The 56,876-nt window shown below is 68.0% G+C and carries 51 protein-coding genes (2 of these 51 only partly in view); 29 read left to right on the plus strand and 22 right to left on the minus strand.

Annotated elements, in window-relative coordinates:
- The 5 genes from TSH64_RS21185 to TSH64_RS21205 form a co-directional block, all read right to left on the minus strand.
- Window positions 1–486, minus strand: partial view of a malate/lactate/ureidoglycolate dehydrogenase gene (locus tag TSH64_RS21185; RefSeq protein ID WP_109448000.1) — the 5' end (the start) only. 639 nt of this gene lie to the left of the window's left edge; only the first 486 of its 1,125 coding nucleotides appear in the window; it begins with the start codon at window positions 484–486; its stop codon lies beyond the left edge, outside the window.
- Window positions 487–634: 148 nt separating this feature from the next.
- Window positions 635–2,311: a methyl-accepting chemotaxis protein gene (locus TSH64_RS21190; protein WP_109448001.1), complete on the minus strand. Its 1,677-nt coding sequence runs from the start codon at window positions 2,309–2,311 to the stop codon at window positions 635–637.
- A gap of 85 nt (window positions 2,312–2,396) precedes the next feature.
- Window positions 2,397–3,029, minus strand: coding sequence for a histidine phosphatase family protein (locus TSH64_RS21195; protein ID WP_109448002.1), 633 nt, complete (start codon window positions 3,027–3,029; stop codon window positions 2,397–2,399).
- Window positions 3,030–3,040: 11 nt separating this feature from the next.
- A complete protein-coding gene (locus TSH64_RS21200) occupies window positions 3,041–4,195 on the minus strand; it encodes an alpha/beta hydrolase (protein ID WP_109448003.1) in 1,155 nt (384 codons plus the stop codon).
- Window positions 4,196–4,299: 104 nt separating this feature from the next.
- Window positions 4,300–5,685 (minus strand): MFS transporter, encoded by a 1,386-nt coding sequence (locus TSH64_RS21205; protein WP_247873073.1) that lies wholly within the window; start codon window positions 5,683–5,685, stop codon window positions 4,300–4,302.
- Window positions 5,686–6,571: 886 nt separating this feature from the next.
- Here TSH64_RS21205 and TSH64_RS21210 point away from each other — a divergent pair.
- The 3 genes from TSH64_RS21210 to TSH64_RS21220 are packed head-to-tail and all read left to right on the plus strand — an operon-like array spanning window position 6,572 to window position 9,133.
- Window positions 6,572–6,937 carry a FeoA family protein gene (locus tag TSH64_RS21210; RefSeq protein WP_109448004.1) on the plus strand — a complete coding sequence of 122 codons (366 nt, stop codon included), beginning with the start codon at window positions 6,572–6,574 and terminating at the stop codon, window positions 6,935–6,937.
- A gap of 36 nt (window positions 6,938–6,973) precedes the next feature.
- Window positions 6,974–8,920 carry a ferrous iron transport protein B gene (gene feoB / locus TSH64_RS21215; RefSeq protein ID WP_109448006.1) on the plus strand — a complete coding sequence of 649 codons (1,947 nt, stop codon included), beginning with the start codon at window positions 6,974–6,976 and terminating at the stop codon, window positions 8,918–8,920.
- Between the two features lie 6 nt (window positions 8,921–8,926).
- Window positions 8,927–9,133 (plus strand): hypothetical protein, encoded by a 207-nt coding sequence (locus tag TSH64_RS21220; protein WP_247873074.1) that lies wholly within the window; start codon window positions 8,927–8,929, stop codon window positions 9,131–9,133.
- A gap of 18 nt (window positions 9,134–9,151) precedes the next feature.
- Here the strand turns inward: TSH64_RS21220 and TSH64_RS21225 are convergent, their stop codons facing one another.
- Together TSH64_RS21225 and TSH64_RS21230 are read right to left on the minus strand one after the other, a co-directional pair.
- Window positions 9,152–9,832 (minus strand): pentapeptide repeat-containing protein, encoded by a 681-nt coding sequence (locus tag TSH64_RS21225; protein WP_109448008.1) that lies wholly within the window; start codon window positions 9,830–9,832, stop codon window positions 9,152–9,154.
- 73 nt (window positions 9,833–9,905) lie between these two features.
- On the minus strand, window positions 9,906–11,747 hold the full coding sequence (locus tag TSH64_RS21230) for a methanol/ethanol family PQQ-dependent dehydrogenase (protein WP_109452897.1): 1,842 nt from the start codon (window positions 11,745–11,747) through the stop codon (window positions 9,906–9,908).
- A gap of 551 nt (window positions 11,748–12,298) precedes the next feature.
- On the opposite strand from TSH64_RS21230, the gene TSH64_RS21235 reads away from it, so the two are divergent.
- On the plus strand, window positions 12,299–13,633 hold the full coding sequence (locus TSH64_RS21235; protein ID WP_247873075.1) for an ATP-binding protein: 1,335 nt from the start codon (window positions 12,299–12,301) through the stop codon (window positions 13,631–13,633).
- On the plus strand, window positions 13,630–14,262 hold the full coding sequence (locus TSH64_RS21240) for a response regulator transcription factor (RefSeq protein WP_109448010.1): 633 nt from the start codon (window positions 13,630–13,632) through the stop codon (window positions 14,260–14,262). Before TSH64_RS21235 ends, TSH64_RS21240 begins: the two co-directional genes overlap by 4 nt.
- A gap of 6 nt (window positions 14,263–14,268) precedes the next feature.
- Here the strand turns inward: TSH64_RS21240 and mntR are convergent, their stop codons facing one another.
- Entirely contained in the window at window positions 14,269–14,703 is a 435-nt protein-coding gene (gene mntR / locus TSH64_RS21245; protein ID WP_247873076.1) for a manganese-binding transcriptional regulator MntR, read from the minus strand.
- A gap of 113 nt (window positions 14,704–14,816) precedes the next feature.
- Here mntR and TSH64_RS21250 point away from each other — a divergent pair, with 113 nt between their 5' ends.
- From TSH64_RS21250 to TSH64_RS21260, 3 genes are all read left to right on the plus strand, one after another.
- Window positions 14,817–16,175 carry an Nramp family divalent metal transporter gene (locus tag TSH64_RS21250; RefSeq protein ID WP_109448013.1) on the plus strand — a complete coding sequence of 453 codons (1,359 nt, stop codon included), beginning with the start codon at window positions 14,817–14,819 and terminating at the stop codon, window positions 16,173–16,175.
- A gap of 78 nt (window positions 16,176–16,253) precedes the next feature.
- A complete protein-coding gene (locus tag TSH64_RS21255) occupies window positions 16,254–16,691 on the plus strand; it encodes a hypothetical protein (protein WP_109448014.1) in 438 nt (145 codons plus the stop codon).
- A gap of 84 nt (window positions 16,692–16,775) precedes the next feature.
- Window positions 16,776–17,603, plus strand: a complete 828-nt coding sequence (locus TSH64_RS21260) for a MetQ/NlpA family ABC transporter substrate-binding protein (protein WP_109448015.1) — start codon at window positions 16,776–16,778, stop codon at window positions 17,601–17,603.
- A gap of 68 nt (window positions 17,604–17,671) precedes the next feature.
- On the opposite strand, the gene TSH64_RS21265 is transcribed toward TSH64_RS21260, so the two are convergent.
- A complete protein-coding gene (locus TSH64_RS21265; RefSeq protein ID WP_247873077.1) occupies window positions 17,672–18,169 on the minus strand; it encodes a nuclear transport factor 2 family protein in 498 nt (165 codons plus the stop codon).
- Window positions 18,170–18,449: 280 nt separating this feature from the next.
- Between TSH64_RS21265 and TSH64_RS21270 the strand changes: the two genes are divergently transcribed.
- Window positions 18,450–18,827, plus strand: coding sequence for a hypothetical protein (locus tag TSH64_RS21270; protein ID WP_109448016.1), 378 nt, complete (start codon window positions 18,450–18,452; stop codon window positions 18,825–18,827).
- Between the two features lie 11 nt (window positions 18,828–18,838).
- Here TSH64_RS21270 and TSH64_RS21275 read toward each other — a convergent pair whose 3' ends face one another.
- The 6 genes from TSH64_RS21275 to TSH64_RS21300 form a co-directional block, all read right to left on the minus strand.
- Window positions 18,839–19,375, minus strand: a complete 537-nt coding sequence (locus tag TSH64_RS21275) for an HD domain-containing protein (RefSeq protein WP_109050895.1) — start codon at window positions 19,373–19,375, stop codon at window positions 18,839–18,841.
- A gap of 276 nt (window positions 19,376–19,651) precedes the next feature.
- The gene (gene speB, locus TSH64_RS21280; RefSeq protein WP_109448017.1) at window positions 19,652–20,704 is read right to left on the minus strand and encodes an agmatinase; all 1,053 of its coding nucleotides are present in this window, start codon (window positions 20,702–20,704) and stop codon (window positions 19,652–19,654) included.
- A 37-nt stretch (window positions 20,705–20,741) separates the two neighbouring features.
- Entirely contained in the window at window positions 20,742–21,539 is a 798-nt protein-coding gene (locus TSH64_RS21285; protein ID WP_109448018.1) for an ABC transporter permease, read from the minus strand.
- Window positions 21,539–22,390, minus strand: a complete 852-nt coding sequence (locus TSH64_RS21290) for an ABC transporter permease (RefSeq protein ID WP_109448020.1) — start codon at window positions 22,388–22,390, stop codon at window positions 21,539–21,541. Before TSH64_RS21290 ends, TSH64_RS21285 begins: the two co-directional genes overlap by 1 nt.
- Window positions 22,387–23,448 (minus strand): ABC transporter ATP-binding protein, encoded by a 1,062-nt coding sequence (locus tag TSH64_RS21295; RefSeq protein ID WP_109448022.1) that lies wholly within the window; start codon window positions 23,446–23,448, stop codon window positions 22,387–22,389. The genes TSH64_RS21290 and TSH64_RS21295 overlap by 4 nt, the downstream gene beginning before the upstream one ends.
- A gap of 74 nt (window positions 23,449–23,522) precedes the next feature.
- The gene (locus TSH64_RS21300; RefSeq protein WP_109448024.1) at window positions 23,523–24,623 is read right to left on the minus strand and encodes an ABC transporter substrate-binding protein; all 1,101 of its coding nucleotides are present in this window, start codon (window positions 24,621–24,623) and stop codon (window positions 23,523–23,525) included.
- Window positions 24,624–24,787: 164 nt separating this feature from the next.
- Between TSH64_RS21300 and TSH64_RS21305 the strand changes: the two genes are divergently transcribed.
- The 9 genes from TSH64_RS21305 (at window position 24,788) to TSH64_RS21345 (ending at window position 34,169) form a co-directional block, all read left to right on the plus strand.
- Window positions 24,788–25,696: a LysR family transcriptional regulator gene (locus TSH64_RS21305; protein ID WP_109448026.1), complete on the plus strand. Its 909-nt coding sequence runs from the start codon at window positions 24,788–24,790 to the stop codon at window positions 25,694–25,696.
- 95 nt (window positions 25,697–25,791) lie between these two features.
- Window positions 25,792–27,387, plus strand: a complete 1,596-nt coding sequence (locus TSH64_RS21310; RefSeq protein ID WP_109448028.1) for a gamma-glutamyltransferase family protein — start codon at window positions 25,792–25,794, stop codon at window positions 27,385–27,387.
- A 136-nt stretch (window positions 27,388–27,523) separates the two neighbouring features.
- On the plus strand, window positions 27,524–28,243 hold the full coding sequence (locus TSH64_RS21315; protein WP_109448030.1) for a GntR family transcriptional regulator: 720 nt from the start codon (window positions 27,524–27,526) through the stop codon (window positions 28,241–28,243).
- A 57-nt stretch (window positions 28,244–28,300) separates the two neighbouring features.
- Complete coding sequence (locus TSH64_RS21320) at window positions 28,301–29,164, plus strand: transporter substrate-binding domain-containing protein (RefSeq protein ID WP_199237624.1); 864 nt, start codon at window positions 28,301–28,303, stop codon at window positions 29,162–29,164.
- A 34-nt stretch (window positions 29,165–29,198) separates the two neighbouring features.
- Window positions 29,199–29,864 carry an amino acid ABC transporter permease gene (locus tag TSH64_RS21325; RefSeq protein WP_109448032.1) on the plus strand — a complete coding sequence of 222 codons (666 nt, stop codon included), beginning with the start codon at window positions 29,199–29,201 and terminating at the stop codon, window positions 29,862–29,864.
- Between the two features lie 12 nt (window positions 29,865–29,876).
- Window positions 29,877–30,542: an amino acid ABC transporter permease gene (locus TSH64_RS21330; RefSeq protein WP_109448034.1), complete on the plus strand. Its 666-nt coding sequence runs from the start codon at window positions 29,877–29,879 to the stop codon at window positions 30,540–30,542.
- Between the two features lie 26 nt (window positions 30,543–30,568).
- A complete protein-coding gene (locus TSH64_RS21335) occupies window positions 30,569–31,360 on the plus strand; it encodes an amino acid ABC transporter ATP-binding protein (RefSeq protein WP_109448036.1) in 792 nt (263 codons plus the stop codon).
- Between the two features lie 58 nt (window positions 31,361–31,418).
- On the plus strand, window positions 31,419–32,342 hold the full coding sequence (locus TSH64_RS21340) for an aminotransferase class IV (RefSeq protein ID WP_109448038.1): 924 nt from the start codon (window positions 31,419–31,421) through the stop codon (window positions 32,340–32,342).
- A 48-nt stretch (window positions 32,343–32,390) separates the two neighbouring features.
- A complete protein-coding gene (locus TSH64_RS21345; RefSeq protein ID WP_109448040.1) occupies window positions 32,391–34,169 on the plus strand; it encodes a chloride channel protein in 1,779 nt (592 codons plus the stop codon).
- A 28-nt stretch (window positions 34,170–34,197) separates the two neighbouring features.
- On the opposite strand, the gene TSH64_RS21350 is transcribed toward TSH64_RS21345, so the two are convergent.
- Complete coding sequence (locus TSH64_RS21350; RefSeq protein WP_109448042.1) at window positions 34,198–35,127, minus strand: LysR substrate-binding domain-containing protein; 930 nt, start codon at window positions 35,125–35,127, stop codon at window positions 34,198–34,200.
- A gap of 111 nt (window positions 35,128–35,238) precedes the next feature.
- Here TSH64_RS21350 and betC point away from each other — a divergent pair, with 111 nt between their 5' ends.
- Together betC and choX are read left to right on the plus strand one after the other, a co-directional pair.
- Window positions 35,239–36,780 (plus strand): choline-sulfatase, encoded by a 1,542-nt coding sequence (betC, locus tag TSH64_RS21355; RefSeq protein ID WP_109452905.1) that lies wholly within the window; start codon window positions 35,239–35,241, stop codon window positions 36,778–36,780.
- Window positions 36,781–36,835: 55 nt separating this feature from the next.
- Entirely contained in the window at window positions 36,836–37,822 is a 987-nt protein-coding gene (gene choX / locus TSH64_RS21360; RefSeq protein ID WP_199237625.1) for a choline ABC transporter substrate-binding protein, read from the plus strand.
- Between the two features lie 286 nt (window positions 37,823–38,108).
- Here the strand turns inward: choX and TSH64_RS21365 are convergent, their stop codons facing one another.
- Window positions 38,109–39,560, minus strand: a complete 1,452-nt coding sequence (locus tag TSH64_RS21365; RefSeq protein WP_109448044.1) for an aldehyde dehydrogenase family protein — start codon at window positions 39,558–39,560, stop codon at window positions 38,109–38,111.
- Window positions 39,561–39,768: 208 nt separating this feature from the next.
- On the opposite strand from TSH64_RS21365, the gene TSH64_RS21370 reads away from it, so the two are divergent.
- From TSH64_RS21370 to TSH64_RS21380, 3 genes are read left to right on the plus strand one after another with little or no spacing between them, the layout of a single operon-like run.
- On the plus strand, window positions 39,769–43,527 hold the full coding sequence (locus TSH64_RS21370) for a PAS domain-containing protein (RefSeq protein WP_109448046.1): 3,759 nt from the start codon (window positions 39,769–39,771) through the stop codon (window positions 43,525–43,527).
- On the plus strand, window positions 43,520–43,906 hold the full coding sequence (locus tag TSH64_RS21375) for a response regulator (protein ID WP_109448048.1): 387 nt from the start codon (window positions 43,520–43,522) through the stop codon (window positions 43,904–43,906). The genes TSH64_RS21370 and TSH64_RS21375 overlap by 8 nt, the downstream gene beginning before the upstream one ends.
- Window positions 43,907–43,913: 7 nt before the next feature.
- Window positions 43,914–44,486 (plus strand): DUF533 domain-containing protein, encoded by a 573-nt coding sequence (locus tag TSH64_RS21380; RefSeq protein ID WP_109448050.1) that lies wholly within the window; start codon window positions 43,914–43,916, stop codon window positions 44,484–44,486.
- A 28-nt stretch (window positions 44,487–44,514) separates the two neighbouring features.
- Here TSH64_RS21380 and TSH64_RS21385 read toward each other — a convergent pair whose 3' ends face one another.
- From TSH64_RS21385 to TSH64_RS21395, 3 genes are all read right to left on the minus strand, one after another.
- Window positions 44,515–44,946 (minus strand): CBS domain-containing protein, encoded by a 432-nt coding sequence (locus TSH64_RS21385; protein ID WP_244592406.1) that lies wholly within the window; start codon window positions 44,944–44,946, stop codon window positions 44,515–44,517.
- Window positions 44,947–45,052: 106 nt separating this feature from the next.
- A complete protein-coding gene (locus tag TSH64_RS21390) occupies window positions 45,053–46,819 on the minus strand; it encodes an SLC13 family permease (protein ID WP_109448052.1) in 1,767 nt (588 codons plus the stop codon).
- A gap of 134 nt (window positions 46,820–46,953) precedes the next feature.
- Complete coding sequence (locus TSH64_RS21395; protein ID WP_109448054.1) at window positions 46,954–48,825, minus strand: diguanylate cyclase; 1,872 nt, start codon at window positions 48,823–48,825, stop codon at window positions 46,954–46,956.
- A gap of 351 nt (window positions 48,826–49,176) precedes the next feature.
- Between TSH64_RS21395 and TSH64_RS21400 the strand changes: the two genes are divergently transcribed.
- From TSH64_RS21400 to TSH64_RS35680, 6 genes are all read left to right on the plus strand, one after another.
- Window positions 49,177–49,584 (plus strand): hypothetical protein, encoded by a 408-nt coding sequence (locus tag TSH64_RS21400; RefSeq protein WP_109448056.1) that lies wholly within the window; start codon window positions 49,177–49,179, stop codon window positions 49,582–49,584.
- Window positions 49,585–49,860: 276 nt separating this feature from the next.
- Window positions 49,861–50,403 (plus strand): hypothetical protein, encoded by a 543-nt coding sequence (locus TSH64_RS21405; protein WP_109448058.1) that lies wholly within the window; start codon window positions 49,861–49,863, stop codon window positions 50,401–50,403.
- Window positions 50,404–50,608: 205 nt separating this feature from the next.
- Entirely contained in the window at window positions 50,609–51,073 is a 465-nt protein-coding gene (locus tag TSH64_RS21410; protein WP_109448060.1) for a hypothetical protein, read from the plus strand.
- A gap of 33 nt (window positions 51,074–51,106) precedes the next feature.
- Window positions 51,107–51,454 carry a hypothetical protein gene (locus TSH64_RS21415; protein WP_109448062.1) on the plus strand — a complete coding sequence of 116 codons (348 nt, stop codon included), beginning with the start codon at window positions 51,107–51,109 and terminating at the stop codon, window positions 51,452–51,454.
- 282 nt (window positions 51,455–51,736) lie between these two features.
- Window positions 51,737–52,447 (plus strand): Crp/Fnr family transcriptional regulator, encoded by a 711-nt coding sequence (locus TSH64_RS21420; protein ID WP_109448064.1) that lies wholly within the window; start codon window positions 51,737–51,739, stop codon window positions 52,445–52,447.
- Between the two features lie 103 nt (window positions 52,448–52,550).
- Window positions 52,551–53,276, plus strand: a complete 726-nt coding sequence (locus TSH64_RS35680) for a hypothetical protein (protein ID WP_158285402.1) — start codon at window positions 52,551–52,553, stop codon at window positions 53,274–53,276.
- Window positions 53,277–53,282: 6 nt separating this feature from the next.
- On the opposite strand, the gene TSH64_RS21435 is transcribed toward TSH64_RS35680, so the two are convergent.
- Window positions 53,283–56,027, minus strand: a complete 2,745-nt coding sequence (locus tag TSH64_RS21435; protein WP_109448070.1) for an SUMF1/EgtB/PvdO family nonheme iron enzyme — start codon at window positions 56,025–56,027, stop codon at window positions 53,283–53,285.
- A 261-nt stretch (window positions 56,028–56,288) separates the two neighbouring features.
- Window positions 56,289–56,876, minus strand: partial view of an adenylate/guanylate cyclase domain-containing protein gene (locus TSH64_RS21440; RefSeq protein WP_109448072.1) — the final stretch only. The gene runs 1,332 nt beyond the window's last position; 588 of the gene's 1,920 nt are visible here — the last part of the coding sequence; its start codon lies off the right edge, out of view; the stop codon is at window positions 56,289–56,291.

The raw sequence follows: 56,876 nt of genomic DNA on the forward strand, positions 1-56,876 counted from the left end.
GACGAAGGCGAGCATGACCATCCCGGCATCGCTGCACTGCTCGCCATAGGAACCGACGCGGCCGATATGGTGGCTGTCGCGCAGCGACAGCACGGCCAACCCGTCCTGCCGCGCCTGCTCGATGGCAAGCTCCGTTGCCTCGCGCGCGATCACCTGCCCATAGCCGCTGTCGCCGCCGACCGCCAGGAAGGGGCCGGACCGGCCGATCACCGTCGCATGCCGGTTGGGGCGCAGCAGCCCGGCGGCAATCGCCGGCATGTACATCGCCAGCATGCCGACACCGTGGCTGTCATGCCCGCGCAGATTGGCCTCGACCAGATGGTCGGCGACGACCGCCGCCTCCTCTGCCTCGCTTCCTGCCGCTTGAAGCAGACGCCGCGCCGCCGCTGCCAGCCGCTCCGCCCGGACCGGCCGCAATCCGGTGCCATAGACGCCGGCAGTGAAGGATGCCGCCGCGGCGAAGGGATCCTTGTGTGATTCCGTCATTGTCTGTCATCCCGTTCGATGGCCCCTATTTGGTTGCCGGTTTCGCGGCGGGGCAAGGGCTGAATTGCGGCCAAAAATGCAAAGGGGCGGATTCCGGCAGCCTGGACCGCCGGAAATCCGCCCCGCATCAGCCGGTCAGGCTATACGGTCAGGCGGCGTTGACCTCCGCCACGAAGCGCCGGACTTCGTCCTTCAGCCGATCGGACTGCTCCGAGACGCTCTCCACGCTGGTGGAGACGAGGCGCATCCGCTCGCTGGTGGTGGTCATGGTGGAGGACAGCGAACCGACGCTGCTGGTGACGCGACGGGAGTTGTCGGCGGCGGCGCGGGCGTTGGCGAAGATCTGGTGGGTCGCCGCCTCCTGCTGCTGCACGGCCGACGCCACTTCGCCGTTCAGCGCGCTGAGGTTGGTGATCAGGCTGGCGATGCTTTCGATGGCGCCGATGGCGTTCGCGGTCGCCGCCCGGATCGCGCCCACCTGCGACTGGATGTCCTCGGTGGCCTTGGCCGTCTGGGTGGCGAGGCTCTTGACCTCGCTCGCCACCACGGCGAAGCCCTTGCCGGCCTCGCCGGCACGCGCCGCCTCGATGGTGGCGTTGAGCGCCAGCAGGTTGGTCTGGCCGGCGATGGAGTTGATCAGCTCCACCACCGCGCCGATCTGCTCGGCGGCCGACGCGAGGCCGGTGACGATCCCGGTGGTATTGGAGGTCTCCGTCACCGCGCGGGATGCCGTCTGGGCGGCGCTTTCGACCTGACGGCTGATCGCGGCGATGGAGCCGCGCAGTTCCTCGCTGGCCTGGGCGGCGGACTCGACGCTGTCGGAGGCACCCTGCGCGGCACCGGCGGCAGCATGCGCCTGGTCAGTCGTGCTGGCGGCGTCGTTGGTCAGGGCGGCAGTGCGCTCGTGCAGGGCCACAGTGGTGGTGCTGAGCGTCGCCACGACCTCGTCCATCGCGCGGGCGAACTCGGCGGCACGGACGGACAGGCGCTCGCGCTGAAGGTCGCGGGCGGCACGTTCCAGGTCGGCGCGCTGGCTCTCGTCGCGGGCGCCCTGCAGGGTGGTGGCAAGCCCGGCGACGGCGCGGGCCATATCACCGATCTCGTCGGGCCGGTCGGCGTGGGGCACGGCAACGGTCAGGTCGCCGCCGCCGATGCGGCCCAGCACGTCGCGGATCGCCAGCAGCGGGCGCGACATCCCGCGCGACACCCAGATGCCGATGCCGACGCTGATCGCCAGCAGCAGCAGCGAGACCCCAAGCTCGCGCCAGATGCGGGCGCGGAATTCCGCATCGACGTCGTCGGTGTAGACGCCGGTGCCGACCATCCACTGCCAGGGCTGGTAGCCGGCGGCATAGGCGATCTTCGGGGTCGGATCGGCGTCGTCGGTACGCTTGTGGCGGAAGGCGACGAAACCGCCGCCGGCCTTGGCGGCCTCGGTCATCTGGACGTTGAACGGGACGCCGTCGGGGTCCTTCAGGTTCAGCAGGTTCTTGCCCTCGACCTGCGGGCGCAGGCCATGAACCAGGCTGACGCCGGCATAGTCGTAGACGAAGAAATATTCGCCGTTGCCATAGCGCATGGCGCGCACGGCATCGCGGGCCCGCTCCTGCGCCTCCGCGCGCGGCAGCTTGCCGGACTTTTCCTGCTCGCCATAGAGCGCGATGACGGACGCGGCCGCATCGACCATCTCCTTGACCTTGGCCTTGCGCTGCTCGATCAGGTTCGTGCGCGTTCCCGTCAGGTGGACGGTGGCCCCGGCGAGCGTGCTGAGCAGCGCCACGCCGAACACCAGCAGCATGAGCCGCGTACCAATCTTGAGCTTCATCGCCCTTCTCCTTACTCCTGATCCACGCGGCATCGCGCGGCATCCACGCATCGATTTTCGATTGGTTTTCCGACCGATTCTCCGGTCAGGCCGGGCAGCAGGCCCCGGCTTTCGCCTCCAGCGGGGTTTCCAGTGGAGCTGCCAGCGGGTCGCACCGCCACCATCCCGGCCCGCCCGGCGGGGCGGACAGGCGGGTGAAGGCCACGACCTCGCAATTTCCCAGTTCGACACCCGGCCGCCCGGCGAGCCGGTGCAGCAGGATGCGGGCCACGCCCTTGCTGCCGACCAGCAACGGCCGGTGCTCCAGCAGTCCGGCGGGTCCGTTCGCCAGATCGTCGACCCCATCCAGGACACGGGCGGCGAAGGCGCCTTCGCTCTCTCCTCCCGGCGGCGTCTCTCCGGCGGCGAACCAGGGACGGGTCAGCTCGATCGGCAGGCCGTTCCATGCCCCCAGGCTGCGTTCGCGCAGCCAGTCCCGGCTGAGAAGCGGAACGCCCAGCGTCTCGGCGAAGACGGCGCCGGTCACGGCGGTGCGGTCCAGCGGACCGGCGATCACCAGACCGCAGGCCCGGCCGGACCGGCGGAGCCGCTCCGCCGCTTGGCGGGCCTGTTCGATCCCACGCTCGGTCAAGGGAATGTCCCGGTCGCCGCCGCAGCGCACGCCCCGCAGGTTGTCGTCGGTCTCGCCGTGGCGCACGAAATGGAAGCCGTCACTCATCGCCGGCCCCCTCACCGGAACAGGATGCGGGCAGCACCCGCGGTCCAGCCGATGGTGCTTTCCGCCGGCAGGGCATGGGGGGCCGACAGCCAGCGGGCCAGGGCATCGATGTGCAGAGGATCGCTCAGCGTCGGGGTATGGCCGACATCCGGCACATGCAGGACGCTCACCCCCGGCTTGCCCATCATCCGGGCGATGGTCGCCTCCTGCAGGGCGTCGCTCATCATGCCGTGCACCAGCAGCACCGGGCAGTCGATGCCCTGCCAGTCGTCCCACTGGTCATGGTCCTGGATGGCGCCGTCGCGGTAGCATTGCAGCGCCCGGATGTCGTGGCGGTAGACCCGGCCGCCATTCTCCTCCGACCAGCGTGTCTGGTGGAAGCTGTTGTGCAGGAGAACGGTGTCGTCTACCGGCCCGTCATTCTTCTGGGCCGCTCCGGTGCGGTGGAACAGCTGGGCCGGATGGCGGAAGACATAGTGGCGGGCGACGGATTCGGCGCGCCGGCGCCGCCGTTCGGTCGGGATGAAGGGGCCGATGTCGTTCAGGATAAGGCGTTCCACCAGATCCGGAGCCTCTGCCGCCACCCGCATCGCCACGCTGCCGCCGAGCGAGGACCCCAGCAGGGTGACCGGTCCCAACTGCTTGTGGCGGATCAGGGCCAGCACCTGGGCGACGGTTCCGTCGAAGCTATAGTCCGACTGGTCGGCCAGCCAGCCGCTGCGGCCGCGCCCGGCCCAATCGAGGCACAGCACATGGTAGCGGTGCGACAGGGCGCGTGCGACATAGTCGAAGCGCCGGGCGGAATTGGCGATTCCCCCCAGGCATATCAGCGCCGGGTTCTGCGGGCTGCCCCATTCCGTGTAGGCGAGGCGGATGGTGTAGTCGGTGCGCAGCCGCTCCACCGTGCCGAGTTGCAGTGCCGCGCTGTGTGTATAGTCGAAATGGCGCAGGCGATGGCCGGCACCGATCAGCGGCTCGACCACCCGCATGATGGTTTCATAGTTCTTCCAGGTCATGTCCTCGACGGATCCGATCCCCAGCGCCTCCAGGGTGACGCGCAGGGTCTCCATCGCGCCGTCGTGGCGGCCATGGGCAGGAAGGGTTCCCCTGGCGAAGGACGGGCAAGGCATCGTCGGAACTGGCTCCACGAGCATCTGGTCAGGCATGGGCGTCGAAGCCTCCGTGATCGATGGGTGTGGGGGCGAGGGACACAAGGCTGTCGGGGTTTGCGGCATCGGGGGATGACGCACGGGGCTGGAAGCGGGGGAATTCATCGGACAGCCTCTCCCGCTGCCGGCGAGGCGGACGGAGCCAGCAGGAAGACGACGCAGAAGGCGGTCCCGCACAGCATGCCGAGCGCACCGAGAGCGACCAGCGCAGCCTGCGCTCCAAAGCGGTCGGCAATCGCCGCCGCCAGCAACGGACCGATCACCGAACCGCCGCGTTCCAGCAGGCGGTAGACCGCGAAGACGCTGGAATCGCCCATGCGGGCGCAGTCCGCGCGGCAGACCTCCGGGACCAGAGCCAGCTGGGTGGCGTTGTTGAAGGCATGGGCGACGCCGAGCGCGGCGATGCCGATCAGGATTCCCGCGACGCCCTGTTCCTGCAGGATCGCCAGCGTGCCGGCCCCGCCGACCAGCCCGCCCAGCCCGGCGAACAGGGCATGGCGGCCGGTGCGGTCGGCGACCTTCGACACCCACGGGCCGAGCAGGACGATGATCAGCCCGTAGGTCATCATCAGACGGCCGATCCCGGCCGGCGTCTCACCGGCCGCATGCAGCGACACCGGGACGAGATAGAAGAGGTATCCGGTCAGCATCAGCTTCGTCGGCACCGACGAGAACAGCAGCAACGCCAGGAACCGGGGATTGGCAAGCAGTGCGGTCGCATCGCCCATGCGGAAGGGGTGTTGTCGCACCCGCTCCGTCCGGTCGGCCGGAAGAAGCGTCACCGCCGCCGCCGCGGCCAGCGCCAGCAGCGCCGAAACCGCAAAGGTGGCGCGATAGCCGAACTGATCGGCGAGAATGCCGCCCAGCGGCGCGCCGCACAGGCCGGCGACGATCACCGCGGCGACGAACTGCGCCATGCCGCGTGCGCGCCGGTCCGCCGGGGTGTGGCGGGCGACGAAGCCCTGAGCGCCGATGAACATCACCGCATAGCCGAGCGCGCAGGCCCCGCGCCACAACAACAGTTCCGCCATCGATCCGGCCATCGCCGTCCCGATGAATCCCGCCACCGCCGGCAGGGTGCCGAGCAGCAGCGTGCGGCGGCTGCCGAACCGGTCGGCCCAATGGCCGGCGAAGGGAGTGAAGACGGCGACCAGAGCCATGAACAGCCCGATCGGCAGCCCCATCATCATGGTCTCGGACAGGCCGGGAACCGGGGTGTAGAGTTCGCGGGCGTAGAGCGGCAGGAAGGACCGCGACAGTTCCTCCGCCAGCATGAACAGGAACAGGGCGGCGCGCATGCGGCCCACCGCCGATGCCGGCTCCGCATCCCCGCAGCCCGGGCGGGCGGCGAGCAAAAGCAGCCCTTCAAACACCAGAAGAAGGCAGACGACCAGCATCACGGCAGCGTCGTAGAAGAAGCCGCGCACCGCCTCGGCTGGCAGCAGACCCGCGAGCCCCGGCAAAGTCATGGCACAGAATGCAAGCATGGCCCCTGCCACCACCATCAGCCCCCGCAGGGGCGTGGCGCCGGCCAACCGTGGGAAAGAAGGCAGCAGCCGGCCGGCTGACCACAGGACCGCCGGAATTGCAGCCGCCAGGATCGCCATATGGTTGCTTGCGGAATCGAGCGACATCCGCGTAGCAGAAAAGGTGAAATCTGCAGCAGCATTTCCATAAAATTTTGCATAAATCAGACAAGAAAACAGTATGATTCCAGTCATCGTCAGAACAGGCAGAACGATGTGCGGACGTGTGACTGATTTCGATTGCATTGCTAGCTCCAGACACACAACCGCTGCGCAGAAGTGTTTCGGAGGCTAATTCGTAACTCCAAAGAATTGGTAAATCGAATTTGCTTCGGAAATAAAAGTTCTAGATTCTGAATGTCATACCAGGGTATGATTTTTGTTGGCAATACTGATACTGAAAATATTCAGGAAAATATGATGGAACGTCTCTCAATACATATTTCTGATATGATTTTTATATGAATTTCAATGTTTTTTGGCGGTGAAGGACGCCATTGCCCAGCAATCCGCGACGCCAGAGAGTGGAATACACACGTTGGTTGCAGCGCAGCAAAAAGTAAGCTTTACTATTTTGAATTGGAATCGCCTCCTGATTTTCACACAGAATGAGAGTGATATCGCGAGGACGCGTCCCACTCCTTCGCTTTTTTTCGGGAAAAATCGAAAAAATTGTCGCCCATGAGAGAGGCGCTTCACCCCTTTCTCCCCGGCGCCGTAAGGACGGGACCGTTCCGCGGCGCTTCGCCACATCGCAAATGCAAGTGATTCGCATCATTGTCGGGTTTGCGGCCCTTGCCGCCGATGCGCACGTCCTTTCCGGCGTGCCGCCCACAGGTGTTCCACCATGATCCCGCCGCTACCCGGCCCCGCTCACGCCGCCCTTCCTTCCACCGCCACCCGCCAGACTCCCGGTCCGGCACCCGGCACCAGCTCCGATCCCCCCGCCGGGGACGATTGCTGCCGTCTCGGCGCGTTGCGCAAGGGCCAGCGCGCGGTTGTGGCCGGTCTGGACGACTCCGCCGTCGCAACCCCGCTGCCGCCCGGCGAACTGGAACGCCGCATGATCGAGATGGGCCTGATCGAAGGCGCCCGCGTGGAAATCCTGCATGAGGGCTTCCCCGGCGCCGATCCGCTTGCCGTGCGCATCAACGACCACACCCTGGCCTTGCGCCGGGCGGAGGCGCACGCCGTCCTGGTGACGCTCGGCTGAGCCGTCACCTCCTCTTCCTGCGGAAAGGTTTCCGCGATGTCCGATACCGTTCTTTCCACCCCGGCCTTTATGGGCGCTCCGCCGCGCATCGCCCTGGTCGGCAATCCCAATTGCGGCAAGACCGCCCTGTTCAACGCGCTGACCGGCGCCCGCCAGAAGGTGGCGAACTATCCCGGCGTGACGGTCGAGCGCAAGATCGGCGAATTCCTCAGCCCGGCCGGCACCCGCGTGCAACTCGTCGACCTGCCCGGAACCTACAGCCTGCGCGCCCGCTCCCCCGACGAGGAGGTGACGCGCGACGTCGTGCTGGGCCGCTTCCAGCACGAAGCCCCGCCGGACGTGATGGTCTGCGTCGCCGATGCCACCAACCTGCGCCTGCATCTGCGGCTGGTGCTCGAGTTGAAGAAGCTCGGCCGGCCGATCATCCTCGCGCTCAATATGATGGACGTGGCGGAGGCGCGGGGCTGCCGCGTCGATGCGGCGGCCCTGTCGGCGGCGCTGGGCGTGCCGGTGGTGCCGACGGTGGCGATCAAGCGCACCGGCGTGGTCGGGCTGCTCGACCAGATCGACCGCAGCATGATCGCGATGACCGCCGCGCTGCCCCCCTCTCCCGGCAACGCCCCTGACATTACCCCCGGCACCTCCTCCTGCGGTTGGAGCGAGCCCTCCGCCCTTGACCTGCGCGCCTATCATCAGGAGGTCGAAGCCATCCTGGCCGCTGCATTGCGCGATGCCGGCCGGCCGTCGCTCGCCACCCGCCGCATCGACGCCGCCCTGCTGCATCCGGCCATCGGCCTGCCCTTCCTGTTCCTGGTGCTGTTCCTGATGTTCCAGGCGGTGTTCGCCTGGGCCGCCGTACCGATGGACATGATCGACAAGGGGCTGGGCTGGGTTCAGGCCGGCGCCGGAGCGGCCCTGCCCGACGGGCTTTTGAAAAGCCTGCTGACCGACGGCATCATCGCCGGCGTGGGCAGCGTGGTGATCTTCCTGCCGCAGATCCTGGTGCTGTTCTTCTTCATCCTGATGCTGGAATCCACCGGCTACATGGCGCGGGCGGCCTTCCTGCTCGACCGGCTGATGGGCGGTGTCGGACTGCATGGCCGGGCCTTCATCCCGCTGCTGTCCAGCTTCGCCTGTGCCGTCCCCGGCATCATGGCGGCCCGCACCATCGAGAACCGCGCCGACCGGCTGGCCACCATCATGATCGCCCCACTGATGACCTGCTCGGCCCGGCTGCCGGTCTATACGCTGATCATCGCCGCCTTCGTCCCCGACCGGACGGTGGCCGGCGGCATGATCGGCTTGCAGGGGCTGGTGATGTTCACCCTCTACGCCGCCGGCATCCTGTCGGCGCTGGCGGCCGCCTTCGTGCTGAAGCGAACGATCTTCAAGGGTGCGCGCGAACCGCTGCTGATGGAACTGCCGTCCTACCGGCTGCCCAGCCCGCGCGACATCCTGCTGGGGCTGCTGGAGCGGGCGCGCATCTTCCTGGCCCGCGCCGGCACGGTGATCTTCGCCATCATGATCCTGCTGTGGTTCCTCGGTAGCTTCCCGGCGGCACCCGACGGGGCGACCGGACCGGCCATCGACCACAGCTTCGCCGGGATGCTCGGCCATGCGCTGGCCCCGCTTCTCGCCCCCATCGGCTTCACCTGGCAGATCGCCATCGCGCTGGTGCCGGGCATGGCAGCGCGCGAGGTGGCGGTGGCGGCCCTCGGCACCGTCTATGCGCTGAGCGAGACGGGCGACGCACTCTCCGGCTCGCTGGCCGGCGTGCTGGCGGCGGACTGGAGCCTGCCCACGGCGCTGTCGCTGCTGGCATGGTTCGTGTTCGCCCCGCAATGCGTCTCCACCCTGTCGGTGGTGAAGCGGGAAACCAACAGCTGGTTCTGGATGCTGGTGATGATCGTCTACATGACGGCGCTCGCCTATGGCGCCGCCTTCGTCACCTTCCACCTGTCCAGCGTCCTGCTGGGAGGGTGAGCCATAATGGAAAGCCTGCCCGAAACCATCCTTGTCGGCCTGATCGTCGCCGCCGCCTTCGCCTGGGTGGCCTGGACCATCCTGCTGCCCGCCCCCTTGCGCAACCGCCTGCGCCGGCTGGCCGGGCGGCCTGTCCCCGCGCAGGCGGGCGGCTGCTCCGGCGGCTGCTGCGGCTGCGAGGCGGCGGGACCGAAACGCGGCAAGCACTGCTGACGGTCCCGCCGCACACCGTCACCAGCCGGTCGGGCAGGACCGGCAGTCGGTCATCAACGCGTCCTGGAAGATGGCGAAGCGCAGCTTGGCCCCGTCCATGTTCGCCCCGGACAGGTTGGACAGGGCCATCTTCGCCTCCTGAAGGTTGGCCCCCTCCAGGCTGGCGCCGGCGAGATTGATCTTGTCGGCGCGGATCGCCTCCAGATTGGCGGCGGTCAGGTCGCTGCCGGTGAAGTCGGCGCCGGTGGCTCGGGCGAATTCCAGGTTGGCGCCCCTCAGCCGCGCACCGGACAGGCGCGCCCCCTGGAGAAAGGCGGTGCGCAGGTCGGCCCCGTCCAGAATGGCGCCGGTCAGGTCGGCGCCGCGCAGATCCGCCTTGCGCAGGTCGGCCCGCATCAGGTTGGCCCCATGCAGATCGGCCCCGGCCAGCGACAGTCCACGCAAATTGCGATGCCGCAGATCCAGGTTGGGGCAGACGATGCGGGGGCCAAGCGTGCATCCGTTGACGACGCTCGCCCGCTCCTCCTCGCCGCCGCCGACCGGCAGCGCGGCCTCCTCGACGGCCGCCGGGATCGCCGCCGTCTCCATCTCCGCCGCCAGCACGGCGGGAACAGGCGCCGCAAGACAGGCGGCTAGGGCGTTCAAAGCCAGGATCCGACAGAATTTTCTCGGCAGCACGGCCTTGCTGTGCGACGTCATGATGATGCCTCCGATGAAAAGGACCGGGGCGGCGACCGCCCCGGCGCTCCAGGCTCCGGTTTCGCGGAGCCGGTCACTTGCTGCTGGAGACCTTCACGTCGGCCAGCTTGAACACCCAGAAGGAACCGCCCTGGGTCACGCGGGTGGTCAGGTCGGCAAGGTCACCGCCCCACAGCGGCACCGCGCCGCCATAGCCGGTGGTGATGCCGACATACTGCACCCCGTCCTGCTCCCAGGTGATCGGAGAGGAAACGATCCCCGACCCGGTCTGGAAGTGCCACAGCTCCTGGCCGCTCTTGGCGTCGAAAGCCTTGACGAAGCCGTCGCCGGTGCCGGTGAAGACCAGATTGCCGGCGGTCGCCAGCGTGCCGGCCCACAGCGGCAGTTCCTCCTTATGCTCCCAGACGATCTTGCCGGTCTTCGGATCCAGTGCCCGCAGGCTGCCGACATGATCGTCGAACATCTTGTGGATGCGGAACCCCATGCCGAGATAGGCCGAGCCGGGGTTGTAGCCGACATGCTCGGTCCAGTAATCCTCCTTCCAATGGTTGGCGGCGATGTAGAACAGCTTGGTGTCCTCGCTGTAGGACATCGGGTTCCAGTTCTTGCCGCCCAGGAAGGGCGGCGACACCTCGACCGGCTTGCCGCGCTTCTCGCCTTCGGCCGGCAGCGGCGGGCGCTGGCCCTCATTCTCGATCGGACGGCCGGTCTTCAGGTCGATGCCCTTGGCCCAGGTGATGCCGTCGACGAAGGGATAGGCCGCCAGCACGCTGTTGGGCTTGTTCGCCTCGCCGCCGGCCGTCGCCAGCTTGGTGCGGTCGGTGACGTAGAAGAAGCCGTTGCGGTCAGCATGCGCCGTCGCCTTCACCGTCTTGCCCGAGGCGTCGGTGTAGTCGAACAGCACCAGCTCGTTGTTGCCGGAGAAGTCCCAGGTGTCGTTCGGCGTGTGCTGGTAGAAGCCCTTCAGCTCGCCGGTGGTCGGGTCGACATAAGCCTGGCCGGAGGTGTAGAGGCTGTCTCCCGGCCAGCGCGCCCAGCCGTTCCAGGGCGCCGGGTTGCCGGTGCCGATGACGATGGTGTTGGTCTCCACGTCGAAGGTGGCGCTCTGCCAGGGCGCGCCGCCGCCGTGGTTCCACGCCTCCACCAGATTGCCGTCCTTGTCGCGCGGCCAGGAGGGGGCCTTGTCGCTGCCGGTCGGCGTGCTGTCCTTGCCGTTCAACCGGCCCATATGGCCCTCGACCAGCGGGCGCATCCAGATCTCGTCGCCGGTGTCGGGATCGCGGGCGAACAGCCGTCCGACCACGCCGAATTCGTCGCCCGAAGACCCGTGGATCAGCAGAACCTTGCCGGTCTTCTGGTCCTTCACGATGGTCGGCGCACCGGTCATGGTGTAGCCGACCTTGTGATCGGCGAACTTCTTCTTCCAGACGACCTTCCCGGTGTCCTTGTTCAGCGCGACGACGGAGGCGTCGAGCGTGCCGAAGAAAACCTTGTCGCCATAGATCGCGGCGCCGCGGTTGACCACGTCGCAGCAGGGGCGGATGTCGTCGGGAAGCCGGTGGGAATAGCTCCACAGCCGCTTGCCGGTCTTGGCGTCCAGCGCGAACATCCGCGAGTAGGAGCCGGTGACGTAGATCACCCCGTCATGGACCAGCGCCTGGGTTTCCTGCCCGCGCTGCTTCTCGTCGCCGAAGGAGAAGGACCAGGCGGGGACCAGACGTGACACGCTTTCGGTGTTGATCTGCTTCAGGGTGCTGAAACGCTTGCCTTCCACCCCCATCCCGTACATCAGCACGTCGCCGGGATTCTTCGCATCGTTGGCGATGGCATCCCAGGTGACGTCGGACGCCAGTGCCGGACCGGCAGGCGCCGCGGCCAGGAACAGCGCGGCAGCCACCGCCGCCATCCCGGCCATGCAGGTCCCGCGGAAGCGGCGTCGCGGCTTGCCGCCGGTGACGGCCGCAATCGTGCTGTAGGACGAAAGTGTCATGCGTTTCCCCCGATGATTGGCCGCGAAGCGGCGGTTGCGAACACGGCCTGCGCAGCCGTGCCGGCGATGGCGTCACGCCGGCCCGATCCCGTTCCTGCAAGCGGCGGGAGGCGATGCCGCCCCAGTACCGGGATGAGCCGAGCGTGACGATGTCGCGCCAGAAAGCCGTTGCCTTCTGAATGGCAGGACCCTTTTCAGGCCGGCCTGTGCATCCCGCCCGGCGCACAGCACCATGTCTTGCCGGCTCCAATAGTCTCCCGGACGGAGCCATGGTTCCATTCGACAATCCGGGGAAGAACTTCTTGACACAGCTCCATGATGACATCCCGGATCGACCGGGATTTTTTCCCGTTCGATGCGGTACACGGCCAGGATCGGCATCCGCACTGTGGATCGATTGTGCGAAGGGTGGATGGCACCCAAACAGATGGATGGGTTAGCATTCCGTCGATGGTCGTATTTCGGAGTGGGCGCTGGTGTCGCTGAGGATGCGCATCCTGGCCCTGATCGGGCTTTTCCTTCTGCTGATGGCCACCGCCGGCGGTGCGGTGATGGTCGCCAATGCCCGCGATGCCGTTCGCGCAGAAATGGCCTCCGCCCTCGAACTGGGCGGCGCGTTGAGTCTCGCGGTGGCAGAGCGCGGTGACATCCCCGGCGGCATCGCCATGCTGAACGGGCTGGGGCTGCGCCACCTGCGTTTCATCGGGGCCGACGGCCTGCCGAGTTCGGAACCGGCGGACCGGCGCGTGCCGGACTGGTTCGCAGCACTGATCGGCGTCGATCTGCAAGAGCGGCAGCTGGCAGCCGGCAAGCTGCGCATCGTTGCCGAGCCCTGGGACGAGATCGCCGAGGTCTGGGAGGACATGACCGATCTCGCCGCCGCAACGCTAGTGGTCGGGCTGCTGCTGATGGGGGCCGCCTATCTGGCGGTCGGGCGCGCCCTGGTTCCGCTGGCACGGCTGGAGGCCGGGGTGGAAAAGCTACGTGCCGGCCATTACGCATTTTCCTTCGATGGCCGCGGGGTTCCCGAACTCGACCGGCTGGGAACCGGAATCGCCGCGCTGGCCCACGGGCTGGCAGCGGCGGAGGCGGAGAACCGGCGGGCCGGCCAGCGCATCGTCGCGGCGCAGGATGCCGAACGGCGGGAGGTCGCCCGCGAAATCCACGACGAACTCGGTGCCGCCCTCTTCGCGATCAAGGTGGATGCCGGTCGCATCCTGCGCCTGCGGGAGGGTGGAAGCGATGGGGACGCCACCAACGAAGCGGCCGAACGCGCCGGCAAGATCCTGGACACCGCGGCGGAGGTCCACCGGCTGAGCCGCCGCCTGCTGGCCCGCCTGCGCCCCGCCCTGCTGGACCAGTTGCCGCTGAGCGAGGCGCTGGCCGAACTGGCCGGCGACTGGATGCGGCGCCAGCCCGACGTCGCCCTGACCCTCGCCATCGAGCCGGCCGCGGCGGTGGCGGAGCTGGACGGCTGCGACGACGTGCTGCGGCTGACCGTCTACCGGCTGGTGCAGGAATCGTTGCTCAACGCTTTTCGCCATGCCAAACCGTCGGCGGTCGCCGTCGATCTGCGGGTCGATCCCGAGACGGTCGAGATCATCGTCGCCGATGACGGACCCGGCCTGCCGGACGGCGACGAAGCGGCAAGGAACGGCTTCGGGATTTCCGGCATGGCGGAACGGGTGCACACTCTGGGCGGCAGCCTGTCGATCGGAACCGCAGCCGGCGGCGGCACCCGTGTGTCGGCCCGCCTGCCCCGGCCCGCCCAGTCGCCATCCTCGCCGGCAGCATTGGAGCGCATGGCGTGACCCACACCATTCTTCTGGTCGACGACCATCCCATCGTCCGGGCCGGCTGCCAGCGCCTGCTGGCCGAAGCGGCGCTCGGCCGCGTGGTGGAGGCGGAGGATGTCGGCAGCGCGCTGGAGCTGTGGCGGGCCGAGCGGCCGGACGTCGTCGTCCTCGACCTCAATATTCCGGGCGACGGCGGCGGCATGGCCGTGCTGCGGACCATCCGCCAGGAAAACCCGGCGGTCCCGGTCCTGATTTTCAGCATGCATGAGGATCCGGCCATCGCCGCCCGCGCGCTGAAGGCCGGCGCCCGCGGCTATGTCACCAAGAACGACGCCCCGGACAGCCTGGCCTCCGCCATCGGCACGGTGCTGGCCGGCCGCATCCATCTGGACAGCGGGCTTGCCCGCGATCTGGCACTGATGAGCCTGTCGCCGCCGTCCGATCCGCTGGCCGCCCTGACCCAGCGGGAACGGGAAATCCTGGCCCTGGTCGGACGCGGGATGACGGCGGCGGCCATCGCGGAGCGGCTGGGGATAAGCCAGAAGACGGTCGCCAACAGCTGTACCCAGATCAAGGACAAGCTGGGCGCCGACAGTGCCCGCGCCCTGATCCGCATCGCCATCGACAACGGTCTCGCCGACTGAACGGCGTCAGCCCTGGGCCAGCGCGCGGCGGAAGGCGTCCAGCGTCTCGGCGCTGACATGGTGCTCGATGCCTTCGGCATCGATGCGCGCCGTGTCGGCGCTGACACCGAGGGAGCGGAGGAAGGCCACCACCGTCCGGTGCCGCTCCCGGCTTTCCTCGGCGATCCGCCGGCCGGCATCGGTCAGGAACACCGCCCGGTAGGGTTTGCGATAGACCAGCCCGTCGGCCGCAAGCCGGTCCAGCATGCGGGCGACGGTGGGCTGCGCTACCCCAAGCCTTGCGGCAATGTCGACCTGCCGCGCCTCCTGCCCGCTTTCGATCAGGTCGGCGATCAGCTCCACATAGTCCTCGGCCAGGGCGGTCCGCTGTGCCTCCCGCGTCTTGCGGAAGCCCTCGGCATGGAGTTCGGCATCGGGAAGGTCCGCATCGCTGTCAGTCACGCCCACCCGCCCGGAAAAATGTTCGGATGCTGAAAGTATAGCACCTTGCATACTCGTTGTCCCGGTACATACTTGATTGATACCAGTTCGCATCTTGGCCGGGAGTCACGCCGATGTCGGAAGCCGAAGCCGCCGTGCCGCCCCACCGGGCCTGGAGATATTCCAGTCCGGACGGGGAAGTCCGGCCGAGCCTGCCGGAGGTCCATGCCTCCGTCGCGGTGCCGCAGGGCGGCCTGTGGCTGCGTCGGCTGATGGCCTTCGCCGGGCCGGGCTACATGGTGTCGGTCGGCTACATGGACCCCGGCAACTGGGCGACCGACCTCGCCGGCGGGTCGCAGTTCGGCTATACGCTGCTGTCGGTCATCATGCTGTCGAACCTGATGGCAATCCTGCTGCAATCGCTGTCGGCCCGGCTGGGCATCGTCACCGGGCGCGATCTGGCGCAGGCCTGCCGCGACCATTACCCGCGCCCGGTCAATTTGATGCTGTGGGTGGCGTGCGAGGCGGCGATCATCGCCTGCGACCTTGCCGAGGTCATCGGCACCGCCATCGCGCTGAACCTGCTGTTCGGCATTCCACTGATCGGCGGCGCGCTGATCACGGCGCTCGACGCCTTCCTGGTGCTTCTGCTGATGCAGCGGGGTTTCCGCTATCTGGAAGCCTTTGTGGTGGCCCTGCTGACGGTCATCGCCGGCTGCTTCCTGGTGCAGATCATCGCCGCAGCCCCGCCGGTTGCCGCCGTGCTGCATGGCTTCGTGCCGACGACCCAGGTGGTGACCAACCCCGGCATGCTCTATGTCGCCATCGGCATCCTGGGGGCGACGGTGATGCCGCACAATCTCTACCTCCACTCCTCCATCGTGCAGACGCGTGCCTATCCGCGCACGGACGAGGGGCGGCGCGACGCCATCACCTGGGCCACCGTCGACAGCACCATCGCGCTGATGCTGGCCCTGTTCGTCAACGCGGCGATCCTGATCCTGGCGGCCAGCGTCTTCCACGGCAGCGGCCATACCGAGGTGGCGGAGATCGGCGAGGCATTCGAGCTGCTGTCGCCCCTGCTGGGCCTGGGCATCGCCTCGACCCTGTTTGCGGTGGCGCTGCTGGCGTCGGGCCTCAATTCCACCGTCACGGCGACGCTGGCCGGGCAGATCGTGATGGAAGGGTTCCTGCGGCTGCGGCTGCCGCACTCGATGCGCCGGCTGCTGACCCGCGGCCTCGCCATCATCCCGGTGGTGGTGGTGACGGCGCTCTACGGCGAAAGCGGCACGGCCCAGTTGCTGGTGTTCAGCCAGGTCGTGCTGTCGATGCAGCTTCCCTTCGCGGTGATCCCGCTGGTCCGCTTCGTCACCGACCGCGGCAAGATGGGCCGCTTCGTCGTGCCCGGCTGGGTCGCCGGGCTGTCCTGGGTCGTCGCCGGCCTGATCGTCGTGCTGAATCTCAAATTGTTGTACGACACTGTTCTGGGCTGAGCTCTGTTGTGCATCGGGCGGGACGCGTTATCTGAAGGTCCGTCCCGAATGAGTGCGCATCGCCGCGGAGGATCGGACATGACCATCGGCCGTCAGCGACTGATGTCGGCTTGGCGCGGCGGGCTTCTCGCCGCAGCCACCCTGCTGTCCGCCTCCTGCGCCAACCCGCAGGCCGAGTTGGCTCTGCGTGCGCCCGAGGCGATGGTCGGGATGAGCAAGGGCAGCCTGCTGTCCTGTGCTGGCGTGCCGGAACGCTCCGCCGTCAACGGCGACGCGGAGTATCTGGCCTACACCCGTCGGCAGACCCTGGTCGACCGCGACGTGGATTGGGAGCCCAGCCCCTGGCTCGGCCCGCGCGGACCGATGCTGTGGCAGCCCGACGTGACGACCTGGTCCCGGACCTACAGTTGCGAAGCGACCTTCGAGCTGCATGGCGGCCGGGTCACCGCGGTGCGCTACAACGACAGGCGCGACCCCACACTGTGCTATCAGATCGTCGGAAATTGCATGCGCTAGGCATCGGCCGGTCGGGCTATCTGGCTGCCTCTCGGCGCCCCGTCAAAGACCGGGGGCCGAGAGGCAAAAGATAAAGGAATCGACATGCAAGGCAAAACAACGTCCTGGCTGCGCCGGGCTGGACTGGCCGGCGGCATTGCCCTGGCCCTCCTCACCACCCAGATCGCCGCCCACATCGCCGAAGCCGCTGCCGAGACCGTGAAGCTCGGCGTCATGGGCGGTGCGGAGGAGGAGATCGCCGAGGTGGCGAAAACGGTGGCAGCCGGCAAGGGTCTGACCGTCGAACTGATCACCTTTTCCGACTACAACATCCCCAACGCGGCGCTGGATGCCGGTGACCTCGACGCCAACGCCTTCCAGCACAAGCCCTATCTGGAGGCCCAGATCGCCGCGCGCGGCTATAAAATCGTGCCCATCGGCTTCACCATCGTCGAGCCGATGGGGCTCTATTCCCGCAAGATCAAATCCGTCGGCGATCTGAAGCCCGGCTCCAGCATCGGAATTCCGAACGACCCCAGCAACGGCGGCCGTGCGCTGAACCTGCTGGCGGCCAATGGCCTGATCACGCTGGCGCCCGGCAAGGGCCTGTCGCCGAGCATCCTCGACATCGCCGAGAATCCGAAGAAGCTCAAGCTGGTGGAACTGGAGGCGGCACAGCTGCCGCGTGCCTTGGAAGACTTCGACGCGGCGATCATCAACACCGACTATGCGGTGAATTCCGGCCTGACGCCGTCGAAGGACGCGCTGATCCAGGAGCCGCGCGAAGGCAACCCCTACGGCAACTTCATCGCCGCGCGGGAAAAGGACAAGGACCGTCCCGCCCTGAAGACGCTGGTCGAGTCCTTCCAGTCCAAGGAGGTCCGCGACTTCCTGGAGACCCGGTTCAAGGGTGCGATCCTGCCAGCCTGGTAACTGATGCCCTGCCGCCTCTCCCTTCGCGGGTGGGAGGCGGCAGAATCCCCGATCAGACGGTCGGGCGGTCAGGCCGCCGGAAGCGGCGAGGCCTGACGGGCGAGCAGCTTCCAGGCGCCGTCGACCTTCTTCCAGACCTGCAGCACCTTGATGTGGGCGGTGTTGGTCTTGCCGTCCGGCAGGTTGTTGACCGAATCGAAGGTGTGGCGGGCGACCGCGATATCGCCGACCACCTGGATCGCATGGTCGCTGAGATCCAGCGCCTTGAAGGCGTTCTTGCCGTCGAGGCTGCCGACGAAGGCGGCCTTGTCCTCCAGCCGGCTGTTAGAGTGGCCGTAGGTCAGCTGGTCCATCGTCATCGCCCGCAGCGTGGCGCCATCGCCCGCCAGCATGGCGTCGCGAAGGCCGTTCACCGCCTTCGCCACCGCCTGCTGGTCGTCATCGGCGGCAAACGCACCCCCCAGTGGCGCGATGGCGGCGGGCATCGCCAGCCCGGCGGCAGCGGCGGCGAGCAGAAGGCGGCGCGAGCGGATGTGGCCGGATTTGAACGCAGTCTTCTTGAGCATGGTGACCCTCCCATTCGATTGCAGTCACGCCCACCCGGAACGTCGGCAGGCCCACAATGTAATATACTAGTATCCACGTCAGTGCCACAAACCGTTGGGGTTTGCGCCGGTTCGCCGCAGAGGAACGGATCGGCCCCCCCCGATTGATTTCCGGTTGGCATGCCCCCATCCGCATGGGCTATGTGACTTTCCGGAGATCATCTTGTGATTGGCTGCGCCGGACGGGGCGGGCGGCTATGCTCCCGGCCGCGGAGACGGATTTGAAAGCGGGGAGAGGGGCATGAGGACCAGACGGCGAAAACTGCCGCGCAAGCGCAAGGGCCGGCAGGCAACCGCAGTTCGCGGGTCGGCAGGGGAGCCGGTCAATACCGGACGGCCGTCCCAGGGTGGCTTGACGACGGCCATCAGGGGGACCGCGGCAACCGCGGGCATGGCGGCCAAGGGCCGTGGCCGGGTGCGCTACGTGCCCACGCCGGACGCCGCCGCCGGCCGCTTCCTCAGCCCGGAACAGCAATTTCTGCTGAAGAAGCGGCGCGAGGCCGAACAGCGCGAGGCGAAGGACCGGCGCACCGCCTTCGCCATCATCCTGGTGCTGGTGCTTCTGGCGGCGGGTGCGGTCGCCGGTCTGGTCTGGCTCTGGCGGTCGTCAGCCCTCTGACATCGCCGCGCTCAATGCGTCGCCCCGGCCAGTGCTGCGGCGTAGCGTTCGGCCAGCAGCGGGCTGGCGGCGGCACAGGCCTCCGCCACGAGGCGGGAGCCCTGGACATAGGCGTCGGCCCGCTCGACGCTCCAGGACAGCGGGCGTTCGACCGCCAGCGCCTGCAGGATGGAGATCTGCTCGGCAAGCTTGATGCGCTTGGCCCCTTCGGGCGCGGCGGCGAGGCGGGCGGCCTGGATCGCCTTGCGCTCCGCAATCGCCTTGCCGACATCCTCCGGCGCGTCGCTGACGGCGGCGACGAGGTCGGCGACCTCCTGCCCGAACCGCCGGGCCAGATCGGCGACGTTGGTCAGCCCATCCTCCACCGCGTCGTGCAGCCAGGCCGCGGCGATCTCGGCGGGCGTGCCCCCGGCCTGCGCCACGAGTTCCGCCGTTTCCGAAAGATGCGAGACGAAGGGCGTGCGCGCCCGGTCGGGCCGATAGGTGCCGTCATGCAGTTCCGCCGCGTAGCGCAGCGCAGCGATGACCACTTCCTTGTCCATAGACATGTGCTCTCCTCCGCGCCGCGGGCGGGCGGCGGAGGCCATGGCCCGTCCTAGCGGCGACAGTCCGCAAGGATGCCCGGTCGGGCGGCGCCCGCGGTTAAGGCGCGGCGGCGACCGATCCCCGAATGTTCGCAACCGGGCGGGGAGATGGTCCGCCCTGGAGGGGCCGAAGTCCAGGCCCTCGGCCGGCGGCACATCGCCGCGGCCTGACCTCCAGGGTTGGCAGAACAGGACGGAAGCCGCCTTGGCCCGTCGAACGCGCATCCTCGGCTGCCAGCCTCAGCTCCGCCGCTGCTCCAGCGCCTTGACGGCGAGGCACAGGATCTCGAACAGCATCTGCGCACCGGCCTGGGCAGTGGTGGTGTTGGCGTCATACTGCGGCGCCACCTCCACCACGTCGCCACCGATGACGTCCAGCCCGGCCAGCCCGCGCAGAAGCTCGATTGCCTCACGCGTGCTCAGCCCGCCGATCTCCGGCGTGCCGGTGCCCGGCGCGAACACCGGGTCGAGGCAGTCCACATCGAAGGAGACATAGACCGGCCCGTCACCGACCACCCGGCGGGCCTGCTCGATCACCGCGGGGATGCCGCGCTGCGCCACCTCCTCGGCATGGATCACCGTCATGCCGGACTCGTAGGAGAACTCCCAGAGGAACTCGGTGCTGCCGCGGATGCCGATCTGCACCGTGCGCTCCGGGTCGAGCACGCCGTCCAGCACCGCCTGGCGGAAGGGACCGCCATGGTGGAACTTGGACCCTTCATAGGGGCCGCCGGTGTCGCAATGGGCATCGAAATGGATCATGCCGACCGGCCGGTCCCGTCCCACCGCCTTCAGGATCGACTGGCTGATCGAGTGGTCGCCGCCGACCGACAGCGGGATCACCCCGGCATCCATCACTTTGTCGTAGAAGCTCTCGATGTCGTGATGGCAGGCTTCCAGGCTGAAACGGCTGGACAGCGGCACATCGCCGACATCGGCCATCCGGCAGGCCGCCGCCGGCACCATCTTCAGCACATATTCGTAAGGACCGATCCGCTCGATGGTCCGCACCGCCCGCGGACCGAAGCGGGCGCCGGCGCGGTTGGTCACCCCCAGATCCATCGGCACGCCGATCAGCGCAACCTCCAGCCCGCCGAAATCGGGCAGTTCGGGCGCGTCCGGACGGTATGGCGCGTCGAGCAGGGTGGAGACCCCGGCGAAGGGCTGGGTCCGTCGCCCCCCGGCGGAGAATTGCAAGGCAGCGACTCGCTGGAATTCGGGAGAGTGGATGTCGGCACCGCCGCTGCCGCTGTATTTCTCGCGCAGACGGTTGAGCTTGTCCGGATCGATCATTTTGCAAGGTCTCCTGTCGGAAGGTCAGTCGGCCCAGTCAGTCCTGCTTTATCCAGGCGCCCAGCAGGCGCGGCAGGTCGCCGAAGCGGGCGATCAGCCCGAAGACGGCGGCGGTCAGCAGCACGAACAGCACGGTGACGGCGGCCATGGTCGGCGTGTAGCCGTAGCGCAGGGCGTTGAAGATCTTGATCGGCAGCGTTTCCAGCGTGAAGCCGGCGACCATGTAGGCGACGATATATTCGTTGAGTGACAGCACGAAGGCGAAGGCGAAGCCGGAAATCATGTATGGCCGCACCAGCGGCATCACCACCGTCCGCAGCACGGTGCGGTCGTCGGCCCCCATGGTCGAAGCGGCCTCGACAAAGCTGCGATCCACCGCGCCGAAGCCCAGCGACAACGTGACCAGCGGCAGGGTGACGAAGAAGACGGCGTGGCTGACCACCACCGTCCACGGCTCGCCATACTGCCCGAAGGTGGACCAGAAGCTGAGGAACCCCAGCGCGGTGATGACCGGCGGCAGGATGAAGGGGGCCATGCCCAGCACCTCGAACGCCCGCGCCCAGGGCGCCCGCCAGCGCCAGATGAACCATGCCAGGGGAAAGGCGATGGCGACCGCCAGGGCCGCCGACGCCGCCGCCACCACAAGGCTGGCGATCAGCGCCCCGCGCCAGCCGGGATCGGTGAAGATCTCAGCATACCAGGACAGCGACAGTCCCTTGGGCGGGAAGTCGAGCGAGCGCTTGGCATTCAGCGACACCCCCGCCACCACCAGGATCGGTGCCGCCAGGACGAGGCCGATCAGGCCGGCCATCAGGCTGTTGAGCCAGCGCAGCATCACGCCTCCTCCTTGCGTCCGAACAGCAGGGACAGCCCGACCAGCGCCAGACTGACCAGCACCAGGAAGACCGCCATCGCCGCGGCGAACGGCATGTTGGACTGGTAGATCGCCTGATCGGTGATCAGCACCGACAGGGTCCAGTGCTGCGGCCGTCCCAGAAGCTGCGGCAGCAGGTAGCTGCCCAGCGCGAAGACGAAGGCCATGATCAGGGTGGCGACGATGGTGTTGCGCTGGGCCGGCACCACCACGGTGAAGAAGGCCTTGAGCGGCGAAGCCCCCAGCGTCCGCGATGCCTCCACCAGCGCCGGGTCGAGCCGTGCCAGCGCCGGATAGAGCACCAGCACGGTGTAGGGGAAGGCCTGATAGACCATGCCGGCCAGCAGCGCGCCGAAGCTGGGCGACAGCGATTGCGGCTCCGCCATCAGCCCGACCGCCACCAGCAGGTTGGTGATGCCGGCGGTGCGCGACAGCAGGGTCGACCAGGCGAAGCCGATGATCACCTCCGACAGCGACAGGATCGACAGCAGGAAGACCAGCCAGCGCACCTGGGCCGCCCTCGGCAGCCGCGCCAGCCGGTAGGTGAAGGGGAAGCCGATGCCGACCGCCACCACGGCCACCAATGCCGCCAACTCCAGCGAGAAGGACAGGACCCCGCCGAAGAAGGCGCTGAGGAAGCGCTCGTAATTGGCAAACACCAGATCGGGCTCGTAGAAGCCGCCGGGAATCCGGCGGGCGACGCTGACCGCGATCATCAGGCCGAAGGGAATGACGAAGAAGACGACCAGCATCAGCGCCGGGAACAGGATCGGCGCATGTTCGCCCAGGCTGCGGGGGGCGCGGCGGATCATGACACCCTCCCCTCCGGCGGCAGGATGACGCAGGCCTCGGCCGGAATCTCGACGATGACGGCGGCACCCGGTTCGACCGAGGGACGGTCCTGCGGCCGGGTCAGAGCCACGATCTCCCGCCCGGCGACATCGATGCGGAACTCGACGCTGGCGCCGAGATCGCGGACGAAGGACAGGGTTCCGGCCAGCCGGTTTGCCCCTCCAGCCGCGGTCGCCGGATGCAACAACACCTCCTCCGGCCTGACCGACAGCAGAGCACGCCCATGCGGCGGCAATCCGGCCAGGGCCAGTTCGCCTCCCGGCACGCTGGCACGGCCGGGGACCGTCACCTCGCCCTCCAGCAGGTTGGTCATGCCGATGAAGTCGGCGACGAAGGCGTCGGCGGGCCGGCGATAGACCTCCATCGGCGGGGCGGCCTGACGGATCCGCCCTTCCGACATCACCACCACCAGATCGGCCATGGTCATCGCTTCCCGCTGGTCGTGGGTGACGACGATGGTGGTGATGCCCAGCCGCCGCTGAAGCTGCTTCAGTTCGATCTGCATCGCCTCGCGCAGCTTGGCGTCGAGCGCCGACAGCGGTTCGTCGAGCAGGAACAGCTTCGGCTCCAGCGCCAGGGCGCGGGCGATGGCGACGCGCTGGCGCTGACCGCCCGACAGCCGCGACACCGGCCGGTCCGCCATTCCGGGCAGGCGCACCAGCTCCAGCAGGCTGTCCGCCCGGCGGCGGCGTTCATCGGCCGGAACGCCGCGGATGCGCAGGGGATAGGCGATGTTCTCCCCGGCGCTGAGATGGGGGAACAGGGCCAGCGACTGGAACACCATGCCGAAATCCCGCTTGTGGGCGGGGGTCGCGGTGATGTCGCGGTCGTCGATCAGCATCTGGCCGCCGGAGGGTTCCTCCAGCCCGGCGATCATCCGCAACAGCGTGGTCTTGCCGCAGCCGGAGGGGCCCAGCAGGCAGACGAACTGACCGTGCGGGATGCGCAGGCTCGCCCCATGCACCGCGGTGAAGCTGCCGTAACGCTTGGTGAGACCGTCGAGAACGAGGGCGGACATGGGCGGGCCTTCGGATCGTTCGGAAAGGACGGAGCCCTTCCCCTCGCACTCGGGGGGAGAAGGGCACTCGCGGATCAGCCCACGATCATTTCCGTCCATTTCTGGTTCAGCCAGTCGGCCTTCGACACATAGAGGTCATAGCGCGGAACGATGGGCGCCAGATCGGAGGAGACCGCGGCGAACTCCTTGTCCGTCAGGTCGGTGGCCGACCGGTCGATGGTCGGCGAGGTGCCGACCTTGCGCGACAGCAGCGCCTGGATTTGCGGCTGGCACATGTAGTCGATGAAGACGTGGGCCAGATCGCCGGCCTTGGACGCCTTGGATACCGCCCAGCTGCCGGAATCGAGGATGCCGCCCTCCTTGGGGAAGGTGGAGCGCACCGGATGGCCGTCGGCGGCGGCAAGGCCGGTAACGTCGTGGTAATATTGCCCCATCGGGACTTCACCCGACTTCAGCGCCGCCTCGAATTGCGCCTCGTCGCGGTACCAAAGCTTCACATTGTTCTTCAGCTCGGCCAGCTTCTTGAAGCACTCCAACTGGCCCTGTTCGCTGTCGAGATGCTTGGAGCCGCCGAAGAAGGTGGCGGCGGTCACGTCCAGCAGGAAGGAGTTGGAGACCAGCGCCAGCAGGCCGAGCTTGTCCTTGTTGGCCGGGTCCCACAGCGCCGCCCAGCTTTCCGGAGGTTGGGGGTAGCTCTTGGTGTTGGTCACCAGGGTGATGTACCAGGACACCGCACCGATGCCCGACAGGCGGCCGTCAGGATACTTGTTCATCAGCGCCGGCTTGACCTTGGCGGCGTTCGGCAGCTTGGCGGGATCGAGCGGCGCCCACAGCTCGGCCGCCATGCCCTTCAGCATCGCCACCTGGGACATCATCGACACGTCGGCCGGAGCCTGCTTGGCACGGGCCGCCTGCTCAAGCTGGATCAGCCATGCCTCGCCCGTCGGTTCGGCCACCGCCTCCACCGCGATGCCGGTCGCCTTGGTGAAGTCCGGGAAGATGTGCTTGTCGAAGCTGTCTTTGAAATAGCCGCCATAAACCCCGACCTTCAACGACTTCGATTGGGCCCGAACGATGGAGGGAAAGCCCACCGCCCCCACCGCCGCAGCTGCGCCCGCCCCAGCCAGCACCGTCCGTCTGCCGAGTCTTCTGTCCAGTCCTGCCCCGATCGCCATAGCGTGTCTCCCTCTCGTCGTTGGTCAGCCCCGATGGAAGTGCATGCCGGAATTAGACGGTGACTTTGCGTCTCCACACATCCCGAATTCTTTGTATCTTACTTCGACAGGAGCCGAAGTAAGACCGGCCCATTCCCTATCCAGGCCCAAGGATTCCCGATCGCATGAGCCGGATGACCATCGAGACCGCCGATCTGCGGCTCTTTCGCCTGTTCATGACGGTGGTCGAGGCCGGTGGCTTTACTGCGGCGCAAGGCGAACTGAACCTGTCCCTTTCCACCATCTCCACCCATTTCGCCGAACTGGAAGGGCGGCTGGGGGTGCGGCTGTGCCGGCGCGGCCGCTCCGGCTTCAAGCTGACGGAAGAGGGGCAGGCGGTCTATGACGAGTTGCGGCGGGTGTTCGACACGCTGGACCGCTTCGGCGCCCGGGTGCGGGGTCTGCGCGACCGCCTGACCGGCACCCTCAGCATCGGGCTGGTGGACAACACGCTGACCGACGCCAATTTCCCGCTGGAACGGGTGATCACCCGCTTCGCCGACGCCGCTCCCGAGGTCAACCTCGCCATCGTCACCCGGCCGCCCAACGAGCTGCTGCGCGACGTGGTCGGCGGCGAGCTGCACCTCGCCATCGCCAGCTTTCCGCGGATCGTGCCGGGCCTCTCCTACATCGACCTCTACACGGAAACCAACCTGTTCTACTGCGGGGCCGGCCATCCGCTGTTCGACCGTCCGGACGACATGGTCGATCTGGATGAGGTGCGCCGTCACCGGCTGGTGGCCCGCAGCTATTGGGGGGCGCGCGACATCAAGATCTTCGCGATCAGCGCGCCGCATGCGACCGTCAGCGACATGGAAGGCGCCGCCCGGCTGATCCTGTCCGGCCGCTATCTCGGCTATCTGCCCGACCATTACGCCGCCCCCTTCGTCCAGGCCGGACGGCTGCGCGCCCTGCTGCCGCGGGTGCTCTCCTATCACTCGCCGTTCCAGATCGCCGTCCATGGCGACCGGGCCAGGACGCCGGTGGTCGATCTGTTCATGACCCTGACGCGGGAGGAGATCGCCAGCCGCTGATCGGCCGCCGCTGATGCCCCTTCAGATCTGCCTGCGATGATGGGATTTGGTATACCATACTCCCAAAGACCAACATCGGGGAGTCGACGGAGACCATGCGCAACTTCGAAGAACCGGGCCGGTCGCTCGCCATGGGGCGCAACGGCATGGCCGCTACCTCGCATCCGGCGGCAACCCTGACGGCGGTCGAGATCCTCAAGGCCGGCGGCACGGCCGTCGATGCCGCGGTGGCGGCCTGCGCGGTCCAGAGCGTGGTCGAAGCGGGTTCGACCGGAATCGGTGGGGACTGCTTCGCCATGGTCGCCCCGCAGGGTAGGACCGACATCCGCGCCTACAACGGCTCCGGCCGCACCCCGGCGGCGATGACGCTGGAGCGCCTGCGGGCGGCGGGCGTCACCGCTCTCGACCGCCACTCCCCACATGCGGTTACGGTTCCGGGTGCTGTGGATGCCTGGGCGCGGCTGGTCGCCGACCATGGCCGCCTCCCCCTGAGCGAGATCTTCGCTCCGGCCATCGCCATGGCGCGCGAGGGCTATGCCGTCACCCCGCGGGTCTCGCACGACCTCGCCCAGCAGACCGATCTGCTCCGCCAAAACCCAGCCGCCGCCACCACCTTCCTGGTGGACGGAGAGGCCCCCGCAGCCGGTACCGTCCAGACCCAGCCGCTGCTGGCCGACACGCTGGAGGTCATCGGACGCGACGGGCCGGGCGCCTTCTACCGCGGCGCCATCGCCGAGGACATGGTGGAGTGCCTGCGGGCGGCGGGCGGTTTCCACAGCCTGGAGGATTTCGCCGGGGCCAGGGGTGAGTACGTCACGCCAATCAGGACCGATTACCGCGGCCGCACCATCCATGAATGCCCGCCGAACGGACAGGGCGTCATCGCCCTGATGATCCTGAACATCCTCAAGCGCTTCCGGCCCGCCGGCGATCCGCTCGACCCCGACGGCCTGCATGTGGAGATCGAGGCGACCCGACTCGCCTATGCGGCGCGCGACGCCTTCCTGGCCGATCCGGCGCAGGCCGGACCGTCGATGGTCGATCAATTGCTGTCCGATGAGCTGGCCGACGAACTGGCCGCCCGCATCGACACCGCCCGCGCGCTGGAGATCGGCGGGGGGTTCGACGCTGTCGAGCACAAGGACACCGTTTACATCGCCGTGGTCGACAAGGATCGGACGGCTGTCAGCTTCATCAGCTCGATCTTCCATCCCTATGGCAGCGGGCTGATGGCGCCGCGCTCCGGCGTGCTGTTCCACAACCGGGGCCAGAGCTTCTCCCTGGTCGATGGGCATCCCAACATGGTGGCGCCGCGCAAGCGGCCGATGCACACCATCATTCCGGGCATGGTCACCGAAAACGGCCGCGTCAGCCTGACCTTCGGCGTCATGGGCGGGCATTACCAGGCGATGGGCCACGCCCATTTCCTGTCGAAGCTGTTCGACCATGGGTTGGACATCCAGAGCGCCATCGACCTGCCGCGCCTGTTCCCCCTTCCTGGCACCCTCACCGTGGAAGCGGAATCGGCCATCCGCAACAGGGCTGGGGCGGAACTGACCCGCCGGGGCTTCACAGTAACGGCACCCAGCGGGGCCATCGGCGGCGCCCAGGCCATCGCCATCGACTGGGAGCGCGGAATCCTGCTGGGCGGCTCCGACCACCGGAAGGACGGGTGCGCGCTGGGCTACTGACGCGCCATCGGCGGCGACGCCGTGCGAAGGACCATGGTCGCCACATCATAGTCCTTCGGCTACGAAGCAATGTCGGTTGACAGGCTCATAGTCACGGCTCACATTGTCAACAATCGACTGTCTACGGCGAGGGCGCATGTCCGACGGAGCGAAGGGCAAGGTTGCGGGATCGGTCCTGGCGCGTGTGCCGAAAGCGACCTTCCGCGCCCACATCGCGGATGGGCTGCGGGCCGCGATCCTCAATGGCGACATCGAGCCCGGCGCGCAGCTTGTCGAGACCGCGCTCGCCGACCAGTTCGGGGTCAGCCGCGGGCCCTTGCGCGAAGCCATGCGGCAACTGATCGACGAGGGGTTGCTGATTGCAGTGCCCTACACCGGCACCCATGTCGTCGGCCTGTCGGTCGATGACGTGCGCGAAATTTATTCGATGCGCGTCACACTGGAGATTTTCGCCTTCGAACAGATCTGGGCGCGGCGCGACCAAGCGTTCCGCCAGGGCCTCGTCGCCCGGCGCGATGCCCTCACCGCCTGCATCGACGCCGAGGACGATGCCGCCAGCATCGTCGCCGAGTTGCAACTGCACGGCTTCGTCTATGAGGCAACCGGGCACAAGCTGCTGATCCGGACCTGGGACAGCATCCGTGGACGCTTGCAGCTCTATTGGGCGGCGCACCACCGCGCACACGGCATCCGCGGCCCGCGCCGCGACGGCCATGACCGCTATGTGGAAATGGCTCTTTCCGACGATTTCGACACGCTGAAGTCCGAAATCACCGACCACATGGCCCGTGGCGGCCGGCAGACCGAAGACTTCCTGCGGGGCCGCGAGGCCCGCGCTGCCGCCCAAAGTCCCTGACGGAACGCTTCCGACCGAACCCACGAAAAAACGACGAACGGACAGAGGAGGTTTACGATGACCATCGACCAGTGGAACATGGGCCGCAGGACGCTGCTCGGCCTTGCTGCCGGCGCCACCGCTGCTGCCGCCGTCGGACTGTCGGCTTTGCCGGCGCTCGCCGCCTCGCCTTCCACCCTGGACAAGGTCAAGGAGAGCAAGCGCCTGCGCATCGGCGTGACCTCGGCCGAGCCCTGGTTCTTCAAGGATCCGATGACCGAGACCTGGACCGGCGTCGGCGTGGCGATGGGGCAGCGGCTTGCCGCCAGCCTCGGCGCCACTTTGGTTCCGGTGGAGACGACCTGGGCCAACGCAGTGGGGGCGCTCCAGGCCGACCAGATCGACCTGATGTTCGTCCTCGACCCGACCGAGGAACGGCGCAAGGCCATCGACTTCCCAGACGCCCCGCTCTTCTATTATGCCATGGGCGCGCTGGTCGCCGGCGATTCGACCATCAAGAGCTGGGCGGACATCGACAAGCCGGGCCTGCGCATCGGCGTGACGCTCGGCACCTCGCTGGACAAGAACGTGACGGCGCTGGTGAAGCAGGCGGCGATCAACCGCTTCTCCAACAACGACGAGACCATCGCCGCCTTCGCCGCCAAGCGCATCGACGTCGCCGTCCAGTTCCATCCGGCACTCGTCGTCCAGCAGACCCGCCTGCGCCTGGGCAAGGTCATCCTGCCCGAACCGGTCGAGCCGGTGGCCACCAGCGTCGGCCTGCGCAAGGAGGAGAACCCGGCCTTCCGCGACTGGCTGGACGGGCAGTTGAAGACGCTCTATGCCGACGGTGTCCCCGATCAACTGTTCGCCGGCTACCTGAAGTCGAAGAACGTCGATGCCTCGAAGATTCCGGGCCTGATCAAGGAAGCTTGGCACTGACAGCCCGAGGCCATTGGAAATCTGAGGACGCCGCATGAGCTACCAATGGGATTTCTCGCCGGTCCTGACGCGATGGCCGCTGCTGCTCGACGGTCTGCTCAACACGGTAAAGATCGCTGCCATCGCCATCGTCTTCGGCGTCCTCGTCGGGCTGGTCCTGGCTCTGCTGCGGCTGTCGCCGCGCCGGCTTCTGCGCCTGCCGGCGGCGGTCTTCGTCGAGTTCTACCGGAACACGCCGCCCATCGTGCATTTCTTCTGGTTCTTCTACGCCTTGCCGGTGGTGCTGAACATCAGCCTCGACCCGCTGGTCGCCGCCGTGCTCGCCCTGTCCACCCAGTCCGGCGCCTTCTATGCCGAGGTGTTCCGCGGCGGCATCCGCTCCATCGAGCGCGGCCAGTGGGAAGGAGCCAAGGCGCTGGGCATGACCCACACGCAGCTGATGCGGCGCATCGTGGTGCCGCAGGCGGCGACGCGCATGGTCGCCCCCTTCGTCGAACGTTCCTTCGAACTGATCAAGACCACGGCGCTCGCCTCGACGCTGGCTTATGGCGAGCTGCTCTATCAGGCGATGATGGTGAACAGCGAAACCTTCCGGCCGCTGGAGGTCTACACCGCCGTCGCCCTGCTCTATCTCGTGCTGCTGGTCTCGTGCAGCGCGCTGGCCCGGGTCGCCGAGGCGCGGCTGACCGCCTACCGCTGAGGAGAACGGCAGATGGATTACGCCTTCGACTTCGCCCTGGTGGTGGAGACCTTCCCGATCCTGATGCGCGGCTTCGTGGTGACGCTGGAGCTGTGGCTGCCCAGCCTCGCCATCGGGCTGGCCGCCGGGCTCGTCCTGGCGCTCGCCCGGCTGTCGCGCAGCCGGCTGCTGCGCGGCGGCAGCCTCGTCTACATCGAGCTGTTCCGCGACACGCCGGTGCTGATCCAGCTGATCTGGTTCTACTACGCCTTCCCCATCCTGATCGGGGTGCAGCTGTCGCCCTTCACGGCAGCGCTGCTCGCGCTGGCGCTGAACACCTCGGCCTACGGGGCGGAGATCTTCCGCGGCGGCATCCAATCCATCGCCCGCGGCCAGTGGGAGGGGGCGAAGGCGCTGGGCATGCGGCACGCCGATGTGCTGCGCCGGATCATCCTGCCGCAGGTCTTCAAGCTGATGCTGCCGGCCTTCACCAACCGCGCGGTGGAGGTGGCGAAGATGTCGTCGCTGGCCTCCGTGCTGTCGGTCCATGAGCTGATGTATCAGGGCCGGCTTTTGAGTTCGACCTACTACCGTCCCTTTGAAATCCTTACGACCGTGGCGGTTGTCTATTTCGTCCTGATCTATCCGGCCACCTTCCTGTCGATGACCCTCGAACGCCGCATGGCCGGCAAGGGCTGACCGTCATGCAAGCGGAGACTCCGTCCATGCCAGACTCCACCCGCCCGCCCATCCTGCAGGTATCCGGCCTCCACAAATGGTTCGGGGCGCTGCATGTACTGCAGGGGATCGATTTCTCCGTGGCCGCCGGCGAGCGCGTCGCCATCATCGGCGGCAGCGGATCGGGGAAGAGCACCTTCCTGCGCTGCCTCAATTTCATGGAGATGCCCACATCCGGCCGGATCGCGCTCGACGGCACGCCGCTGGGCCGCACATCCGCCGGCAAACCCGACGAGGTGCGCTATCCCGAAAGCGAGCTGTGCCGGGTCCGCGAGCGCGTCGGCATGGTGTTCCAGCAGTTCAACCTGTTCCCGCACATGACCGTGCTGGAGAACGCCATGGAAGGGCTGGTCACCGTCAAGCGGATGAAGAAGGCGGAGGCGCGCGAGCGGGCGCTGCGCGAGCTGGACAAGGTCGGGCTGGGCGGCAAAACCGACGTCTATCCCGGACGGCTGTCAGGCGGCCAGCAGCAGCGGGTGGCCATCGCCCGCGCGCTCGCCATGGAGCCGGAAATCCTGCTGTTCGACGAGCCGACCTCCTCGCTCGACCCCGAGCTGGTGGGCGAGGTGCTGCGCGTCATCCGGCAACTGGCGGAGGAGGGGCGGACCATGCTGCTCGTCACCCACGAGCTTGGCTTCGCCTATCATTTCGCCACCAAGGTGATCTTCCTCGCCGACGGCGTCTTCCACGAGGTCGGGACGCCGGACGAGGTGCTGAAGCATCCCAAGCAGGAGCGCACGCGCGCCTTCCTGGAACGTTTCACCGAATTTTCCTTCTGAGAGCATCCGTAAAAACAGGCGGCGCAAAGCTGGTGGCCGCCGGGAAAGGGTACATACGATGGTTTCCAACAGCACGGTCAGCCAGACGAGTTCGCAGGGCTATGTCGACGACAGCCGCAACGAGGAGGTGCTGATCTATGTGAACGGCGCGTTCTTCCGGCGCGACGAGGCGAAGATCTCGGTCTTCGACGCCGGTTTCGTGCTGGGCGACGGTGTGTGGGAGGGACTGCGGCTGGTCAAGGGCCGCATCCTGGCGCTGGATGACCATATGGATCGGCTGTACGAGGGCGCCAACGCCATCCAGCTCGACATCGGCATGACGCGCCAGGAGCTGGTCGCGGCGATCCAGGCCACGCTGGACTGCAACGGCATGACCGACGGCGCCCACATCCGCCTGATGGTCACCCGTGGCCGCAAGAAGACGCCGAACCAGGATCCGCGCTTCGCGCTGGGGCAGGCGACCATCGTCATCATCGCCGAATACAAGGCGCCGAAGCCGGAATCGAAGGCCAAGGGGCTGTCGCTGTTCACCTCGACCATCCGGTGCAGCGGTCCCGACGTGTTCGACCTGCGCCTCAACTCGCACAGCCGGCTGAATTTCATCCAGGCACTGATCCAGGCGATCAATGCCGGGGCCGACGAGGCGCTGATGCTCGACTCCCACGGTTTCGTGGCGAGCTGCAACTCGACCAACTTCTTCATCGTCCGCAAGGGCGAACTCTGGACCTCCACCGGCCGCTTCAACTTCAAGGGCATCACCCGCGCCAAGACAATCGATCTCTACCGCAAGGACGGCCGCACGGTGCGCGAGCACGACTTCACCCTGGCGGAGGTCTATGCTGCCGACGAAGCCTTCGTCACCGGCACGCTGGGCGGCATCACGCCGGTGGTGCGGATCGACGGCCGGCAGATCGGCGACGGCAAGCCGGGGCCGGTCACCGCGCACATCGCCGAGCTGTATGCCCAGGCGATGCTCGGCTGACGGCTGGGCCGTCCACGCACTCCAACGCCGGAGGCGGCGCGCCGTCGCATGTTCCACTCGCTGAAAGCCAGGCTGTCCCGTCCGGAACAGCAGGATCCAGGCATCAGGGCTCCTGCCTGGCTGCGCGCCTTCGTGCGCGGCGACGAGATCTGGCTGGCGGTGCTGGCCGCCGGCATCGGCATCGTCTCCGCCGGACTCGTCGCCGCCATCGTCACCGCGGTGCAGTCGCTCCATCACATCCTGTTCGCGGTGGAGGGCCACGATGTCAGCGGGGCCGCCGCCGTCGATCCCTGGCGGGCGGCGCTGGTCCCGGTCGCCGGGGGCGGCCTGATGGCGGGGCTCGGCTGGCTGCTCGCCCGGCTTCCCCGCCTGTCTATCATCGATCCGGTTGAGGCGAATGCGCTGCATGGCGGGCGCATTCCCATCCACGGCAGCCTGCTGCTGGTGCTGCAAACCATGCTGTCGAACGGCTTCGGCGCCTCGGTCGGCATGGAGGCCGGCTATGCCCAGGCCGGTGCCATGGTGGCATCCAAGCTCGGCCGCATCTTCCATGTCCGGCGCGGCGACCTGCGCACGCTGGTCGGCTGCGGCACCGCCGCGGCAATCGCGGCGGCCTTCGACGCGCCGCTGACCGGCGCCTTCTATGCTTTCGAGCTGGTGATCGCCAGCTACTCGATCTCCACCCTGGCCCCGGTCGGCGTCGCCGCCATGACCGGCGTCGGCGTCATGCGGCTGATCCTGCCGCAGCCGTCGTTGCAGGTCGGCTTCGCCGGCAGTCTCGGGGCGGCCGATTACGCACTGGTCTGCCTGATGGGCGTGCTGTGCGCCCTGCTCGGCATCGCCATGATGCGGACGGTCGCGCTGGTGGAGGCGGTCTTCAACCGAAGCCGCGTTCCGGCCTGGGCCCGCCCGGTCGTCGGCGGATGCTGCATCGGGCTGCTGGCGCTCGCCACGCCGGTGGTGCTGTCGTCGGGCCACGGGGCGCTGCATGTCGGCTTCAACGCCTATTACACCGCCCCGGTCCTGCTGGCGCTGATCGGGCTGAAGGCGCTGGCCTCGGCGATCTCCATCGGGTCCGGCTTCCGTGGCGGCCTGTTCTTCGCCTCGCTGTTCCTGGGGGCGATGCTGGGCAAGCTGGTCGCCATCGGCTGGATGCTGGCGGTCGGGCTGACCATCCCGGCGGTGGTGATCGGCATCGTCGGCATGTGCGCCATGGCCACCGCGGTGCTCGGCGCTCCGCTGACCATGGCATTCCTCGCCCTGGAGGTCACCGGCAGCCTGCCCCTGACCATCGCGGTCCTGGCCGCCGCGGTGGTGTCGTCGATCACCGTCCGGCGGGTCTTCGGCTATTCCTTCGCCACCTGGCGCTTCCATCTGCGCGGCGAGTCGATCCGCAGCGCCGCCGACGTCGGCTGGATCCGCGACCTGACGGTCGGGCGCATGATGCGCAAGGATGTCCGCACTGTGCGCGACGACCAGACGCTCGCCCAGTTCCGCCGCGCCTTCCCGCTGGGGGCGACGCAGAGGGTGATCGTCGTCGATCAGGCCGACCGCTATGCCGGGATCGTCTTCGTCTCCGATGCCCACCGCGAGACGGCGGAGACGGTCGAACTCGCCGACCTCATCCGCCTCAAGACCGACATGCTGCTGCCCAACGTCAACATCCGCGAGGCGATGAAGAGCTTCGCCACGGCGGAGAGCGACGTACTGGCGGTGGTGGACGGCACCGACCGGATGCGGGTGATCGGGCTGCTCACCGAACAGCACGCGCTGAAGCGATACAACGAGGAGCTGGACGGACGGCTGCGCGAGGGCGGCCTGCTGTGATGAGCGGGGCGCAGCCGGACGCCCGCGATCAAGCGGTTGCGTCCCGCCGGCTTTCCTCGACCACCCAGCGGCGGAAGCGGTCGTGGCGTTCGTCCGGTCGGCGCCGGCTGGGCACGACGAGGAAATAGCCCCGTTCCGTCTGGATCGGCCGGTCGAGCAGGGAAACCAGATGCCCGTCCCGCATCAGGTCGTCGATCAGCGGGCTCCATCCCAGCGCCACCCCTTGGCCCATCAACGCGGCCTGCAGGACCAGCGGATAGTTGTTGAAGGTCAGCTCCTGGCCGCCGGCCGGCATCGGCAGCCCGTACAGGGTGAACCAGTCGCCCCAGGACAGCCACGCGGCTGGCCCGACGCTTTCCAGATGCAGGAGCGGCAGCGACGACAGGTCGGCCGGGCTGCCGGCGCCCCCGGCGGCAAGCGGCGCGCGGCTCGCCCGGAAGGCCGGGCTGCAGACCGGCAGCACCCGTTCCGGGAACAGCAGCTCCGCCTCGCAGCCGGGCCAATGGCCGTGCCCGAAGGTGATGGCGATGTCCGCCGCCTCGCGGCGCAGGTCGATTGCGGTCTGCATCGTCACGATCCGCACGTCCAGCTCGGGCAGCAGCTGGCGCAGGGCGCTGAGACGCGGCAGCAGCCAGCCGGCGGCGAAGCCGAAATCGGTGGCGACGTTCAGCACGCCCGGCCGGCGCCGGTCACGGATGCGGGTCACCGCGTCGCCGATGCCGTCCAGCGCGTCGCGCGTCGCCTCGTAGAGCCGCACGCCGTCCGGCGTCAGCGCCACCCCGCGGTGCAGGCGGCGGAACAGCGGCGTCCCCAGATCGGCCTCCAGCCAGCCGATCTGGTGGCTGACGGCCGACTGGGTGCAGGCAAGCTCGCGCGCGGCGGCGCTGAAGCTGAGCAGCCGGCCGGCGGCCTCGAAGAACAGCAGGGTGCGCAGCGGCGGCAGGCGGTCCTTTCCCATGAGCACCCTTCATGCCAGCATGATCAGACAGGGGCTTCACGCTCCCTGCCGGCTTGGTCAATTCTATCCTCCTCGAACGATCTGTCCACAGACGGTATGAAGCAGGCGGATATGGCGCGGCGTCCCAACATCCTCATTCTCATGGCCGACCAGATGATCCCGCAGGCGCTCGGCGCCTACGGCAATCCGACGGTGCGGACACCGAACATCGACCGGCTGGCGGAAAGCGGCGTGGTGTTCGACAGCGCCTACTGCAACAGTCCGCTCTGCGCCCCCTCGCGCTATGTCTTCCTGTCGGGACGGCTGCCCTCGGCCATCGGCGCCTACGACAACGCCGCCGAATTCCCCTCCACCGTCCCCACCTTCGCCCATTATCTGCGGCTGGCGGGCTACCGGACGATTTTGTCCGGCAAGATGCATTTCTGCGGGGCCGACCAGTTGCACGGCTTCGAGGAACGGCTGACCACCGACATCTACCCGGCCGACTTCGGCTGGACGCCGGACTGGACCAGGCCCGATGTGCGGCCGAGCTGGTATCACAACATGAGTTCGGTGCGCGATGCCGGCCCCTGCCTGCGCACCAACCAGCTCGACTTCGACGAGGAGGTGGTTTTCACTTCGGAGCGCAAGCTGTACGACATCGCCCGCGGCCGGCGGGAACGGCCCTTCTGCTTCGTGGTGTCGCTGACCCACCCGCACGACCCCTACGCCATCACCGAGCGCTACTGGAACCGCCACTCCGACGCGGAGGTGCCGTTGCCGCGCGTCACACTGGCGCCGGACGAGATGGACCCGCATTCGCGGCGGTTGCGCCATGTCTGTGCCATGGACGAGATGCCGCTCAGCGAACGGCAGATCCGCAATGCCCGCCGCGCCTATTACGGGTCCGTCGCCTATGTCGACGACCAGATCGGCCGGCTCATGACCGTGCTTGAGGAAACCGGGTTGGCCGAGGACACCATCGTCGTCCTGCTGTCCGACCATGGCGACATGCTGGGCGAACGCGGCCTGTGGTACAAGATGAGCTTCTTCGAGTCCGCCTGCCGCATCCCGCTGATCGTCCGGGCGCCGGGCTGGTTCCAGGCCGGGCGGGTCGCCGCCTCGGTCTCGTCTATGGATCTGCTGCCGACCCTGGTCGATTTCGCCCATGACGGGGCGGCGACCAGCCTGCGGACCCCCATCGACGGGCGCAGCCTGCTGCCGCACCTTCAGCGCAGCGGCGGCCATGACGAGGTGATCGGCGAATATCTGGGTGAAGGCGCCGTGGCGCCGATTGTGATGATCCGGCGGGGAAGCGAGAAATTCATCCATTCGCCGGCCGATCCCGACCAGCTCTACGACCTGTCCGACGACCCGGACGAGCTGACCAACCGGGCGGGACAGCCTGCCGCCGGCCCGGCGGAGGCCGATGCCCTGCAACGCTACCGCGCCGAGGTGGATCGGCGCTGGGATCTGGCGCGCCTGCATGAGGAGGTCGTCGCCAGCCAGCAGTTGCGCCTTCTGGTCGGCGACGCGCTGCGGCAGGGGCAGCACCGCTCCTGGGATTTCCAGCCTTTCACCGATGCAGGCACCAGCTATATGCGCAACCATCTGGATCTCGACGATCTGGAAGCCATGGCGCGCTTCCCGCGCCCCGGCATCCCTGCGCAGTAGGACGGCGCGGCGGCGCGCCGGAACTCGACCGTCAACCGACAGGAGGGAAAGCAGCATGCATGGACCCGGGGTTGCAAAGGGCGGTTTGGCGGCAGGACGTGCGGCGCTGGCCGGCCTGATGGCCGTGTTCGGGATGGCGGCCGGGTTGTCGGCGGCATCGGCGGCGGAACCCGCAAGCTGCCAGACGGTGAGGATGGCGGATCCCGGCTGGACCGACATCACCGCGACGAATGCGGTGGCGGGCACGCTGCTGAGCGCGCTGGGCTACCAGCAGAAGATCGAGACGGTCGCCGTACCGATCATTTTCCAGGGGCTGAAGACCGCGCAGATCGATGTCTTCCTCGGCAACTGGATGCCGGCCCAATCCACCTTCCTCGACAAGCTGATCGCCGAGAAATCCGTCGAGATCGTTCGACCGAACCTGGAGAACGCCAAATTCACCTTGGCGGTGCCGAAGGCAGTGGCCGATGCCGGTGTGCACAGCTTCGCCGACCTCGCCCGGTTCGGTGACCGGTTTGAAAAGAAGATCTACGGGATCGAGCCGGGGGCGCCGGCAAACCAGAACATCCAGCGCATGCTCGACAAGAAGGATTTCGGACTGGAAGGCTGGACGCTGGTCGAATCGAGCGAGCAGGCCATGCTGGCCCAGGCGGTGCGCCGGACCCGCAGCAAGGATTGGGTGGTCTTCCTCGGCTGGCAGCCGCACCCGATGAACACCCGGATCGACATGACCTATCTCAGCGGCGGCGACGCCTATTTCGGCCCGAACTATGGCAGTACCACGGTCAACACCCTGTCCCGGCGCGGCTACGGCAACGACTGCACGAATGTCCACCGCCTGTTCGGCCAGCTCGCCTTCACCGTCGGGATGGAGAACGAGATCATGGCCGCCATTACGGACGACAAGAAGGCGCCGAAGGACGCTGCCGCCGACCATCTGAAGGCGCATCCCGACCTGCTCGGCCCCTGGCTGGCCGGCGTGTCGACCCGCGACGGCAAGGACGGCGCCGCGGCCGTGCGCACGGCATTGGGCCTGAAGTGACGCAACCGTACGAAATGAGAACGACAAGGAGATGAACGACATGCTCGCCGCGTTGCGCGCATGGGTCCGGGCCCGCTTCCCGTCCTGGTTCCGTCCGTCCTACCGGCCCGAACGCCATTACATGCGAGGCCCCTCAGGCCGACGATAAGGCCGGAGCGTTCAATGGATGCTCGTTTTCATGATCCGGTCGTTCTGAGGCGCAGCGCCACCCTGGCCGGCCACCCAACCCATGGGCGGCCGGCTTCACCGGAATCAGATGGAGCACAAGGCTCCATCACAGGTGGTTTCAGGGCGCGTAGCCGACGGTCCCCTTGATCTCCAGGAACTCCTCCAGCCCGAAATCGGCATATTCGCGCCCGTTGCCGGACTGCTTGTAGCCGCCGAAGGGCGCGCCGGCGTCCCAGGCCGGGTGGTTGATGTAGACGTTCCCGCTGCGCATCTGCGCCGCCACCTTGCGGGCACGCTCCAGCGAGCCCGACTGCACATAGGAGGCGAGGCCGTAGGGCGTGTCGTTGGCGCGGCGGATCGCCTCTTCCTCGCTGCCATAGGGGAGGATCGCCAGCACCGGACCGAAGATCTCCTCGCGCGCGATGGTCATGTCGTCGGTGACGTTGGCGAAGACCGTCGGCCGGACATAATAGCCGCGGTTCAGCCCTTCCGGGCGGCCGGGGCCGCCGGTGACGAGGTCGGCGCCCTCGGCGATGCCGGTCTCGATCAGGCGCTGGATCTTGTCGTACTGGACCTGGCTGACGACCGGACCGAGCCGGGTGTCGGCGGCGGACGGCGCATCGACCTTCAGCCGTTCGGCCGTGGTCTTCGCGATCTCGACCGCCTGGTCGTGCAGGGCGGCCGGCACGAACATCCGGGTCGGGGCGTTGCACGACTGGCCGCTGTTGCTCATGCAGCTCTCGACGCCCAGCTTCACGGCGCGGTTCAGGTCGGCATCGTCCAGGATGATGTTGGCGGACTTGCCGCCCAGTTCCTGATGCACCCGCTTGACCGTGTCGGCCGCCGCCTTGGCGACGAGGATGCCGGCCCGCGTCGATCCGGTGAAGGACACCATGTCGACGCCCGGATGGCGGGCGATGGCCTCGCCCACCGTCGGCCCGTCGCCGTTGACAAGGTTGAAGACGCCCTTCGGCACGCCGGCCTCATGGACGGCTTCGGCGAAGAGGATAGCGTTGAGCGGGGCGATCTCGCTCGGCTTCAGCACCATGGTGCAGCCGGCGGCCAGCGCCGGCGCCACCTTGCACATGATCTGGTTGATCGGCCAGTTCCACGGCGTGATCATGCCGACGACGCCGATCGGCTCCTTGCTGATCAGGGTGGAGCCGCGCAATTCCTCGAACGCGAAGCCTTCCAGCGTCTCGATCATCCGGGAGAGGTGGGCGGTTCCCATGGCCGCCTGCGAGCGATGGGCCAGCGTCTTCGGCGCCCCCATCTCACGCGACAGGATGTCCGCGACGGCGTCGTAACGCGCCTTGTAGCACTCCAGCAGACGCCGCATCAGGGCGAGCCGCTCCTCGCGCGAGGTGGCGGCAAAGGCCGGGAAGGCGGCGCGGGCCGCGGCGACCGCCCGGTCGACATCCTCCGCCGTGCCCATCGCGATGGTGGCGAAGGCCTCCTCCGTCGCCGGATCGATCACGTCGAGCGTCGTGCCGCCCGCCGTCCCGGTCGCGGGCCCGTTCGCCGGATCCACCCAGGCGCCGTCGATGTAGAATTTCAGGCTGTTCGACATCCATGCCTCGTGTTCGTACAGTGGCGGGAACGGCTGCCTGACCAGGGACCGGAGCAGCCGCTCCGCAGGTCGGAGGAAAATAGCCCTCCGCACGACAGACCGGAAGCCGCAACACACCGTTCCTGTCAGGGGTACCCAGCACGCCGCCGTGAACGAAAGCCGCCGCCGGCTGTTTCCGTTGCTGTCCCTCCCCGTCCGACCATGGTTCATGCCCCCCGACCGAGCGTCCCAGACCGACACCCCGTCCAGCAGCCAGCTCGCCGCCAGCCTCACCCGCAGGGAGAAGCAGCACGGCCTGCTGGCCCGCTTCGGCTTGGCCGCCCTGAAAAGCACCGACATCGCCGACCTGTTGCAGCAGGCGACCTCCCTCTCCGCCAAAGCGCTGGAGGCCGAGCTTTGCAAGGCGCTGGAATGGGTAAAGGAGGACGATGGTAGCGAATGTCTGCTGGTTTGCGCCGGTGTCGGCTGGCATCCCGGCGTGGTCGGCCAGCGGTCGGTCGGCGCCGACCTCGCCTCGCCTGCCGGCTACGCGCTGAAGACCGGCGAGCCGGTCATCACAAACGACCTCGCCGCCGAGTCCCGTTTCCGCTGCCCCGACCTACTGGCCGAACACGGAGTGACGCGCGCCATCAACGTGATCATCCGCGGCGAGGGCGCGCCCTTCGGCGTGCTGGAGGTCGACAGCGGCCGGGAGGGCCGCTTCGACGCCGCCGACGCCGCCTTCCTCCAGGGCGTCGCCAACCTGCTGGGCGGCGCCATCGACCGCGCCAACGATGCCGCCGAACGCCGCCGCACAGAAGCACTGCTGCGCGAGAACGAGGCCCAGTTCCGCGGTCTCGCCGACCTGATCCCGCAGCTGACCTGGATGGCCGATGCCAGCGGCGCGATCTATTGGTACAACCGGCGCTGGTACGAGTATACGGGTGCCAGGCCGGGCGAGACGGAGGGCTGGAACTGGCGGAGCGTCCACCACCCCGACCATGTCGACCGCGCCTCCGATGGTTTCTTCCGCGCAATCCGCACCGGCGAGCCGTGGGAGGACACCTTCCCCCTGCGCGGCAGGGACGGCCAGTACCGCTGGTTCCTGTCGCGCGCCGTTCCGGTGAACGGCCCGGATGGGCGCATCCTGCGCTGGCTGGGCACCAACACCGACGTGACCGAGCAGCGCAAGGCCGAATCCCGGATCATGGAGGCGGAACGCCGGCTGCAACTGGCGCTGCGCGCCGCGCGCATCGGTGCCTGGTCTTGGGATTTAGAGGAGGACCGCATCGAGGCCGACGGCCGGCTGCGCGAGATCTTCGACTTCACCGCGGACCAGCCGATAAACGGCTCCGACGTGACCGGCCGCGTCCATCCCGACGACCAGCCGCGGATCGGCGGGATCATCGAGACCGCCCGGCGGGAACGCGGCGAATATGACGCCGAATTCCGCATCCTGCTGCCGTCCGGCGAAATCCGCTGGGCGGTGGCACGGGGCGTGGTGACCGACAGCACGCCGGAACGCAGCCTGACCCTGATCGGCGTGACCTGGGACACCACCGACGCCAAGCGGGCGGAGGAGAAGTTGCGCCTCAGCGAGGAGCGCTTCCGCTCGCTGGTCGAGGCGACCGCCGCCATCGTCTGGTACACCTCCGGCGCCGGCCGCTTCGAGGCTCCGCAGCCGAGCTGGAGCAGCTTCACCGGCCAGACCTCCGACGAGCTGAAGGGCATCGGCTGGGTCGAGGCCATCCATCCCGACGACCGCCCCCACACCTCGGAAGCCTGGCGGGCCGCGCGGGCGGGGCGGACAATCTACAAGACGGAACACCGCCTGCGCCGATACGACGGCGTCTACCGCGACATGCTTGTCCGCGCCGTGCCGCTGCTCGACGCCGGCGGGGCCGTTCAGGAATGGGTCGGCGTCCACACCGACATCACCACCCGCCGCCGCGCCGAGGAGGTGTTGCGCGAGACGGAGGAACGCTACCGGCTGGCGGCGCAGGCAACCAACGATGCCATCTGGGACTGGAACCTGTCGTCCGACCGCATCCATTGGAACGAGGCGGTGCGCACCCTGTTCGGCTATGGCGCGGATGCGACCGAGACCTCCGCCTCCTGGTGGATGGACCACATCCATCCCGACGACCAAGACCATGTGGTCACCGGCATCCATGAGGTGATCGACGGCGGCGGCACGCGCTGGAACGACGAATACCGCTTCCGCCGTGCCGACGGCAGCTATGCCAGCATCCTCGACCGCGGCTTCGTGCTGCGCAGCCCCATCGGCCAGCCCCTGCGCATGATCGGCGCCATGCAGGACATCAGCGTGCGCAAGCGGGTGGAGGAGGAACTGGAGGCCGCCCGCTTCACCGCGGAAGAGGCCAACCGGGCCAAGAGCCTGTTCATCGCCAACATGAGCCACGAGCTGCGCACGCCGCTCAGCGCCGTCATCGGCTACACCGAAATGCTGGAGGAGGAACTGGCCGACCTCGGTGTCGACAGCATGCTGCCCGATCTGGAGAAGATCGAGGCGAACGCCCGCCACCTGCTGAACCTGATCAACGGCGTCCTCGACATCTCGAAGATCGAGGCCGGCAAGATGGAGGTGCATGGCGAGGACGCCGACATCGCCGAGCTGACGCGTGAGGTCGCCGCGACGGTGGAGGCGTTGGTGTCCAAGAAGGGCAACCGGCTGGCGGTGGAGGTGGCGGACGGGCTCGGCACCATGCACACCGACGTGGTGAAGGTGCGCCAGTGCCTGTTCAACCTGTTGAGCAACGCCGCGAAATTCACCGAGGACGGCACCATCACCCTGTCGGTGGACCGCGCCGCCCCAGGCCCACAGGGCGTGGATGACGTCACGCCGACCGACATGGTCGTCTTCCGCGTCACCGACACCGGGATCGGCATGACGCCGGAACAGGTCCGCCGGCTGTTTGAACGCTTCATGCAGGCAGACAGCTCCACCACCCGGCGCTTCGGCGGGACCGGGCTCGGGCTGGCGATCACCAAGGCCTTCGCCGACATGCTGGGCGGCGGGATTTCGGTCGACACCGCGCCGGGCCAGGGCACCAGCTTCACGCTCCGCCTTCCCGCCGACCTGCGGTACGGCCGTCTGGCCGGCTCGGCCGACGCCGACCCGTTGAGCGTCGAGGAGGTCACGCCCTCCCCGGCCGCCCGCGAAACGATCCTGATCATCGACGACGAACAGGCGATGCGCGAGTTGCTCGCCCGTTTCCTGCATCGCGAGGGGTTCGGCGTGGCTCTGGCCGCCGACGGGCAGACCGGCCTGTCGATTGCCCGGCAAATCCGCCCGCGCGCCATCCTGCTGGACGTGATGATGCCGCGGACCGACGGCTGGTCGGTGCTGTCGGTGCTGAAGGCCGAACCCGACCTTGCCGACATTCCCGTCATCATCATTTCGTCGCGCCGGGAAAAGGGGCTGGCCCTGTCGCTGGGGGCTGCCGACTATTTCACCAAGCCGGTGGACTGGCAGCGCCTGCACCGGGTGCTGAGCGGTCTCAGTGGGCAGGCACCGGGCACGGCGCTCGTGATGATGGAGGCGGACGAGACCCGCACCCTCCTGGCCGCCGAGCTGGGCCGCGACGGCTGGCAGATCGGCGAGGCCGAAACGGAGGAGGAGGCGTTCCGCCACCTCGCCACCACCTTGCCGACCGTCATCCTGCTCGACCCCGTCATGCCCGGACTGGACGGCTTCGCCTTCCTCAAGGCGCTGGACCGCAACCCGGACTGGCAGGACATCCCCGTCATCGTCGTCGTCGCCCAGCCGATCGGGCGCGATGAGACGGAGGAACTGCGCGGCCGGGTGCAGGACATCATCCCGATGGCAGAGGACGGAGCGGATGGGGTGATCGAGGAGTTGAAGGAAGCGATCGCCCGCCTGCGGCCTGCTCCGCCCGACCGGAGCCCCCAGGAGCGGAGCACGGACGCCGGCGCGACGAACGGAACAGGAGGTACCGATGGCTAAGCTGCTGCTGGTCGAGGATCACGAGGAAATCTGGGACTTCCTGTCGCGCCGGCTGAAGCGGCGCGGGTTCGACGTCGTTCTCGCCTTCGACGGACGGCAGGGGGTGGACATGGCGCGCAGCGAGCGGCCCGACGTCATCCTGCTCGACATGAACCTGCCCATCATCGATGGCTGGACCGCCGCCCGCGAGCTGAAGGCGGAGCAGGAGACCTCCGGCATCCCGATCATCGCGCTGACCGCCCACGCCATGTCCGGCGACCGCGAGAAGACCTTGCAGGCCGGCTGCGACGACTATCACCCCAAGCCGGTCGATTTCTCCCGCCTGCTGACCCAGATCGACACTGCGATGCAGCGCCGCCCGCAAACGGCCGGGGAGTGACCGCGGAATGACCCAAGCCCCTCTCGGCCTGCTGAAGCGCCTTTTCGCCGGAGCGCCCGAGGCACCCGCCGCGGATGCCGCACCGGCGGTCGAACCTGCTCCGCCAAAGTCCCGCCTGGGTCACGAACCGGCGCTGCATGCGATGCTGGGCAGGCAGATCCTCGATGCCCATCTGCGCAACCGCCACCAGCTGCTCGACCGCGCGCCCACCGACTTCCGGACCGCCGACGCAAACGAGACCCATCTGCTGGTCCTTGCCATGTCGGCCGCCGCCCAGGCCGACGGCGAACTGGATGCGGTTGAACGTGGCCGGATCCGGAGCAGGCTCGGCACCAGCAGCCTCGACGAGGAGGCCCGGAGCCGGCTGGAGCAGCTGGTGGACGAACCGCAATGCCTGGAGGAGCTGGTCCGCCGGATCGACACCCCGCGGCTGGCGGCGCGCTTCTACGCCGTGTCGCTGGCGACGGTCGACAAGAACGCGCCGATCAACCGCTCCTACCTGCGCTATCTCGCCCAGCGCCTGGGCCTGCCGGCCGATCTGGTGGTCCGCCTCAACCGGCAGATGGGGCTGCGGCTGTAAAGGGAATGGCGGGGCTTTCGTCCTTCCCTCACACATCCTGCCCGCTGGCGCTGAGTTCGCTCAGCGCCTCGCGGATGGTGTCGGTGTCCAGCAGCATGCGGCGCGAAATGTCGCTCAGCGTCAGCCAGCCGACCACCACCCCGCCCTCGTCCAGCACCGGCAGGCGGCGCACGTGATAGGCGCCCATGATGTCCATGGCGGTGGCCAGCGTATCGGTGTCGCGGCAGCTGAACAGCGCGCTCGACATCACGTCGCGCACCCGCACCCGCGTGTTGTCGCCGCCTTCCGCCACCACCCGGAACAGGATGTCGCGGTCGGTCAGGATGCCGACGAGGTCGTCGGCCGATCCGACCGGCAGGGCGCCGACATCCAGTTCCCCCATAAGAGTCGCGGCGTCCTGCACAGTCGCGTCCGGCGAAATGAACTCCAGCGCCTTCGCCATGATCTCGGAAACCAGCACGGTCGTGATCCTCGTTGTTCAGGCCATCCGGACATTGGACCTGGGGCCGGGCTTGGGCAACGGAGCCCGGCTTCCCATTGTTCCCCTCCCCGCCCAGCCGCTCCTCTCAGCCGCCAAGCGGCCAGACCATGACGATCAGCCAGGTGCCCAGCGCCAGGATGATCAGCGACAGCGGCACGCCCAGCCGCGGATAATCGCCGAACCGGTAGCCGCCCGGCCCCATCACCAGCGTGTTGCACTGGTGGCCGATGGGCGTCAGGAAATCGCTTCCGGCACCGACCGCGACCGCCATCAGGAAGGGGTCGGGGCTGAGCCCCAGCTGCTGCGCCACGCCCGCGCCGATGGGCGCCATCACCAGCACCGTCGCGGCGTTGTTCAGGAACGGCGTCACCGCCATCGCCGCCGCCATGATCAGAGCCACGCAGGCCACCGCCGGAAGGCCGCGCGCGGCATCGGCCAGCAGGGTTGAGATCACCTGTGTCGCCCCGGTGCTCTCCAGCGTGCCGCTGACCGGGATCAGTGCCGCCAGCAGGACGATGATCGGCCATTCCACCGCATGATAGGCATCCTCGACGCTCAGCACGCCGGTGACGATCATCGCCGCCGCCGCCGCCAGGAAGGTGACCGCCAGCGGCGCCAGATGGAAGGCGAGGACCAGCATCGTGACGACCAGGATGCCGACCGGCACCCAGACCGGCCGGCGCCGGCCGAGCTGCAGCCTGCGCTCCGCCAGCGGGATCAGGTTGGCGTCGGCCAGCGCATCCGGATAGCGCTCCGCCGGCACCTGCAGCAGCAGCAGGTCACCCTCCCTGAACATCACATGGTGCAGGCGGCGGGCAAGCCGCTCCCCGGTCCGGCTGACCGCCAGCAGACTGACGCCGAAGCGCCGGCGCAGATCCAGAGAGCGGTCCGATTTGCCGGCCAGCGGCGAGTCCGGCGTCACCACCGCCTCGACCGCCAGCAGTTCGCCCTCCGCCCCCTCCAGGATGCCCAGCGGCTCCAGCGACGCGCCCTGGACGAGGCGTTGCAGGGCGGGGGCATCGCCTTCCAGCACCAGCACGTCGTCGGCCATCAGGGTCCAGTGCTTGTCGGGCACATAGCGGCGGAAACGCTCGCGGATCAGGCCGATCACCTGGGCCTCGCCCTCCGCCAGGGCTTCCACGTCGCGAACGGTGCGCCCGACGAAGGAAGACCGGGCGGGAAGCCTCATCTCGCTGGCGTAATTCTCGACCGCGAAGGTCTCTTCCGCCGAGCGGGCGCCGCTGCGGTCCTGGGGCAGCAGGCGCCAGCCGACCATCAGGAACAGCAGCCCGACCACCGTGATGCCCAGCCCGACCGGCAGGTAGTCGAACATGGAAAATGGCTGGCCGACGATCTCCGTCCGCACGCGCGACACGATGATGTTGGGGGAGGTGCCGACCAGCGTCATCAGCCCGCCCATCAGCGAGGCGAAGGCCATCGGCATCAGCACCCGGTGCGCCCCCGTCCGGTGCCGCCGCGCCAGCTGCATGGTGATCGGCAGGAAGATGGCGAGCGCGCCGATGTTCTTCATCAGTGCCGACATGAAGGCCACCGACCCGCACAGGAAGGCGATCTGCCGCGTCGGCGTGCTGAGCTTCGCCGCCACCGGACGCACCAGCGCGTCGATCACCCCGGACCGGGCGATCCCGGCGCTGACGATCAGGGCGGAGGCGATGATGATGACGATGTCGTCGGCAAAGCCGGAAAAGGCGTCCTTCGCGGGGATCAGCCCCAGGAACACGCCGGCCAGCAGGGCCAGCACCGCAACCACGTCGAACCGCCACCTGTTCCAGATCAGCATCGCCACCACGATGCCCACCAGCGCGAAGGACATGAACTGCTGAAGGGTCATCTGGGGTCCGTTCGTTGAGGTGCCCGAGGATAACCCCATGCCCCCCACCCGCGTTCCCGCAAAGCCTGCGCTCAGGCCCGGATGACCAGGATGCACATCGTCCGACGCCTCGGACTGCACTTTCAGCTTGCCCCCTAGGCAGCGATGGCCCGCCGGTCCCGCCCCGCGCTCTTGGCCGCATACAGCGCCTGATCCGCCGCCGCCAACAGGTCGTCCAGCGTGCTGCGCCGCCGCGTCACGCTGATGCCGATGCTGACGGTGATGGCCAGCATACGGTCCGGCACGGCCACCCGGGCCTGACGGACATCGGCCAGAAGCCGCTCGGCGATGCGGTCGGCGTCGGGACCGTCGGCGCCCGGCAGGATGATGGCGAATTCCTCGCCGCCCAGCCGCCCGAGCAGATCCCCGCCGCGCACCGCCTCCTGGAGAATGTCAGCCAGCATGCGCAGTACATCGTCGCCGGCCTGATGCCCGAAGCCGTCGTTGACCGATTTGAAATGGTCAGCGTCGATCATCAGGACACTGACCGGCCGTCCCTGGCGCCAAACCTCCTCCAGCAGCTCGGCGCCGCGCCCCATGAAGGCGCGCCGGTTCAGCAGCCCGGTCAGCGGATCGAGGTTGGCCAGCTCCCACAGCCTCTCTTCCTGCAGCTTGCGCTCGCGGATGTCGCGAAGCACGCCGACATAGATCGCCTCTCCCTCGCTGTGCGACGCGCCGAGCGTGAGCTCGACCGGAAACTCCACGCCGCTGCGATGGCGCGCCATCAGTTCGCGGACACCAGCCTGCCCGCCCCATCCGTGGCTCGCGACGTCACCGGGATCCTGCAGGTCGCGCAATTGACACGGCAGCAGCAGGTCGATGGTCCGGCCGATCAAGTCCTCGGCGGCATAGCCGAACAGGGTCGTTGCCGCAGGGTTGAGAAACTGGATGGTGCCGGTGCCGTCCACCACCAGCATCGCATCGCGCGCGGTGGAGACGAAAGCGGTCAGCCGCTCTTCGCTGCGCTGCAAGGCGGCCGTGCGTTCGACCACACGCTGCTCCAGCCGGGCGTTGGCTTGCGCCAGCTGGAGCATCGCCCTCCGCCGCCGGGTGACCTGACGGTAGAGCGTGGCGGACAGCACCGCACCGCCGCCGCTCAGCACCAGGTCCAGCAGGAAAAAGACCGGCAAGCGTCCGAGCCAGCCGCCGATCGCCTCCCGGGTTTCGATGTTCGCCGCCGCGATGATGCCGTAGCGGGGACTGACCTGATAGGCGCCGGGGCCGGTCACTCCCGGCAGGATGGAGCCTCGCGTCGTGCTGGCGGTCGTCCCCGGTTCCTGCCCATGGTGGAGGAACAGCGGCCAGTCGCCGGCCGGGCGGCCGAGGCAGTCCATGCTGGGCAGGCATCCGAACACGAAGCCGGACGGCGAAACGATTGCCGCCTGCATGCCCTCCGGCAGCGGAAACGCCTTCAGCATCGCGGAGAAGATTTCCGGGTCGAGGGCTGCGGAGACGATCCCGACGAGGCGGCCGAACCGGTCCTCGACCCGGCGGCTGACCGGCACCATCCATTGCCCGTCGGTCCGGCTGACGACCGGCTTTCCGATGAACAGGATGTCCGCACCGCCGTTCAAATGATACTGGACATAGTCGCGGTCATGCAGATCGCCGCCGACGGGGTGCGACGTGCGGGAGTCGTGGGTCAGGCGCCCGTCCGGCTTGACGACGAAAAGGCTTCGCAGGATCGGTGTGATCCGGTGCTGATGGACCAGAAGGCGATGGATGTCGAACTCTTCGAGGTCCGCAATCCGTTCGGAAAACCGCATGAATTCCGACACCACGGACATGGTGCGGTCCGCGATCTCCAGCACCTCGTCCATATGCTCGGCACTGTGGGCCGTGGTGAGCGAGGCCAAATCCACCATCGACCGGATGTCGGCGCTGCGCTCCGCCGAGAGCAGGCCGCCGAGCACGCCATTCAGCAGGATGATCAGTCCGAGAGTCGTGGCGACCCATACCCGCTTCATGGCGCCCCGTATCCCACAGCGTTCGGAGGAAACCATGCCAGCCGATAGGCTGGTCACGCAATTGGGACCAACCGCAGTCGCCGAACGACCGGCACCCGGCAACTGTATGGTGCTGCACAGCACTCGCTTCACGGTATCGGCTTACTTGCCATTCGGCTCCCATGGCAGAAGTTGTTATGGCGGGCCATAACTTGATCGACCACAGTATCACCGATGATATTCTGAATTCTTTTAAAACAACCACCCACGATACCTGAATGGTTATAATTGGATTTTCCATGGACTCACGATTCGTGCTCTGACATCGTTCGCATACGAACCTTTACGGGGCAGGAAATGGGAGTCAGGGCAATGAAAACTTCATCCACAAGTTTCAAGGTCGCATGCCTGTTCGCAATCGCCGGTCTCGGCATGGGCATTGGAATGGCGGCATCGCAGGATCACACCCTGATGCCGGCCCATGCGCACCTCAATCTTCTGGGCTGGGTGTCGCTGTTCCTGTTCGGCGTCTTCTACCGCCTGCATCCGGCCTTGGAAACCAGCCGTCTTGCAATGACCCAGATCGTCGTCTGGAGTGTCGGCACCGCCTTCCTCACGGTCGCGGTGGCGGCGCTGCATCTCGGTTATGCCGCGTTCGAACCGGTCGCCGCGGTCAGCGCGCTGCTCCTGCTCGGCTCGCTCGGGCTGTTCTCAGTCCTGGTCTTCCGGTCCGGCAAGCTGCCGCAGCCGGCAACACGGGCGATGACCGCGGCAGAGTGAGTCCTGAGGGTTCCGGGACCGCGCTCATCCGCTGTCCCGCAATGCATACGCAACGGGCGCGCACAGCTGGCGACAGCGGCGCGCCCGTTGCGTTTCAAAGGCGCGTCATCGGCTGGCCGGCACCGGCCGAGCGCCTGAATTTCGGCATAAAACAGCGCTGACCGGCAAAACACCGCTGTTTGTGGTGCGGCTCACATCCGGGACTCCGGCTCTTGGGTAGGGTCTGTCCATCGGCAACACGCCGCACCCCGCGGCCCCGAAAACAGGAGACAGACCATGATCCGCACCGCCCTGCTGACCGGCTTCGCTTCGCTCGCCCTGTTCGCCGCTCCGGCGATGGCCCAGAACATCTCCGACATCTCCAACACCGCGGCCGGCATCGGCAACACCGCCAACCAGAGCGCGCTGGTCATGCAGAAGTCCAAGGGCCCCTTCGCCGGCCCGAACAGCGCCACCGTCTCCAACCTCGCCGCCGGCATCGGCAACACGGCCAACCAGGAAGCCTTCGTGAAGCAGCGGAGCGGCGGCCTGTTCAACGGCGGCTCGGCGGCCACCATCGGCAACACCGCGGCGGGCATCGGCAACAACGCCGGCCAGATGGCAACGGTGATGCAGCGGAGCGGCGGCCTGCTGAGCGGCGGGAACATCGCCAACGTCGGCAACACGGCGGCCGGCATCGGCAACACCGCCCTGCAGAGCGGCACGGTGCTGCAGCGTTCGGGCGGGCTGGTCGGGCCCTTCAACCGCAGCAACATGCAGAACCTGTCGGCCGGCGTCGGCAACTTCGCCGGACAGAGCGCCCTGGTCAGGCAGCGCTGACCTTCCCCCTCCTCCCGGCCTCCTCCCTGACCTCGCTCCGGCCGGCAACGGCCGGAGCATTTTTCTGCCCGCCGGCTTCCTGTCCGATCAGGAGGGAAATCCGCCCGCGGTTGTGGGGCAACTCACAGAAGCCGTTCCGGCACTTCACTTAAGCTTTCCACAAGGACGCCACCCACCCCCATCCCCAATCGAAGGAAATCCCGCCATGATCCGCACCTGTGTTCTGGGCACCCTTGCCGCCATGCTGCTCGCCACTCCCGCCCTGGCGCAAAACAAGCCCGTCGGCCCGCTCACCGGCCCCGGCATGCCGTCGATGATGGCGGTACCCGGACTGGTCAGCACCAATGTCGGTAACGCCACCAATGTCGGCGCCGGCATCGGCAACTCGGCACAGCAGCAGGGCGTTTTCCTTCAGGGCGGTGGCGGTGCTCCCGTCCGCGGCGTCGGCCCGCTGGTCAGCACCAATGTCGGCACCGCCACCAACGTCGCCGCCGGCATCGGCAACAGCGCCGGTCAGAGGCTGCTGGGCATCCAGGGCAGCGGTGTACAGGTCGGGCTGAACTTCAGCGGCCGCGGCCCCCTGGTCAGCACCAATGTCGGGGTCGGCACCAACGTCACCGCCGGGATCGGCAACACCGCCGCACAATCGCTGACCGGCCTTCGCCGCTGAGCGCTCTTTTCCCTCCAATCCAGGAGGTCCCCGATGCCGAGGCTCCCGACACTCCTCGCTCTCGCCGCACCCGCTCTGCTGGTCCTGGCCGTTTCGGCCCCGGTGCAGGCCGACTCCCTCTCCTGCCAGACGGTCAACGGCAAGACCGTCTGCATGCGGGGGTCGGGAACGCTGAGCTGCGTGACGCACAACGGCCGGACCCGCTGTTCGGCCACCCCGTCCGACCCGCAGTCCGAAGTCGTTCCCGATGCGGAAATCCAACGGCTTCCCCGCCCAATCACGCCCGATCTGCACAGCCTGCTCGAGCGCCGGGGCTTCCCCTTCGACCATCGGGCGCACTCCCTGACCCTGGAGAACGATGACGATCCGGACATCGACTGATCCCCGCCGAACCGCGAAACCGGAGGAACCGACGGAGTTGGTCCGCTAAGGACGATCCACCGCACCATCCCGCAATCGAAGGGCGGCCGGCAGACGCCGGTCGCCCTGTTTGCATCCGACCAGCACACGAACGGGGCAGAAGCGCCGACGACGGCGTACCGCCTTTGACGGCGGGGGTCGGGTCGGTTGCCGGCGTACCATTCCCCGCATCGTCACACCGAAGTCTTCACACCCGCGCCTTCACACCCGCGTCGTCAGCCGAAGCTCAGCCAAGAGGCCGCCATGACCGCGATACGGATCAATTTCGACAAGGATCTCGTCCTTGCCGGACATTTCCTGCTCAAGCATCTGGAGCGGGAGGAAAGGCATCGTCTGGCGACCGCCGCGCGGCTGTCCCACCACGCACGCGGCGCCATGATCTTCCAGAAGGGCGATCCCGGCGACAGCATGATGGCGGTCATCCGCGGCCGGGTGAAGATCTGCTGCCATTCCATGGACGGCAAGGAACTGGTGCTGAGCATAATCAACAAGGGCGGCCTCTTCGGCGAGATCGCCCTGCTGGATGGCGAGCCGCGCACCGCCGACGCGGTGGCCCTGGAGGAAACCGACCTTCTGGTGCTGGACCGGTCGCAGCTGATGCCGGTGCTGACGGCAAGGCCGGATCTGGCCTTCCGCATCATCAGCGTGCTGTGCCAGCGGCTGCGCCAGACCAGCGAGCATCTGGAGGACACGCTGTTCCTGGAAGCGCCCTCCCGCTTCGCCCGCGCCCTGAAGCGGCTGGGCGATGCCTTTGGCAAGCCGGGGCCGGAGGGGCTGCGGCTGGACATCAAGCTGTCGCAGCAGCAGTTGGGCTGCCTCGTCGGCGTCTCGCGCGAGAGCGTCAACAAGCTGCTGAACGAGTGGCAGCGTGCCGGCGTGATCGGGATGGACGCAGGCTATATCGTCATCCGCGACACCGGCGCCCTGGACGACATCGCCGACTCCTGCGGCTGAAACGCCAATCCGGCGCCGCTTGTGAGCCGCGCCACAGCGCCCTGGTCCGATCGGCATCAAGATGCTCCCCACACCCGGCCGTCAGCCACTGAGGGAGCCCGCGATGATGTCGTCCCGCACCGTTTTCCTGCCTGCCTTCGCCGCCCTGCTGCTGACCGCCGGGACGGCCGCGGCCCAGGTCACCGGCGGCATCGCCTTTCCGCCCGGCCCGATCCCCGGCGCGGCGATGGCGCAGGCCTTCGCCCAGACACCCCGGCTGCCGGTGTCGGTGAACCCGACGCCCCGCGGCGCCCCTCCCGGCGCGATGGTCACCAACCCGTCCCTGCGCCGGTCTTCCGTGAACCAGCAGGCGATCACCCGCATCCGCGGCGATGCCGGCTATCTCGCCGGCTTCAACAAGGGGCAACCGCTGGCCGCCAGCCGTCAGCCCCCGGTGCAGCCGGTCGACCCCAGCTTCACCATCATCGATGCCCCCTTCATCGTGAACAATTTCAACAGCGCGCTGAACTTCGCCTTCGGCGACGGCAACATCAGCCAGCAGCAGCTCGGCGACGGCACCGCGGCGGGCAGCGCCGGCCCGGTGGAGACCGCCGCCCCGGCGCCGGCGCCCGAACCGGCCCCGCTTCCCGCTCCGGCCCCCGCTTCGACCGCCAAGCCGGCCGGACCTTCGACCCTCGATATGCTGATGAGCACAGCCGGGCCGCTGCCACATCTGCCTGCGGCGCTGGCCCATGGCGGTGTGCAGTTCAACAATGTGAACACCACGACCAACACCGCCGTCGGCACGGGGAACCGGGCGACCCAGAAGACGGTCACGGTCCAGCGCTGACCCCCGTCAGTTCACCTCCCGCGCCACCCGGAAGCCATTGGTCAGATAGCGCACGTCGATGTCATAGCTGTTGCGCATCGTTCCATTGATCGCTTCCAGCTTGTCGCGCCAGGACCCGCCGCGCAGAACCCGCTTGCGGCAGTTCCCCTGCGTCCAGGCGCTGCCGTCGGCCGGGGCACCCTGGTAGTTCTTGTTCCAGCAGTCGGCCACCCATTCCGCCACGCCGCCGTTCATGTCGTGCAGACCGAGCGGATTGGCCTTGTAGCTGCCGGCGGCGGCCGGGGTCAGATGTTCGTGCGGACCGCCGCAATCGTCGCAGTCGGCGTGGTTCCCCTCCTCCGCCCCCCACCAGAAGGGCGTGGTGGTGCCGGCCCGCGCGGCGAATTCCCATTCCGCCTCGCTCGGCAGGCGATAGCGCTGGCCGGTCTTGCGGCTGAGCCAAGCCACATAGGCCTGTGCATCCTGCCAATGCAGATTGTGGACAGGGGTTCCATCGGTCGGGTTGGTCATGCGCGGCATGTCGGTGCAGCCGCCCTCCTGGATGCAGGCGCGCCATTCGCCGACCGTCACCTCATACATGCCGAGCGCGAAGGGCTTGGCGATGGTGACGCGGTGGACCGGCCGTTCCGACGGGTCGCCCTTGTCGTTCCCCATCATGAAATTGCCGGCGGGCACCCGCACCAGCACCGGACAGGTCGGACAATCCTGGAAGCTGTTGCCCGAGCCATGATTGCGCGCGGTGCCGTTCGTCGGCCCGGATGGCGCGGTTGAGGGCGCAGCCGGCGGCACGGTCGCCGCCACCTGCGGCTCGGACGGCGGTGGAGCCGCGGCCTGGACCGGCGCCGGCGGCGCTTCACGCTTCAACAGTGCGGCGGCGACGAAGCCCTGGGTGCCATCCTCAAGCGCGATGCGGTACCACCCGCCGTCCGGCACGCGGCCGAGAACCTGCACCACGGCTCCGCGCGCCACCCGGCCGACCCGTGCGCCGCCATTGGCCGGCGTCGCCCGCAGGATGCCTTCCGCCGTGACCATGTAGCGTCCGGGCTCCGCTGGCTCCAGGCCCGGTCCCATCGCCGTTTCAGGCTTGGCTTCCGCCTTCGGCGGCGGCTCCGCCGGTTTCCCGGCGAGCTTCAACGCCTCAAGCTGGCGGCGGGCCACCGGGGCGTAATTGCCGCTGCCGAACAGTTGCAGGAAAGCCTGAAGGTCGCCGGGCTCCTTGCTGGACTGGATGCGCTTCCACAGGCTGTCTTCCAGCTCGGCCACCGGGGCGGTGCCGGGTGCCGCGATTTCCACGCTGACGCTCGCCGTGGCGGTGCCGCCGCGCCCGTCATCGACGCTGTAGCGCAGGGTTCCGGCCGGACCGGGGGCGGCGGCCTCCGGGTCGAAGGTCAGGCCGGTCAGCGCCTGGACGGTCAGCCGGTCGCCCGACTTCACGACGGCCGACCCATCGTGGACGCTGCCGCGCTCCGGCACGGCGGTGACGGTGACGGTCAGCGGGTCGCCGTCCGGGTCGGACGGCGCGTCGATTCCCATCGGATTGCCGGCGACGCGCAGTTTGCGCTCCGCCACCACCGCCGGGGGCTGGTTGCTCGGCTTGATCGTCACGGGGATGGCGCCGGTGGTCATGCCGCCGCGCCCGTCGGCCACCAGGAACTCGAAGGCGCCCGCATCGCCGCGGAAGCTGCCATCGGGCTTGAAGCTGGTGGCCGCCAGCTGATCCACCGTCAGATAGTCGCCGATCAGCACGCTGCGCTCCCCGACGCGGACGGTGCCGCCGCGCGGCAGGCCGGTGATGCGGGCGTACATCTGATCGTCGTCAGGATCGGTCGGCTTGCCGGCCCCCAGCGGCTCCGCGCCGGCACGATCCAGCACGGTCAGCGCCCGCAACTCCCCCAGCACAGGCGGCCGGTTGGGCGGGCGGGGATTGAAGTAGAAGGGGGTGGCGCCGAGCGACCCGTAGACGAACGGCTCCTGCCGGCCGTTGGTGGCCTGCTTCACCGTATCGCGCACATTGCGGAAGAACAGGCTCAGCTCCAGCCCCGGTGTCTGGAGATGCTGGAGCAGCGCCGCGCTGAAGGGGCTGTGGTCGCCGGTTCCGTCCTCCGCCAGCTGGTCGGCGCGGGTCGCCATCGCCACCAGCGTGTCGCTCGGCGTGTCGTCGACGCTGCCGAAGCCGGGATGGGCTTGGTTGCGGTTCGAGCCGCTGCGGGTCAGCCGGTCGACGAAGGGATTGTTGCGGCAGGCGTCGAGGATGAGGATGCCGAGCTTGCGCGCGCCCGCCAGTTCACCCATCGGCAGATTCAGCGGGATCGCCTCATAGACCAGATCGCGTTCGCGTTCCAACTGGGCATCGGCCGGCAGCAGATAGTTGACGCCGTTCACCTGGATGCCGTGCCCGGCATAGAAGATCACCGCCACGTCGGCCTGCGACGCCTTCAGCCCGAACTGGCGCAGGGCGGTGGCGAAGCCGCGGGCGTCCAGATCGTACTGCTCGTCCACCGTGAAGTTCAGTGCCCGCAACGCCTCGCCGATGGCTTTCGCATCGTTGCGCGGGTTCACCAGTTCCGGCGCATTGCGGTAATTGCTGACCCCGATCACCAGCGCCAGCCGGCTTTCCGCCGCGGCACCGGCCGGCGTCTGCCCGGTGGTGGCCGGACCGGCCGCAAGCGCGCCCCCGCCGAGGGCCATAACCGCCAGCAAAAGGAGCAGCACCGCGACCATCGCCCGGCAGGGTCCGACCGGTTTTACCATCCCCGCCTCCGTACCCGTGCAAAGAGGCGCCGCACTCCGTCGTCGGTCGCATACGACCTATAGGCTCACCGGCGAAGCTTGCGGCGCATAGCGGATGGCTGTTCGAATCGATTTCGGAAATTGCCGGCAGCCCGCCATGGATGGAAGGAAGCATACCATGGCTCAATTGCATTCCAAGCCGCCCCATGAGCCTGAACCCGGCAAAAGAGGGGGTGGCAGGCCGAAGTGATTACTTCCTGTATCGAGGATTAATGCTGATGATTATCGCCGACGGCTATCGGCATCTTCATCGTCGATCAACAGCCAGATCCGCACCGCTTTCACCTTCCCCTTCAGCGCCACCTCCCCCACCGGCAGCGCCGTGCAACGGACGTCCGCCGCCTGCGGCCCCCCCTGCCGCACCGCCTGCCATGTCGGATCGCCGACGATGACCCGGCAATGGCGCGACGTGCGGGCATCGACCAACTTGCCATAGGCCTCCAGCCGGGCGGCGGTGTTCGCGGTGTCGCCGAGAAGCGAGTATTCGCTGTGCCGCAACCCGCCAAGGCTGCCGGCGACCAGCGGGCCGGTGTGCAGGCCGACCCGGATGCCGACCGGCGGCAGCCCTTCCGCCTGCCACCGCCGGTTCAACGCCACCAGTTCCCGGCCCATCTGCAAGGCGCAACGGACGGCGCGGCCGGCGTCGGCGTCGATCTCGTCCTGCGTGCTGCGGGCGACCGGCGCGCCGAACACCGCCAGAATCGCATCGCCGACGAAGCGCAGAACCACCCCGTCATTGGCGGTGACGATGTGCACCATGGCATCCAGATAGCCCTCCAGCCAGCGGATCAGCGGTTCCGGCTCCAGGGC

Origin of the sequence: Azospirillum sp. TSH64 (assembly GCF_003116035.1) — a bacterium.
Classification (GTDB): domain Bacteria; phylum Pseudomonadota; class Alphaproteobacteria; order Azospirillales; family Azospirillaceae; genus Azospirillum.

Bases quoted from the DNA above. Each gene is read 5' to 3' on its own strand.
- TSH64_RS21200 (WP_109448003.1), bottom strand. From the start codon at position 4,195: ATGCCTGACCAGATGCTCGTGGAGCCAGTTCCGACGATGCCTTGCCCG.
- betC (WP_109452905.1), top strand. From the start codon at position 35,239: ATGGCGCGGCGTCCCAACATCCTCATTCTCATGGCCGACCAGATGATC.
- TSH64_RS21300 (WP_109448024.1), bottom strand. From the start codon at position 24,623: ATGGCGATCGGGGCAGGACTGGACAGAAGACTCGGCAGACGGACGGTG.
- choX (WP_199237625.1), top strand. From the start codon at position 36,836: ATGCATGGACCCGGGGTTGCAAAGGGCGGTTTGGCGGCAGGACGTGCG.
- TSH64_RS21400 (WP_109448056.1), top strand. From the start codon at position 49,177: ATGAAAACTTCATCCACAAGTTTCAAGGTCGCATGCCTGTTCGCAATC.
- TSH64_RS21420 (WP_109448064.1), top strand. From the start codon at position 51,737: ATGACCGCGATACGGATCAATTTCGACAAGGATCTCGTCCTTGCCGGA.
- TSH64_RS21340 (WP_109448038.1), top strand. From the start codon at position 31,419: ATGGTTTCCAACAGCACGGTCAGCCAGACGAGTTCGCAGGGCTATGTC.
- TSH64_RS21435 (WP_109448070.1), bottom strand. From the start codon at position 56,027: ATGGTAAAACCGGTCGGACCCTGCCGGGCGATGGTCGCGGTGCTGCTC.
- TSH64_RS21255 (WP_109448014.1), top strand. From the start codon at position 16,254: ATGACCATCGGCCGTCAGCGACTGATGTCGGCTTGGCGCGGCGGGCTT.
- TSH64_RS21305 (WP_109448026.1), top strand. From the start codon at position 24,788: ATGAGCCGGATGACCATCGAGACCGCCGATCTGCGGCTCTTTCGCCTG.
- speB (WP_109448017.1), bottom strand. From the start codon at position 20,704: ATGATCGATCCGGACAAGCTCAACCGTCTGCGCGAGAAATACAGCGGC.
- TSH64_RS21250 (WP_109448013.1), top strand. From the start codon at position 14,817: ATGTCGGAAGCCGAAGCCGCCGTGCCGCCCCACCGGGCCTGGAGATAT.
- TSH64_RS21260 (WP_109448015.1), top strand. From the start codon at position 16,776: ATGCAAGGCAAAACAACGTCCTGGCTGCGCCGGGCTGGACTGGCCGGC.
- feoB (WP_109448006.1), top strand. From the start codon at position 6,974: ATGTCCGATACCGTTCTTTCCACCCCGGCCTTTATGGGCGCTCCGCCG.
- TSH64_RS21290 (WP_109448020.1), bottom strand. From the start codon at position 22,390: ATGATCCGCCGCGCCCCCCGCAGCCTGGGCGAACATGCGCCGATCCTG.
- TSH64_RS21405 (WP_109448058.1), top strand. From the start codon at position 49,861: ATGATCCGCACCGCCCTGCTGACCGGCTTCGCTTCGCTCGCCCTGTTC.
- TSH64_RS21410 (WP_109448060.1), top strand. From the start codon at position 50,609: ATGATCCGCACCTGTGTTCTGGGCACCCTTGCCGCCATGCTGCTCGCC.
- TSH64_RS21320 (WP_199237624.1), top strand. From the start codon at position 28,301: ATGACCATCGACCAGTGGAACATGGGCCGCAGGACGCTGCTCGGCCTT.
- TSH64_RS21310 (WP_109448028.1), top strand. From the start codon at position 25,792: ATGCGCAACTTCGAAGAACCGGGCCGGTCGCTCGCCATGGGGCGCAAC.
- TSH64_RS21335 (WP_109448036.1), top strand. From the start codon at position 30,569: ATGCCAGACTCCACCCGCCCGCCCATCCTGCAGGTATCCGGCCTCCAC.
- TSH64_RS21395 (WP_109448054.1), bottom strand. From the start codon at position 48,825: ATGAAGCGGGTATGGGTCGCCACGACTCTCGGACTGATCATCCTGCTG.
- TSH64_RS21270 (WP_109448016.1), top strand. From the start codon at position 18,450: ATGAGGACCAGACGGCGAAAACTGCCGCGCAAGCGCAAGGGCCGGCAG.
- TSH64_RS21225 (WP_109448008.1), bottom strand. From the start codon at position 9,832: ATGACGTCGCACAGCAAGGCCGTGCTGCCGAGAAAATTCTGTCGGATC.
- TSH64_RS21195 (WP_109448002.1), bottom strand. From the start codon at position 3,029: ATGAGTGACGGCTTCCATTTCGTGCGCCACGGCGAGACCGACGACAAC.
- TSH64_RS21370 (WP_109448046.1), top strand. From the start codon at position 39,769: ATGCCCCCCGACCGAGCGTCCCAGACCGACACCCCGTCCAGCAGCCAG.
- TSH64_RS21415 (WP_109448062.1), top strand. From the start codon at position 51,107: ATGCCGAGGCTCCCGACACTCCTCGCTCTCGCCGCACCCGCTCTGCTG.
- TSH64_RS21230 (WP_109452897.1), bottom strand. From the start codon at position 11,747: ATGGCCGGGATGGCGGCGGTGGCTGCCGCGCTGTTCCTGGCCGCGGCG.
- TSH64_RS21345 (WP_109448040.1), top strand. From the start codon at position 32,391: ATGTTCCACTCGCTGAAAGCCAGGCTGTCCCGTCCGGAACAGCAGGAT.
- TSH64_RS35680 (WP_158285402.1), top strand. From the start codon at position 52,551: ATGATGTCGTCCCGCACCGTTTTCCTGCCTGCCTTCGCCGCCCTGCTG.
- TSH64_RS21315 (WP_109448030.1), top strand. From the start codon at position 27,524: ATGTCCGACGGAGCGAAGGGCAAGGTTGCGGGATCGGTCCTGGCGCGT.
- TSH64_RS21380 (WP_109448050.1), top strand. From the start codon at position 43,914: ATGACCCAAGCCCCTCTCGGCCTGCTGAAGCGCCTTTTCGCCGGAGCG.
- TSH64_RS21210 (WP_109448004.1), top strand. From the start codon at position 6,572: ATGATCCCGCCGCTACCCGGCCCCGCTCACGCCGCCCTTCCTTCCACC.
- TSH64_RS21295 (WP_109448022.1), bottom strand. From the start codon at position 23,448: ATGTCCGCCCTCGTTCTCGACGGTCTCACCAAGCGTTACGGCAGCTTC.
- TSH64_RS21375 (WP_109448048.1), top strand. From the start codon at position 43,520: ATGGCTAAGCTGCTGCTGGTCGAGGATCACGAGGAAATCTGGGACTTC.
- TSH64_RS21205 (WP_247873073.1), bottom strand. From the start codon at position 5,685: ATGCTTGCATTCTGTGCCATGACTTTGCCGGGGCTCGCGGGTCTGCTG.
- TSH64_RS21265 (WP_247873077.1), bottom strand. From the start codon at position 18,169: ATGCTCAAGAAGACTGCGTTCAAATCCGGCCACATCCGCTCGCGCCGC.
- TSH64_RS21330 (WP_109448034.1), top strand. From the start codon at position 29,877: ATGGATTACGCCTTCGACTTCGCCCTGGTGGTGGAGACCTTCCCGATC.
- TSH64_RS21275 (WP_109050895.1), bottom strand. From the start codon at position 19,375: ATGTCTATGGACAAGGAAGTGGTCATCGCTGCGCTGCGCTACGCGGCG.
- TSH64_RS21325 (WP_109448032.1), top strand. From the start codon at position 29,199: ATGAGCTACCAATGGGATTTCTCGCCGGTCCTGACGCGATGGCCGCTG.
- TSH64_RS21350 (WP_109448042.1), bottom strand. From the start codon at position 35,127: ATGGGAAAGGACCGCCTGCCGCCGCTGCGCACCCTGCTGTTCTTCGAG.
- TSH64_RS21390 (WP_109448052.1), bottom strand. From the start codon at position 46,819: ATGACCCTTCAGCAGTTCATGTCCTTCGCGCTGGTGGGCATCGTGGTG.
- TSH64_RS21220 (WP_247873074.1), top strand. From the start codon at position 8,927: ATGGAAAGCCTGCCCGAAACCATCCTTGTCGGCCTGATCGTCGCCGCC.
- TSH64_RS21365 (WP_109448044.1), bottom strand. From the start codon at position 39,560: ATGTCGAACAGCCTGAAATTCTACATCGACGGCGCCTGGGTGGATCCG.
- TSH64_RS21190 (WP_109448001.1), bottom strand. From the start codon at position 2,311: ATGAAGCTCAAGATTGGTACGCGGCTCATGCTGCTGGTGTTCGGCGTG.
- TSH64_RS21285 (WP_109448018.1), bottom strand. From the start codon at position 21,539: ATGCTGCGCTGGCTCAACAGCCTGATGGCCGGCCTGATCGGCCTCGTC.